Annotated in this window: 48 protein-coding genes and 1 riboswitch (2 of these 49 only partly in view); of the genes, 13 read left to right on the forward strand and 35 right to left on the reverse strand. The window is 72.9% G+C overall.

Going from position 1 to position 57,671, the window contains the following annotated elements; translation table 11 throughout:
• Positions 1 to 771 carry the 5' portion of a dihydrodipicolinate synthase family protein gene (locus QWJ13_RS04920; protein WP_316520727.1) on the reverse strand. The gene continues 117 nt to the left of window position 1, outside the view, so only the first 771 of its 888 coding nucleotides appear in the window; it begins with the start codon at positions 769 to 771; its stop codon lies beyond the left edge, outside the window.
• 106 nt (positions 772 to 877) lie between these two features.
• On the opposite strand from QWJ13_RS04920, the gene QWJ13_RS04925 reads away from it, so the two are divergent.
• On the forward strand, positions 878 to 1,765 hold the full coding sequence (locus QWJ13_RS04925; protein WP_316520728.1) for a LysR family transcriptional regulator: 888 nt from the start codon (positions 878 to 880) through the stop codon (positions 1,763 to 1,765).
• Between the two features lie 66 nt (positions 1,766 to 1,831).
• Here the strand turns inward: QWJ13_RS04925 and dnaE are convergent, their stop codons facing one another.
• Together dnaE and QWJ13_RS04935 are read right to left on the reverse strand one after the other, a co-directional pair.
• The gene (gene dnaE / locus QWJ13_RS04930) at positions 1,832 to 5,365 is read right to left on the reverse strand and encodes a DNA polymerase III subunit alpha (RefSeq protein ID WP_316520729.1); all 3,534 of its coding nucleotides are present in this window, start codon (positions 5,363 to 5,365) and stop codon (positions 1,832 to 1,834) included.
• A gap of 140 nt (positions 5,366 to 5,505) precedes the next feature.
• Positions 5,506 to 6,237, reverse strand: coding sequence for a hypothetical protein (locus tag QWJ13_RS04935; protein WP_316520730.1), 732 nt, complete (start codon positions 6,235 to 6,237; stop codon positions 5,506 to 5,508).
• Between the two features lie 175 nt (positions 6,238 to 6,412).
• On the opposite strand from QWJ13_RS04935, the gene QWJ13_RS04940 reads away from it, so the two are divergent.
• Both QWJ13_RS04940 and QWJ13_RS04945 read left to right on the forward strand, forming a co-directional pair.
• Positions 6,413 to 6,778: a hypothetical protein gene (locus QWJ13_RS04940; RefSeq protein WP_316520731.1), complete on the forward strand. Its 366-nt coding sequence runs from the start codon at positions 6,413 to 6,415 to the stop codon at positions 6,776 to 6,778.
• 249 nt (positions 6,779 to 7,027) lie between these two features.
• Positions 7,028 to 7,489 carry a hypothetical protein gene (locus tag QWJ13_RS04945; protein ID WP_316520732.1) on the forward strand — a complete coding sequence of 154 codons (462 nt, stop codon included), beginning with the start codon at positions 7,028 to 7,030 and terminating at the stop codon, positions 7,487 to 7,489.
• A 174-nt stretch (positions 7,490 to 7,663) separates the two neighbouring features.
• Here QWJ13_RS04945 and QWJ13_RS04950 read toward each other — a convergent pair whose 3' ends face one another.
• On the reverse strand, positions 7,664 to 8,524 hold the full coding sequence (locus tag QWJ13_RS04950; protein ID WP_316520733.1) for an arylamine N-acetyltransferase family protein: 861 nt from the start codon (positions 8,522 to 8,524) through the stop codon (positions 7,664 to 7,666).
• Between the two features lie 162 nt (positions 8,525 to 8,686).
• Between QWJ13_RS04950 and QWJ13_RS04955 the strand changes: the two genes are divergently transcribed.
• On the forward strand, positions 8,687 to 10,366 hold the full coding sequence (locus QWJ13_RS04955; protein WP_316520735.1) for an AMP-binding protein: 1,680 nt from the start codon (positions 8,687 to 8,689) through the stop codon (positions 10,364 to 10,366).
• Positions 10,367 to 10,423: 57 nt separating this feature from the next.
• Positions 10,424 to 11,191, forward strand: a complete 768-nt coding sequence (locus QWJ13_RS04960; RefSeq protein WP_316520737.1) for a VOC family protein — start codon at positions 10,424 to 10,426, stop codon at positions 11,189 to 11,191.
• A gap of 58 nt (positions 11,192 to 11,249) precedes the next feature.
• Here QWJ13_RS04960 and QWJ13_RS04965 read toward each other — a convergent pair whose 3' ends face one another.
• The 7 genes from QWJ13_RS04965 to QWJ13_RS04995 all read right to left on the reverse strand — a co-directional run bounded on the left by QWJ13_RS04965 (position 11,250) and on the right by QWJ13_RS04995 (position 18,284).
• Complete coding sequence (locus tag QWJ13_RS04965) at positions 11,250 to 11,828, reverse strand: dienelactone hydrolase family protein (RefSeq protein WP_316520738.1); 579 nt, start codon at positions 11,826 to 11,828, stop codon at positions 11,250 to 11,252.
• A gap of 63 nt (positions 11,829 to 11,891) precedes the next feature.
• Positions 11,892 to 12,746: an ABC transporter permease gene (locus QWJ13_RS04970; protein ID WP_316520739.1), complete on the reverse strand. Its 855-nt coding sequence runs from the start codon at positions 12,744 to 12,746 to the stop codon at positions 11,892 to 11,894.
• Positions 12,743 to 15,520, reverse strand: coding sequence for an alpha/beta fold hydrolase (locus tag QWJ13_RS04975; RefSeq protein ID WP_316520740.1), 2,778 nt, complete (start codon positions 15,518 to 15,520; stop codon positions 12,743 to 12,745). The genes QWJ13_RS04970 and QWJ13_RS04975 overlap by 4 nt, the downstream gene beginning before the upstream one ends.
• A gap of 108 nt (positions 15,521 to 15,628) precedes the next feature.
• Entirely contained in the window at positions 15,629 to 16,093 is a 465-nt protein-coding gene (locus QWJ13_RS04980) for a GNAT family N-acetyltransferase (protein ID WP_316520742.1), read from the reverse strand.
• A 1-nt stretch (position 16,094) separates the two neighbouring features.
• Complete coding sequence (locus tag QWJ13_RS04985; protein ID WP_316520743.1) at positions 16,095 to 17,033, reverse strand: RluA family pseudouridine synthase; 939 nt, start codon at positions 17,031 to 17,033, stop codon at positions 16,095 to 16,097.
• Positions 17,034 to 17,087: 54 nt separating this feature from the next.
• Entirely contained in the window at positions 17,088 to 17,786 is a 699-nt protein-coding gene (gene lspA, locus QWJ13_RS04990) for a signal peptidase II (protein WP_432277426.1), read from the reverse strand.
• A gap of 33 nt (positions 17,787 to 17,819) precedes the next feature.
• Complete coding sequence (locus tag QWJ13_RS04995; protein ID WP_316520745.1) at positions 17,820 to 18,284, reverse strand: TraR/DksA family transcriptional regulator; 465 nt, start codon at positions 18,282 to 18,284, stop codon at positions 17,820 to 17,822.
• 632 nt (positions 18,285 to 18,916) lie between these two features.
• Here QWJ13_RS04995 and ileS point away from each other — a divergent pair.
• A complete protein-coding gene (ileS, locus tag QWJ13_RS05000) occupies positions 18,917 to 22,048 on the forward strand; it encodes an isoleucine--tRNA ligase (RefSeq protein WP_316520746.1) in 3,132 nt (1,043 codons plus the stop codon).
• A 220-nt stretch (positions 22,049 to 22,268) separates the two neighbouring features.
• On the opposite strand, the gene QWJ13_RS05005 is transcribed toward ileS, so the two are convergent.
• From QWJ13_RS05005 to rsmH, 16 genes are all read right to left on the reverse strand, one after another.
• A complete protein-coding gene (locus QWJ13_RS05005; protein ID WP_316520747.1) occupies positions 22,269 to 23,663 on the reverse strand; it encodes a DivIVA domain-containing protein in 1,395 nt (464 codons plus the stop codon).
• Between the two features lie 59 nt (positions 23,664 to 23,722).
• Positions 23,723 to 24,004, reverse strand: coding sequence for a YggT family protein (locus tag QWJ13_RS05010; RefSeq protein ID WP_030060143.1), 282 nt, complete (start codon positions 24,002 to 24,004; stop codon positions 23,723 to 23,725).
• Positions 24,005 to 24,102: 98 nt separating this feature from the next.
• Positions 24,103 to 24,720 carry a cell division protein SepF gene (locus tag QWJ13_RS05015; protein WP_316520749.1) on the reverse strand — a complete coding sequence of 206 codons (618 nt, stop codon included), beginning with the start codon at positions 24,718 to 24,720 and terminating at the stop codon, positions 24,103 to 24,105.
• 224 nt (positions 24,721 to 24,944) lie between these two features.
• Positions 24,945 to 25,733, reverse strand: a complete 789-nt coding sequence (locus tag QWJ13_RS05020; RefSeq protein ID WP_316520752.1) for a YggS family pyridoxal phosphate-dependent enzyme — start codon at positions 25,731 to 25,733, stop codon at positions 24,945 to 24,947.
• Entirely contained in the window at positions 25,733 to 26,464 is a 732-nt protein-coding gene (gene pgeF, locus QWJ13_RS05025) for a peptidoglycan editing factor PgeF (protein WP_316520754.1), read from the reverse strand. Before pgeF ends, QWJ13_RS05020 begins: the two co-directional genes overlap by 1 nt.
• Entirely contained in the window at positions 26,461 to 27,693 is a 1,233-nt protein-coding gene (gene ftsZ / locus QWJ13_RS05030; protein ID WP_316520756.1) for a cell division protein FtsZ, read from the reverse strand. Before ftsZ ends, pgeF begins: the two co-directional genes overlap by 4 nt.
• Positions 27,694 to 28,056: 363 nt before the next feature.
• A complete protein-coding gene (locus QWJ13_RS05035) occupies positions 28,057 to 28,833 on the reverse strand; it encodes a cell division protein FtsQ/DivIB (RefSeq protein WP_316520757.1) in 777 nt (258 codons plus the stop codon).
• Complete coding sequence (gene murG, locus QWJ13_RS05040) at positions 28,826 to 29,932, reverse strand: undecaprenyldiphospho-muramoylpentapeptide beta-N-acetylglucosaminyltransferase (RefSeq protein ID WP_316520758.1); 1,107 nt, start codon at positions 29,930 to 29,932, stop codon at positions 28,826 to 28,828. The genes QWJ13_RS05035 and murG overlap by 8 nt, the downstream gene beginning before the upstream one ends.
• Before the next feature lie 6 nt (positions 29,933 to 29,938).
• Positions 29,939 to 31,252: a putative lipid II flippase FtsW gene (ftsW, locus tag QWJ13_RS05045; RefSeq protein WP_316520761.1), complete on the reverse strand. Its 1,314-nt coding sequence runs from the start codon at positions 31,250 to 31,252 to the stop codon at positions 29,939 to 29,941.
• Between the two features lie 106 nt (positions 31,253 to 31,358).
• A complete protein-coding gene (gene murD / locus QWJ13_RS05050) occupies positions 31,359 to 32,849 on the reverse strand; it encodes a UDP-N-acetylmuramoyl-L-alanine--D-glutamate ligase (RefSeq protein ID WP_316520762.1) in 1,491 nt (496 codons plus the stop codon).
• Complete coding sequence (gene mraY / locus QWJ13_RS05055) at positions 32,846 to 33,907, reverse strand: phospho-N-acetylmuramoyl-pentapeptide-transferase (protein WP_316520764.1); 1,062 nt, start codon at positions 33,905 to 33,907, stop codon at positions 32,846 to 32,848. The genes murD and mraY overlap by 4 nt, the downstream gene beginning before the upstream one ends.
• Positions 33,907 to 35,310 (reverse strand): UDP-N-acetylmuramoyl-tripeptide--D-alanyl-D-alanine ligase, encoded by a 1,404-nt coding sequence (locus QWJ13_RS05060; protein WP_316520766.1) that lies wholly within the window; start codon positions 35,308 to 35,310, stop codon positions 33,907 to 33,909. Before QWJ13_RS05060 ends, mraY begins: the two co-directional genes overlap by 1 nt.
• Entirely contained in the window at positions 35,307 to 36,872 is a 1,566-nt protein-coding gene (locus tag QWJ13_RS05065; protein ID WP_432277427.1) for a UDP-N-acetylmuramoyl-L-alanyl-D-glutamate--2,6-diaminopimelate ligase, read from the reverse strand. Before QWJ13_RS05065 ends, QWJ13_RS05060 begins: the two co-directional genes overlap by 4 nt.
• Positions 36,873 to 36,966: 94 nt before the next feature.
• Positions 36,967 to 39,150, reverse strand: a complete 2,184-nt coding sequence (locus tag QWJ13_RS05070; protein ID WP_316520770.1) for a peptidoglycan D,D-transpeptidase FtsI family protein — start codon at positions 39,148 to 39,150, stop codon at positions 36,967 to 36,969.
• On the reverse strand, positions 39,147 to 39,662 hold the full coding sequence (gene ftsL / locus QWJ13_RS05075; RefSeq protein WP_316520771.1) for a cell division protein FtsL: 516 nt from the start codon (positions 39,660 to 39,662) through the stop codon (positions 39,147 to 39,149). Before ftsL ends, QWJ13_RS05070 begins: the two co-directional genes overlap by 4 nt.
• 157 nt (positions 39,663 to 39,819) lie before the next feature.
• The gene (gene rsmH, locus QWJ13_RS05080; protein WP_316520772.1) at positions 39,820 to 40,794 is read right to left on the reverse strand and encodes a 16S rRNA (cytosine(1402)-N(4))-methyltransferase RsmH; all 975 of its coding nucleotides are present in this window, start codon (positions 40,792 to 40,794) and stop codon (positions 39,820 to 39,822) included.
• Between the two features lie 527 nt (positions 40,795 to 41,321).
• Between rsmH and QWJ13_RS05085 the strand changes: the two genes are divergently transcribed.
• From QWJ13_RS05085 to QWJ13_RS05100, 4 genes are all read left to right on the forward strand, one after another.
• On the forward strand, positions 41,322 to 41,864 hold the full coding sequence (locus QWJ13_RS05085; RefSeq protein ID WP_316520773.1) for a beta-class carbonic anhydrase: 543 nt from the start codon (positions 41,322 to 41,324) through the stop codon (positions 41,862 to 41,864).
• Between the two features lie 253 nt (positions 41,865 to 42,117).
• Entirely contained in the window at positions 42,118 to 43,167 is a 1,050-nt protein-coding gene (locus QWJ13_RS05090) for an AAA family ATPase (RefSeq protein ID WP_432277428.1), read from the forward strand.
• 1 nt (position 43,168) lies between these two features.
• Positions 43,169 to 44,494: a DUF58 domain-containing protein gene (locus QWJ13_RS05095; RefSeq protein WP_316520774.1), complete on the forward strand. Its 1,326-nt coding sequence runs from the start codon at positions 43,169 to 43,171 to the stop codon at positions 44,492 to 44,494.
• Positions 44,491 to 46,920, forward strand: a complete 2,430-nt coding sequence (locus tag QWJ13_RS05100; RefSeq protein WP_316520775.1) for a transglutaminase TgpA family protein — start codon at positions 44,491 to 44,493, stop codon at positions 46,918 to 46,920. The genes QWJ13_RS05095 and QWJ13_RS05100 overlap by 4 nt, the downstream gene beginning before the upstream one ends.
• Positions 46,921 to 46,985: 65 nt before the next feature.
• On the opposite strand, the gene QWJ13_RS05105 is transcribed toward QWJ13_RS05100, so the two are convergent.
• The 3 genes from QWJ13_RS05105 to QWJ13_RS05115 all read right to left on the reverse strand — a co-directional run bounded on the left by QWJ13_RS05105 (position 46,986) and on the right by QWJ13_RS05115 (position 49,168).
• Positions 46,986 to 47,375, reverse strand: coding sequence for an SCO2097 family morphological protein (locus QWJ13_RS05105; RefSeq protein ID WP_316520777.1), 390 nt, complete (start codon positions 47,373 to 47,375; stop codon positions 46,986 to 46,988).
• Positions 47,376 to 47,864: 489 nt separating this feature from the next.
• Positions 47,865 to 48,617, reverse strand: a complete 753-nt coding sequence (locus QWJ13_RS05110; RefSeq protein ID WP_316520779.1) for a methyltransferase domain-containing protein — start codon at positions 48,615 to 48,617, stop codon at positions 47,865 to 47,867.
• Positions 48,618 to 48,646: 29 nt separating this feature from the next.
• Complete coding sequence (locus QWJ13_RS05115) at positions 48,647 to 49,168, reverse strand: SAV_6107 family HEPN domain-containing protein (protein WP_316520781.1); 522 nt, start codon at positions 49,166 to 49,168, stop codon at positions 48,647 to 48,649.
• 576 nt (positions 49,169 to 49,744) lie between these two features.
• Between QWJ13_RS05115 and QWJ13_RS05120 the strand changes: the two genes are divergently transcribed.
• A complete protein-coding gene (locus QWJ13_RS05120; RefSeq protein WP_316520783.1) occupies positions 49,745 to 50,347 on the forward strand; it encodes a DUF4126 domain-containing protein in 603 nt (200 codons plus the stop codon).
• 22 nt (positions 50,348 to 50,369) lie between these two features.
• Entirely contained in the window at positions 50,370 to 51,890 is a 1,521-nt protein-coding gene (locus tag QWJ13_RS05125; protein ID WP_316520786.1) for a phytoene desaturase family protein, read from the forward strand.
• Positions 51,891 to 51,899: 9 nt separating this feature from the next.
• On the opposite strand, the gene QWJ13_RS05130 is transcribed toward QWJ13_RS05125, so the two are convergent.
• Together QWJ13_RS05130 and metF are read right to left on the reverse strand one after the other, a co-directional pair.
• Entirely contained in the window at positions 51,900 to 52,784 is an 885-nt protein-coding gene (locus tag QWJ13_RS05130; protein WP_316520788.1) for a hypothetical protein, read from the reverse strand.
• Between the two features lie 182 nt (positions 52,785 to 52,966).
• Entirely contained in the window at positions 52,967 to 53,881 is a 915-nt protein-coding gene (metF, locus tag QWJ13_RS05135; protein ID WP_316520791.1) for a methylenetetrahydrofolate reductase [NAD(P)H], read from the reverse strand.
• Between the two features lie 209 nt (positions 53,882 to 54,090).
• Between metF and QWJ13_RS05140 the strand changes: the two genes are divergently transcribed.
• Complete coding sequence (locus QWJ13_RS05140; protein ID WP_316520792.1) at positions 54,091 to 55,221, forward strand: polyprenyl synthetase family protein; 1,131 nt, start codon at positions 54,091 to 54,093, stop codon at positions 55,219 to 55,221.
• 34 nt (positions 55,222 to 55,255) lie between these two features.
• On the opposite strand, the gene thiE is transcribed toward QWJ13_RS05140, so the two are convergent.
• Genes thiE through QWJ13_RS05155 form a run of 3 tightly spaced genes read right to left on the reverse strand, consistent with a single transcriptional unit; the run spans position 55,256 to position 57,516 of the window.
• On the reverse strand, positions 55,256 to 55,903 hold the full coding sequence (gene thiE, locus QWJ13_RS05145; RefSeq protein ID WP_316520794.1) for a thiamine phosphate synthase: 648 nt from the start codon (positions 55,901 to 55,903) through the stop codon (positions 55,256 to 55,258).
• Positions 55,903 to 56,268 (reverse strand): Rv2175c family DNA-binding protein, encoded by a 366-nt coding sequence (locus QWJ13_RS05150; protein WP_316520795.1) that lies wholly within the window; start codon positions 56,266 to 56,268, stop codon positions 55,903 to 55,905. Before QWJ13_RS05150 ends, thiE begins: the two co-directional genes overlap by 1 nt.
• Positions 56,269 to 56,310: 42 nt before the next feature.
• Complete coding sequence (locus tag QWJ13_RS05155; protein ID WP_316521676.1) at positions 56,311 to 57,516, reverse strand: NAD(P)/FAD-dependent oxidoreductase; 1,206 nt, start codon at positions 57,514 to 57,516, stop codon at positions 56,311 to 56,313.
• A 134-nt stretch (positions 57,517 to 57,650) separates the two neighbouring features.
• A riboswitch (TPP riboswitch) is annotated at positions 57,651 to 57,671 on the forward strand (it continues 92 nt past the right edge of the window).

Here is a 57,671-nt window from a genome sequence, read left to right on the forward strand (position 1 = left end):
CTTGGTCACCGACGGGTTCGGCGCGGTGAAGGCGGACAGCGCCAGCCCGGTCAGCCGGTGCCCGAGCGCCCGCGCCCGCTCGACGTCCCCGGCCTGCCAGGCCTCGGCCAGCTCCACGAACCGGCCGGTCGCCAGGTGCGCCGAGGCGAGGATGCCGCCGGCCGCGCCGAGCGCCAGCATCGGCGACAGGTAGGCGTCCTCGCCGGTGAGGAAGGCGAAGTCCTCGGGGGCGTCGGCGAGCAGCTCGGCGGCCGTCTGGTCCAGCCCGCCGGTCGCGTACTTGACGCCCACCACGCCCTCGATCGCGGCGAGTTCGCGCAGCGCGGCGGTGGAGAGCTGCTGCCCGGTGCGGTACGGGATGTGGTAGACGACCAGCGGCAGCGGGCTGCTCGCGGCCAGCGCCCGGAAGTGCGCGACCGTCCCGGCCTCGCCGGCCCGGACGAAGGACGGGGCGGTGACCAGCGCCGCCGCCTGCGGCACCCGCGCGCCGAGCGCGGCCAGCGCCTCGCCGACGGCCCGGGTGTCGCCGCCGGAGGCGCCGACGAGCAGCCGGCCCCCGCGCGCGGCGCAGGCGGCCGCCGCGACGTCCACCACGGCGTCCCGCTCCTCGGCGGTCAGCGCGGCCGGCTCGCCGGTGGTGCCCAGCGCGCACAGCCCGGCCGCCCCGGCGTCCAGCACCTCGTTCGCGAGCTTCTCCAGCGCGTCCAGCGCGATGGAGCCGTCGGCGGCGAACGGGGTGATCAGGGGGACGTAGATGCCCTTGAGTTCCATGCCAACGATCCTGCGGCCGGGCGATCGCCCAGGTCCAGTTCACATGTCCGACGCTTCTCGTAAGCTGAGCCGATGCTCGGCGCCGGGGCTCGGCTAGTCTGGGCCGATGCTGGACGTCCGACGCCTGCGCCTGCTGCGCGAACTCGCCCACCTCGGCACCATCGCGGCCGTCGCCGAGGCACTCTCCTTCAGCCCCTCGGCGGTGTCCCAGCAGCTGTCCGTCCTGGAGAAGGAGGCGGGCGTCCCGCTGCTGGAGCGCACCGGGCGGCGGGTCACCCTCACTCCGGCCGGGCGCAACCTGGTCCGGCACGCCGAGGCGGTGCTCGCCCTGCTGGAGCAGGCGGGCGCCGAACTCGCCCACACCAAGCGGGGGTTGGCCGGTCCGCTGCGGATCGGCACCTACCCTTCGGCGGCCCGCGCGATCATCCCGGCGGTGCTCGCGGAGCTGGCCGGCTGGCACCCCGGGCTGGAGCCGATGGTCACCGAGGTGGACCCGGCGGCCGTCGGCGCGGCGCTGCGGGCGGGCGAGCTGGACGTGGCGCTGGTGCACGAGTACGACCTCGTCCCGACCGACCCGGAGCCGGGCCTGGCGGTGACCCGCCCGGTCTTCACCGAGCCCATGTACCTGGCCGCCCGCGCCCCCGGCACCCTCGCCGAGCAGCGCGGCACGCCGTGGATCATGGCCCCGCCCGACACCCTCTGCCGCACCATGGCCGTCCGCGCCTGCGAGGCGGCGGGCTTCGCCCCGCGGGTACGGCACCAGATCGACGACTTCACCACCGTGCTGGCCCTGGTGGGCGCCGGCCAGGGCGTCGCCCTGGTCCCCCACCTGGGCGCGGCCGCGCCACCGCCGGGCGTCGTGCTCACCCGGCTGCCGATGTACCGCCGCACCCGCGCCGCCTTCCGGGCCGGCGCCGGCTCCCACCCGGCCATCTCCGCCTTCGTCTCGGCGCTGCACACGGCGGTGCCGCCGGGCCTGGGCGGCGGCGCCTGAGACCTGCGGCGGAACGCCGAAGGCCCGGGAGCGCGCCCATGGCGCCCCGGGCCTTCGTACGCCCTGCTAGCCCGCCAGGCAGCTGGGCCCGAGCAGCTGCTTCAGGTCCCCGAAGAGCGCCGGGTCCGACTTCACCCGGTGCCGGTCCAGCCGCAGCACCGTCGTCTTGTTGCGGCTCTCCAGCCGCACCCGCACCTCGGTGGTCCCCCGGTGGCTGCCCAGCACCTCGCCGAGCCGGGCCACCAGCGGCGGGGTGACCTTCCCGCTCGGGATGTTGATGATGATCGGCGCGTCCGCGTGCGCGTTGGACAGGTCGGGGACGGAGAGCTCCATCCCCATCAGCCGCGGCACGTCCTCGCGCTTGTCCAGCTTGCCGCGCACGAACACCACCGCGTCCTCGACCAGCTGCGAGGACACCAGCTGGTAGCTGGCCGGGAAGAACATGCAGTCGATCGAGCCCGCCAGGTCCTCGACGGTCGCGATCGCCCAGGCGTTGCCCTGCTTGGTCATCTTCCGCTGGAGGCCCGAGATGATGCCGCCGATGGTGACGATCGTCCCGTCCGGCCGCTCCGCGAGGTCGGCGACCGCGCAGTCCGCCTTGTCGGCGAGCACGTGCTCGATGCCGTGCAGCGGGTGCGAGGAGACGTACAGGCCGAGCATCTCCCGCTCCTGGGTGAGCAGGAAGGACTTCTCCCACTCCTCCTCGGAGAACACCACGTCCAGCCCGAAGCTCGGTTCGTCCGCGGTGGCGTCGCCGCCGAAGAGGTCGAACTGCCCCTCGGCCTCCTTGCGCTTCACCCCGACGACGTTGTCGATCATCGGCTCGAACTGCGCGCTCAGGCCCTTGCGGGTGTGCCCGAGCGAGTCGAACGCGCCGGCCTTGATCAGCGATTCGACGGTCCGCTTGTTGCAGACCACCGACTCCACCTTGTCCAGGAAGTCCGGGAAGGACGCGAACTTCCCCTTCGCCTTCCGGGTCCGGATCATCGAATCGACCACCGGCCCACCGACGTTGCGGATGGCGGTGAGGCCGAAGCGGACCAGGGTGTCACCGTGCGGGGTGAAGTCCGAGTCCGACTCGTTGACGTCCGGCGGCAGCACCTGGATGCCCATCTTGCGGCACTCGTTGAGGTAGACCGCGGACTTGTCCTTGTCGTCCTTGACGGAGGTGAGCAGCCCGGACATGTACTCGGCCGGGTAGTTGGCCTTGAGGTAGGCCGTCCAGTACGAGACCAGTCCGTAGCCGGCGGTGTGCGCTTTGTTGAACGCGTAGCCGGAGAAGGGGACCAGGACGTCCCACACGGCCTGGATGGCCGCGTCCGAGTAGCCGCGCTCGCGGCAGCCCTTCTGGAAGGGGACGAACTCCGCCTCCAGGATCTCCTTCTTCTTCTTGCCCATGGCCCGGCGCAGCAGGTCTGCCTGGCCGAGCGAGTAGCCGGCCAGGATCTGCGCGGCCTTCTGCACCTGCTCCTGGTAGACGATCAGGCCGTACGTCGGCCGGAGCACCTCCTCCAGGGGCTTCTCCAGCTCCGGGTGGATCGGGGTGATGTCCTGCTGGCCGTTCTTGCGCAGCGCGTAGTTCGTGTGGGAGTTGACGCCCATCGGGCCCGGTCGGTACAGCGCCAGGACCGCGGAGATGTCTTCGAAGTTGTCGGGCTTCATCAGCCGCAGCAGCGAGCGCATCGGCCCGCCGTCGAGCTGGAAGACGCCCAGCGTGTCACCACGGGCGAGGAGTTCGTAGGTCGGCTTGTCGTCCAGGGGCAGATCAAGCAGGTTGATCTTGATGCCCTTGTTCTTCTCGATCGCCTTGACGGCGTCGTCCATGATCGTCAGGTTGCGCAGGCCGAGGAAGTCCATCTTGAGGAGGCCGAGGCCCTCACAAGTCGGGTAGTCGAACTGCGTGATGGTGACGCCGTCGGTGTGCCGGGTCCAGACCGGGATGTGGTCGGTCAGCGGCTCGGCGGACATGATGACGCCCGCGGCGTGGACGCCGGGCTGGCGGATCAGGCCCTCGATGCCGCGCGCGGTGTCGATGACCTTCTTGACGTCCGGGTCGGTCTCGTACAGACCGCGGATCTCGCCCGCCTCGCTGTAGCGAGGGTGGCTGCTGTCCGTGATGCCGGACAGCGGGATGCCCTTGCCCATGACGTCCGGCGGCATCGCCTTGGTGATCCGGTCACCCATCGCGTACGGGTAGCCGAGGACTCGCGAGGAGTCCTTGATGGCGGCCTTCGCCTTGATGGTGCCGTACGTGACGATCATGGCGACCTTGTCGGAGCCCCACTTCTCCGTCACGTAGCGGATCACGTCACCGCGCCGACGCTCGTCGAAGTCGATGTCGACATCGGGCATCGAGATGCGCTCGGGGTTGAGGAAGCGCTCGAAGATCAGGCCGTGCGGAATGGGGTCGAGGTCCGTGATGCCCATCGCGTACGCGACCAGCGAACCGGCCGCCGAACCACGGCCGGGGCCCACCGCGATGCCCTGGCTCTTCGCCCACATGATGAAGTCGGCGACCACGAGGAAGTACGCCGGGAACCCCATCTGGATGATGGTGTCCATCTCGTACTCGGCGAGCTTCTTGTGCTCCTCGTCGTACCCGCCCGGGAAGCGCCAGTCCATGCCCTCCCAGACCTTGGACTTGAAGAAGTCCGCCTCGGACTCGAAGCCCTCCGGGATGGGGAAGCGGGGCATCAGGTTCTTGAACTTGAACATGCCCTCGGTGTCGACCCGGGAGGCGACGAGGAGCTGGCTGTTGCGGCAGCCCTCCTGCCAGGCGTCCGAGGAGTCCAGGGCGTACATCTCGGCGGCGGACTTGATGTAGTAGCCGGTGCCGTCGAAGCGGAAGCGGTCCGGGTCCGAGAGGTTCTTGCCGGTCTGGACGCAGAGCAGCAGGTCGTGCGCGCCGGCGTCGGCCTCGGTGGTGTAGTGCGAGTCGTTGGTGACGACCGGGGGGATGCCCAGCTTCTTGCTGATCTCCAGCAGCCCGTCGCGGACCCGCTTCTCGATGTCGAGACCGTGGTCCATCAGCTCCAGGAAGTAGTTCTCCTTGCCGAAGATGTCCTGGTAGTCGGCGGCGGACTTCAGCGCCTCGTCGAACTGGCCGAGGCGCAGGCGGGTCTGCACCTCGCCGGAGGGGCAGCCGGTGGTGGCCATCAGGCCGCCGGACAGCTCGGAGATCAGCTCCTTGTCCATCCGGGGCCACTTCACCAGCCAGCCCTCGGCGTAGGAGCGCGAGGTCAGCTTGAAGAGGTTGTGCAGGCCCTCCTTGTTGCGGGCCCAGATGGTCTTGTGGGTGTACGCACCGGACGCGGAGACGTCGTCCCGCTTCTGGTGCGGCTGGCCCCACAGGATGCGCTTGGTGTTCGAGCGGGACTCCGGGGCGACGTACGCCTCGATGCCGATGACCGGGGTGATGCCCGCGGCGGTGGCCTGCTTGTGGAACTCGGCGGCGCCGTACATGTTGCCGTGGTCGGTCATGGCAACGTGGGTCTGGCCGAGCCGCTCGACCTCCTTGAACATCTGCTTCAGCCGGGCGGCACCGTCCAGCATCGAGTACTCGGTGTGGACGTGCAGATGCGCGAACGGCTGGTCGCTCAAGGCGGGGCCTCCGGAGGCTCTGGTGCTGGTCTGGTGGGCCGGCGAACGTGCATCCGTGCAGGTCACAGGGGATGCCCTGGAAATGGATGTGGCCCGGAGCACCTCTCGGGGTCCGGACCATCACTCACACGCTCACCCGTCTACTCTAGCCCCCTTCGAACGGGTTCCTTCGCGGCGGCCGGCGGTGCCCAGGCCAGTGCGGCGAGTCGCGTCGCGGCGGCCTCGCGGACGTCCGGCTCCTCGATCGGATCGTCCCGGAGGTAGCCGAGGCGGTCCCGTACGCCGGGGCGGTCGGGGGCGTGCTCGACGGCGAGCAGGCGGGCCCGTGGTTCGCAGTCCCAGAGCGACTCGACGTACACCTCGGGCAGGCCGGGGGCGCCCATCGCCGCCAGGGCCTCCAGGTAGGCGGGGCGCTCGTACGAGTGCGGGGTGGCGAGCCAGAACCGGCGCAGCAAGGAGACGGCGGGGGCGGCGCCGGCGGCCTCGGCGGCCTCGGGGCCGAAGCGGGCGAGGGCGCGGGCCAGGGCGGCGGGGCCGCGCCAGGTCTGGGTCACCCAGTGCTCTTCGAGTGCGGCGATCAGGGTCGGCATGTCCTGCCCGGGGGTCGGCTCGGGCGTCGCCGGTTCGACCTCCCGGGCCCGCATCTCGCCCACGGGGACGGCGAACGGGAGACCCAGGTCTCGGATCAAGCGGGCGAGGTAGACGTGCCGGGAGTCGAGTCGCCGGTCCCAGCGCCAGTCCCAGCGGATGCAGCCGTGGACCAGATCGGCGACGGAGGAAGGATCCTCGGCGGCGATCAGCGCGCCTTGACCTCGGCCGCGCTGAAGCAGGCCGGGGAGGGTGGTCGTCGGCGCGTAGCGGTCGGAGTGCATGGGGTCCATCGTGCCGGAATCCCCGGCGCGCCCGGAAAGTCGGCCCGCCCGACTCCCTGTGCCGCCCCGCCCCTCGTGGAACTTGAGTCTCCTCACTGAGGCCCTCTTGTCTCCGACTGGCCCCGGTGGCACCGTATGCCGGGCCCAGAATCCACCAACTCCCTTGGAGACACAGATGATTGGCAAACGCACCATTGCCCGCCTCGGCGCCGTCACCGCCATCGCCACGGTCGGCCTGGGCCTCGGCGCGGGGATGGCTTCGGCCACGACCTCCTACTACGCCAACGTCCCGGGCTGCGCCGGACGCATGGACGTCAACCGCATCAACGGGCACGACTACGTGCAGGGCTTCATCACCTCCACCACGGGCGACCCCTGTTACATCACCCTCCACCAGTCGAACGGCCACTCCTCCGACGCGAGCTCCTTCACCCGCGGCGTGGAGAACGTGACCGCCCAGCTCCAGGACTCCGGAATCACCTCGTACGTCGTCGTGTGCAACGGCGCCACCGGCCGGTGCAACACCAGCACCTCGTACTGACGAGTCGCGGCCCGCACCCCACGGTGCGGGCCGCCACCACAACCCCATCCCGTACGCGGGAAGTCGACCCATCCGACTTCCCGCGCATTCCCGTCCCACCGTCACCGGCCAACGGCATGACGGGCCCGTGACGAAAGCGCCGACGGACCGCCTCGCCCGGGTGTCGGCGGCCCTGGCACCGTAAATCCGCCTGCGGACGTACGGAGCCATCCGGCATGATGGCAACCATGACCACCTGCCGAAAGGCCGATGCCGCGTAAGCGCCCCGGCGCAGTGCGCGCCGAACACCCGACTCCACGCGTCTGGGGGCCGACCCCGCCCGCCCGCATCCACGGGCTCTCCGCCCGGGCCGCCCTGGCCGTGCTCCGTACCGAACGCCTGAACCCCGGCTACCTCATCCACCCGGGCGACACCGACCGGGCCCTCCGGCGCTACCGCGAGTTCCTCCACCCGCCGGGCCGCCGCCCGTTGTACCCGCAGGAGGCCGAATGCTCCTGCTCGGGCTGCTCCTTCGACGATGTCCGGCACGCGCGCGACGTGCTGGAGGAGATCCTGCCCATCCTGCCGCCCCGGGCCCGCGCCGAACTCGTCCGGGTGCTACGCCCGTTGGACGCGGCCCTCCTGCGCCGCACCCTGCCGGACCCGTTCACGCACCGGCGCAGCTGGCGTACGGAGTTCTGGTGGTACCGCCGCCTGGCCCGCCGGTGGTAGGCCGACTCAGGCCGTCGGATGATCTTGAGGTACTCCCCGGCATGCCTCCCTCCGCTGCCGCCACGGGAACTGCCGCGCCACCACGGCGCGTTGGGGCTGTCATGTAGTCCTGCCGGTAGCCCGCCGATGGGCCCGCACGAAAAGTCGGCCCAGCCGACTTCCTGCGCACTTCGCCTACCCCCGCCCCTCCCCGTAGCGCTCGACGAGCGCGGCACTGTCCTCGGCGTCCAGCTCCACCCCGAACTCCTCCCGCAGCAACCCGGGCAGCTCCCCCGCCGACACCGGACGCCGCTCCTCCGTACCGTCCGGCAGCAGCCGCACGAGTTCCCTGTCGCGCAGCACGAGCCGCTGGTCGGCCGCCGGCTTCCCCACCAGCAGCCGGTCGTGGAACGGCGAGCGGGGGTGGGTGGCCGTGAAGTGGCTGGTCACGGTGAAGTCGACCGGGAAGCGCGGATCCGTCCCGATCGCGTAGAGGTCGAACCAGCCGTCGCGCTTGCGCAGCCGCAGCACCAGCGGCCCGGCCGTGCCCGGGGTCGGGCCCGCCTCCCGGAGCAGCCCGTACGTCCAACCGGACTGCCGGACGATCTCGCCGTCGAGCAGCCGCAGCGGCTCCAGGAGGCCCTCCGCCCCGAAGCCGACGTCGGTGAACCACTCCTCGCCCCCGAGTTCCACCCGCAGCGAGTAGTGGGTCGCCGGACGGATCCGCTCCTCACCCAGGCGGACGCGGGACGCCGTCGCGGTGAAGGTGAAGCCGATCGCCTCAAGGGCTGCGGCGTAGAGCAGGGTCTGCTCGCAGCAGGTGCCCCCGCGCCGCCCCTTGACCATCTTCGCCTGCACGGACTCCAGGTCGAGCCGGACGGTCCGCCCCAGGACGACCTCCAGGTCCTCGAAGGCGAACGCGGCGATGTGGGCGGCGTGCAGCGCGCGCAGCACGGTGAGCGTCGGCTCGCGCTCCCCCTGGTACCCGATCCGGGCCAGATAGGAGTCGAGGTCCAACCGGTCCGCGCCCCACACCGGGCTGATCGGCCTGTCCATGCGCTCCTCCTCGAACGAACCGCACCACCCCGGCGGTTGCCCAGGACCCCCACCTTCGACACCGCCCCCTCGCTCACCCCATCCCTCGCGGGGGCGCGGCCCGCCCAACCGTGCCAGAGTGCTGGCATGGCCCGGCGAGCCCCACCCGAGGGAGCGGATCCCATGCCGGAACTGTTCGACGCCCTGCGTCCCCTGCCCGCCACCGCCGCCCGCTACCGCGAGCAGGGCTGGTGGCGCGACGAGACCTTCCTGGACGATCTGCGCGACGCCGCCGAGCGGCTGCCCGACCGGCCCATGATGATCAACCACCGGGCGGTCGGGGACCGGACGACCACCCTCACCTTCGCCGACCTCGCCGCCCGGGTGGAGCGGTTCGCCGCCGCCCTGTACGAGCTGGGCGTCCGGCCCGGCGAGATGGTGGCCTTCCAGCTGCCCGACTGGTGGGAGACGGCCGCGCTCGCCCTCGCCTGCTGGCGGGTCGGCGCCGTGATCATGCCGGTCTCCCTGCGCTTCGGCCGCCGTGAGGTGGGCCGGATGCTGGCCTCGACCGGCGCCGTCCTGCTGGTCACGACGGACCGCGCCGCCGACCCGGAGCACGACGCAGCCCTCGCCCGGCTCACCGACGACCTGCCGGCCCTGCGCCACCACGCGGCCATCGGCGACCCCGTCTTCGACCGCGCCGCCACCCGGTCCGTGCCACCGGACATCGCCCTCGGCCCCGACGAGGCCGCCACCGTGCTGTTCACCTCCGGCACCACGGGCAGCGCCACCGCCGTCGTGCACAGCCTGAACACCCTGTACGCCGCGGTCCGCCGCCCGCTGCCGGTCGTGTCCCCGCCGTACGACCGGCCCTTCCCGGTGCTCACCCCGCTCAGCCACAGCGTCGGCCTGCGCAACGGCATCCTGCGCCCGCTCGTCCACCGCACCAGTGCCCTGTACTGCGACGAGTGGGACGCCGGTCGCTGGCTCGACCTGATCAGCGCCCACCGCACCGGCGCCCTGTTCGCCCCGCCCGCCATGCTGGAGTCCCTCGCCGCCGAGCAGCGCCGCCGCCCCCGGGACCTGCCCGTCTGGGAGGCGGTGGCCGTGATGGCCGCGAGCCCCTCACCCGAACTGGTCGACCTGCTGTGCCGCACCCTGAGCGGGCACGTCGTCAACTCGCTGGGTTCCACGGAAGCCGCCGGGATCACCGCCACCGGCCCCGCCGACCCACCCGAACGGGCCACCCGCAGCATCGGCCGCCCGATGCCCGGGGTCGAACTGCGGACGGCGCCCACCGCCGAACCGGACCAGCCCTCCCCGCTCGACGTCCGCGGCCCGTCCACCTGTCTGGGCACCTTCGACCGCGACACCGGCCGCCTCCGCTGGCGCGCCGCCGACACCGACGGCTGGTACGCCACCGGCGACCTGGTGCGCCCGGACGGCGAAGGGGGCTTGGCCTACGCGGGCCGGGCCTCCGACCGGATCTCCGGCACCACCCAGCTGATGATCCCCGTCCTGGACGTGGAGGCGGAGTTGCGCGCGCACCCGGCGATCGCCGACGTCGCCCTGGTCGGCTATCCCGCCGAGAACGGCGACCTGCCCTGCGCCGTCATCGTCCCCGGACCCGGCCGCACCGCCCCTGACCTGGCCGAACTGCACACCTGGCTGGACGAACGCGGCATGACCGACTGGTACTGGCCCACCCGCGTCGAGACCGTGCCGCGCTTGCCCCGCAACGAGCTCGGCAAGGTCCGCAAGAACGCCCTCCGGGCCTGGCTCACCGGCTCCCGGCCGCTGCCCGCCACCGACGACGACCCGACCGCGCCCACCGACCGTGGTGGCGTGTCGAGTGGCGGATGACACCGAGCGGGGAAATCGTGACCACCAGATGCCCGAATCCCACCGGAAAGAGATGAAATGCCCGAGGTCACCTCCCCGTACGCGACCGGCACCCCGTGCTGGGTCGGCCTGATGGCCAAGAACCACCTGGCCGCACTGGACTTCTACCGCGACCTGCTGGGCTGGCAGGGCGAACCCGGACCGGACGAGTTCGGCGGGTACGCCGTCTGCGAGCTCAACGGCAAGGCCGTGGCCGGCATCGGCCCGACCATGGATCCCCAGGCACCGACCGTCTGGACCAGCTACCTGGCCACCACCGACGCCCAGGCCACCCAGGACGCGATCGTCGCCGCCGGCGGCACCCTGATCGCGCCGGTCATGGACGTCGGCAACCTCGGCCGGATGCTGATCGCCGCCGACCCCCAGGGCGCGGTGTTCGGCGTCTGGCAGCCCGTCGACTTCTCCGGCGCCCAGGTCGTCAACGAGCCCGGCGCGCTGACCTGGAACGAGCTGCACACCAGCGACATCCCGGCCGCCACCGGCTTCTACGGCGAGGCGTTCGGCATCGAGTTCTCGGCGATGGAGGGCGCGGACGCCTACTGGGAGCTGAAGGTCGGCGGCCGCCCGGTCGGTGGCGCCACCCTGCTCGCCAACGACCCGCCCGGCACCCCGGCGCACTGGCTGACGTACTTCTCGGTGGACGACGTCGACTCCACCACGGACGCCCTGGTCAAGGCCGGCGGCAATGTCTTCGTCCCGCCCTTCGACATGGTCGCCGGCCGGATGACGGTGGTCGCCGACCCCCAGGGCGGCATCTTCGCCATGATCAAGCCCCAGCCGATGTGACACGCGCCCCTGCGCGGGAAGTCGGCCCGTCCGACTTCCCGCGCAGCCTCCGGGAACGTCAGTCGTCCAGCTCCGCGAGGAAGTCCAGCGAAGCCGCCCAGGCCCGCTCGGCCGCCTCCTCGTCGTAGTCCGGCAGCTCCGGGTCGGTGAACAGGTGACCGGCGCCCCGGTAGCGGTGCACCTCCACCTCCGCCCCGGCCCGCCGCATCCGCAGGTACCAGGCGTTCAGCCAGTCCTCCGGCTCGAACGGGTCCGGCTCCGCGATGTGCAGCTGTACGGGGATCTCGGTGGCCGCGTCCTCCCGCAGGTCCGAGGTGCCGTGCAGGAGCAGCAGCCCGCGCGCCTTCTCGTCGGCCAGCGCCAGGTTCTGCGCCACCGCGCCGCCGAGCGAGAAACCGGCGTACACCAGCCCGCCCTCGGACACCGGCGCGGCCGCCGTCACCGCGCGCCGCAGCAGCTCGTCCCGGCCGCCGAGCTCCTCCTGGAACTCCTGCGCCTCCTCGACGGAGTCGAAGGTCCGCCCGTCGAACAGGTCCGGCGTGTGCACGGTGTGCCCGGCGGCGCGCAGCCGGTCGGCGGCGGCGTGCACGGCGGGCCGCAGCCCGTAGGCGGAGTGGAAGAGGACGATCTGGGCCACGGTTCGGGTCCTTCTCAGGCGATGTCGGCTACCCACCCATGATCCCGCATCCCCGACCGGGCCCTACGACACCACGTCCTTGCGCGCGAAGCCCCGGAACGCCAGCGCCAGCAGCACCACCGCGTACGAGAGCGACAGCGAGACGCCCTGCACCATGCCGCCCCACTCCAGCTGCGGCTGGAGGGCGTCCGCCCACGAGTACTGCCAGTGCGCGGGCAGCCACTCCCGCAGGTCGCCCAGCGCGGTGACGGCGTCCAGCACCCCGGTGATGATCGAGGCGAACACCGCGCCGCCCACCGCGCCCAGCGGTGCGTCCGTCGCCGTGGAGAGCCAGAACGCCAGAGCGGCGATCACGATCTCGCTGAGGAACACGAAGGCCACCGCGATGGCGATCCGGGGCAGCGCCTCCGCCGCCGGCAGGCCGGCCCCGGCGGGCAGCTTGAGGTCCCCCCAGCCGTACGCGGCGGTGCCGACGACCAGTCCGATGGCGGGCAGCATCACCACGGCCACCGCCGAGAACGCCAGCCCGACGGCGAACTTGCGGGCCAGCAGCCGGGCCCGGGGCACCGGCGCGGCCAGCAGGTAGCGCAGCGAGGACCAGCTGGCCTCGGAGGCGACGGTGTCCCCGCAGAACAGCGCGACCGGGATGACCAGCATGAATCCGGTGCCGACGAACAGCATGGTGACCGCGAAGTTGGCCCCCGAGGCGGTGGCCAGCTCGATGAAGGTGGTCCGGTTCGGCCGGCCCGGGGTGCCGCCGATCTGGAACGCGGCCAGGATGACGAACGGCATGGCGGCCAGCACCAGACCGATCAACAGTGTGCGGCGCCGGCGCAGTTGGCGCATCGCCTCCACCCGCAGCGGCAGCGTCCGGCTTGCCCGGTACCCCTCCGCGTGGTCCGTCGAAACAGCGCTCACGCTCCACCTCCGATCAACGACAGGAACGCGTCCTCCAGCCGCCGCTGCGGTCCGGCGCTCTCCACCGGCACCTCCAGCCGCACCAGCTCGACCAGCAGCTCGCCGGCCGTCATCCCGTCCAGGCGCACCAGCAGTCCGCCTTCGACGGCCTCGGCCGAGGCGACCCCGGCCAGCGCGGTCACCTTCTCGACCGCCGGCGCCGGGTCGTACGGGCCGGCGATGCCGATCATCAGCAGCTCGCCCGCGCCCACGATGTCCCCGACCGGGCCGGCCGTGACCAGCCGCCCGCGGTCCATCACCACCAGGTCCGTACAGCTCTGCTCGACCTCGGACAGCAGGTGGCTGGAGACGATCACGGTCCGCCCGCCGGCCGCGTACCGGATCATCACCTCACGCATCTCCCGGATCTGCGGCGGGTCCAGCCCGTTGGTCGGCTCGTCGAGGATCAGCAGGTCCGGCATCCCGAGCATCGCCTGCGCGATCGCCAGCCGCTGCCGCATGCCCTGCGAGTACGTCCGCACCGCGCGGTCCAGCGCCTCGCCGAGCCCGGCGATGGCCAGCGCCTCGTCGAAGCGCGCGTCGGCCTCCGGGCGGCCCGTCGCCTGCCAGTACAGCCGCAGGTTGGCCCGCCCGGTGAGGTGCGGCAGGAAGCCCGCGCCCTCCACGAACGCCCCGACCCGGGACAGCACCGGCGCGCCGGGCCGCACCAGATGCCCGAAGATCCGGATCTCCCCGGCGTCCGGGCGGATCAGGCCCATCAGCATCCGCAGCGTGGTGGTCTTGCCCGCGCCGTTCGGCCCGAGCAGTCCGAGCACCTGCCCCCGCTCCACCCGGAAGCCCAACTCCCGTACGGCGTAACGGTCCTGGGAGCCCTTGTAGCGCTTGCTCAGGCCGCTGATCAGCAGCGGCACATCAGCCAGCTCCGGCTCGAACGCGGGCCCGGCGGCCGCCCGGCGGCGGCGCAGCCGGGGCACCAGCAGCAGGGCGGCGGCCACCGCCACGGCGACCAGCGGCAGCACCCAGGTCCGCGAGGGCAGCGGCGCCGCCTCGGTGACCAGCTGCTCGACGGTCGGCACGGTGAGCGCCCCGGCCGGCGCGACCCGGTAGGTGGCCGGCTCGACCGGCGAGGCGTACGCCAGGTCGGTGCCGGCCAGCACCAGCCGCATCCGGTGCCCGGCCGGGAAGGTGTGGTCCACGGCGGGCAGCGCGACGGTGACGGTCTGCCCGGCGTCGGCACCGGTGACCCGCAGCGGGGCCACCAGCTGCTGGGGCAGCACCGCCTTGCCGTCCGGCCCGACGTCGTACAGCTTGGCGAACAGCACCGCGTCCGGCCGGTCGGCCTGGACCCGCACCGGGACGGTCGGCTGCCCGGTCAGGTGCAGCGGCGAGTCCAGCGGCGCCGAGTCGAAGGCGGCGTGCTGCCCGGGGAAGTCCAGCGACAGCCCGGCGCCCAGCGAGGCCGCCTGGCTGAGCGCGCCGATGCCCGGCAGCGTCGAGATCCCGGGCGGCGCGCCACCGGGCGGGTTGGCGATCGTCTTCTCGCCGCCCGCCAGCTCGACGGTCCGCGTGCCCGTCCCGCCCAGCCCGGGATACCGGTCGGCGGTGGCGCCGCGCAGCACGGCCTGGAAGCCGGTCGAGTCCACCCCGCCGGTGCGGGTGACCCGGAACGCGGGCCCGGTGCTGTTCCGCTCGCCCTTGAGGTGGTGATCGAACCAGGCCGTGACCCGGTCGTCCACCCGCGCGCTGGTGTCCGTCCCGCCGTCGTGCCCGCCCGCGAACCAGTCCACCGCGACCGGCGCGCCGTTGGCGGCCACCGCCTGGGCGATCCTGTCCCCCTGGTCCAGCGGGAACAGCGAGTCCTGCTGCCCCTGCACCACCAGCGTGGGCGCCTTGAGCTTCGCCGCCACCGAGGACGGGCTGGAGCGGTCCAGCAGCGCGACGGCCTCCGGGTCGGCGTGCCCGGCGGTGGCGACCCGGTCGTACATCTGACAGAGCGACTCCAGGAACCGCCCGCAGCCGACCGGCCCGTCCGCCTCCGGCTTGGTGGCGCCGCTCTCCCGTGGTGCCTCGCCCGAGGGGCCGAGGTCGCCGGCCGAGCCGGTGGTGAAGAAGATCCCGGCCCACAGCTTCTTGAACACGCCGTCGGCCGCGCCCGAGCCCTGCACGCCCTGCGGGAACAGCGCGTCGGCCAGGTTCCACCAGGTGATCTGGGTGGCCACCGCGTCGATCCGGGGGTCGTACGCGGAGGCGAGCAGCGAGACCGCCCCGCCGTACGAGGCGCCGGTGATGCCGACCTTCGGGTCGCCGGGCGCGTCCAGCTGCACCTCGGGGCGCTGGGCCAGCCAGTCCACCAGGTGCTTGACGTCCTCGACCTCGCGGTCCGGCGCGTTCAGCCCGATCTTGCCGCCCGAGTGCCCGAAGCCGCGCGCCGACCAGGTCAGCACCGCGTACCCCTGCCGGGCCAGCTGCTCGGCCCGGGTGCGCTCGCCCTCCTTGGAGCCGCCGAAGCCGTGCGCCAGCAGCACCGCCGGGCGCGGTCCGCCGCCGGGGGTGGTGAAGAACGAGGTGTCCAGCTGGACCTGCCGGTCGCTGCCGGGCGTCTCCGGCGTGCTGAGGAATCGGTCCTCCTGGTGGACCTTCTGCTCGCTGCCGGACGCCACCGTCGCGGTACCCGCGGCGGCCACCGCCACCAGGGCCACCGCCCCCGCCAGCACCCTGTGTCTGACCGTCGTGCCACGGGCGCGCCAGCGACGCCATGCCCCACCGAACTCCATGGGCGCTGATCGTATCCGCCGTCCGAGTAGGCGTCCGATAAAGCCACCCGGAAGCACAAGGCCCCCGCGCCCCGAAAGGGGCGCGGGGGCCTTGTGCGGGACGACCCGCTACAACACCCGCGTCATCGTCCGATGCGGTATCCCCGCGTCGTCGTACACCGGTCCCTCGGCCACGTACCCGAGCCGCTCGTAGAACCCGAGCGCCTGCACCTGGGCGTGCAGTTCGACCTCCACGCCCCCGCGCTCGACCGCCAGGGCCTCGATCGCCCGGACGAGTTCCACGCCGAGCCCCGTGCCCCGGGCCGCCGCGACGACCGCGAGCCGCCCGAGCAGCACCCGCCCCTCGATCCCGCCGGTCAGCTCCCGTGCCTGCGACCCGAAGATCAGCCGCCCGGTCCCCAGCCCGACCCCGTCGGCCCCGACGGCCAGCAGGTGCGCCGAGGTCGCGTCGTACTCGTCGTACTCCAGCTCCTCCGGCACGTTCTGCTCGACGACGAACACCTCGTGCCGGACGGCCCGTGCCAGCTCCAGGTCCGCCTCACTGGCGATGACCCGGATCGTGGCGGCCGACACCTCAGCTCTCCGCGGCGATGATGTCCAGCGCCTTCTTCAGGTCCGCCGGATACTCGCTGGAGAACTCGACCCACTGTCCGTCCGCCGGGTGCTCGAAGCCGAGCGACACCGCGTGCAGCCACTGCCGGGTCAGCCCCAGCCGCTTGGCCAGCGTCGGGTCGGCGCCGTACGTGAGGTCGCCGACGCAGGGGTGGCGCAGCGCGGACATGTGGACGCGGATCTGGTGGGTGCGCCCGGTCTCCAGCTTGATCGCCATCAGCGACGCGGCCCGGTACGCCTCGATCAGGTCGTAGTGGGTGACGGACGGCTTGCCGTCCCGGGTGACGGCCCACTTCCAGTCCGAGCTGGGGTGCCGCCCGATCGGCGCGTCCACCGTCCCGCTCAGCGGGTCCGGGTGGCCCTGCACCAGCGTGTGGTAGCGCTTCTCGGTGATCCGGTCGTGGAACTGCCGCTTGAGGTCGGTGTACGCGCGCTCGGACTTGGCGACCACCATCAGCCCCGAGGTGCCGACATCCAGCCGGTGCACGATGCCCTGGCGCTCGGCGGCGCCCGAGGTGGAGATCCGGTACCCGGCCGCGGCCAGTCCGCCGATCACGGTGGGGCCGGTCCAACCCGGGCTGGGGTGCGCGGCGACGCCGATCGGCTTGTCGACCAGCACGATGTCCTCGTCCTCGTGGACGATCCGCATGCCCTCGACCGGCTCGGCGACGATCCGCACCGGGGCGGCGGGGGCCGGGATCTCGACCTCCAGCCAGGAACCGGCGGTCACCCGGTCCGACTTGCCGGCCACGGCGCCGTCGAGCGTCACCTTGCCGTCGGCGGCCAGCTCGGCGGCCTTGGTCCGGGAGAAGCCGAACATCCGGGCCAGGGCGGCGTCGAGGCGCTCGCCCTCCAGGCCGTCGGGAACGGGGAGGTTGCGGATCTGCGCTGCGGTACTCACCCGTACGAGTATGCCGGAAACGCGGCCCTCCCCCGCCGCCCAGGGCCCGGGGGCCTACTTCTCGGGCTGCTGGTGGACGGTCCCGTCCGGGTTGCTGCCCCGGAAGGAGAGCAGGACCACCAGGATCCCGCCGCAGACGATCGCCGAGTCCGCGAGGTTGAAGACGGCGAAGTGCTGGACGGAGATGAAGTCCACCACGTGCCCGCGGAAGACGCCCGGCGAGCGGAACAGCCGGTCGGTGAGGTTGCCGAGCGCCCCGCCGAGCAGCAGCCCGAGCGCGATCGCCCAGGGCAGGCTGTACAGCCGGCGGGCGATCCGCCAGATCACCACGATGACGGCCGAGGCGATCATCGTGAAGACGACGGTCAGGGCCTGCCCCATTCCGAAGGCCGCGCCCGAGTTGCGGATCACCTGGAGGGTGACCACGTCCCCGATCACCTTGATCGCCGCGTGGTTCTCCAGCCGGGCGACCACCAGCAGCTTGCTGGCGAGGTCGATCAGGAAGGCGAGCACCGCGATGACCAGCAGTACGCCGACCCGGCGCGGTCCCTTGCGCTCCTCGGCCGCCGCGCCGTTCACGGCCGTCGCCCCGGCCGGCGCGGCTGTCTCGACCGACTCGGCCGGCTCGGTCACGGGCACCTCCACGGCATCGGCGGGGGACGGGACGGCGTTGTCCCGGGTCTGGGGGGAACCTTGCGTACTGATGATCCGCTCCGCTGCCGACGCGACGTTACGGGGTCGAGCGTACGGCAAGCCCGACCCCCCACGTCGCTCCGGTCACCCGGTTCAGCGGCGCTCCTGCTTGGCCTTGCACTGCACGCAGAGCGTCGCCCTCGGGAAGGCCTGCATCCGGGCCTTGCCGATGGCCTGTCCGCAGGACTCGCAGGTGCCGAAACCGACGCCTTCCAGCCGCTCCAGCGCGCGTTCGGTCTGGGCCAGGCTGTCCCGCGCGTTGTTGGCCAGCGCCAGCTCGCTCTCCCGCGAGATGTTCTTCGTGCCGGCGTCCACCTGGTCGTCGCCGGCTCCGTCGTTGGAGTCCCGCATCAGGCCGGAGATGGCGGCCTCGGCCGCGTCGATCTCGTTGCGGAGCCGCTCCAGTTCGCCGATCAGCTCGTCGTGCAGCTCGTGGACCTCCTCGGCGGTCCACGCCTCCTCGCCAGGCCGGACCGGCAGCGTGGCCGGGTCCACGGACTCGGCGCCGCGCGGTGCGGTGACGGTGTCGATGCTGGTCTTCGGTGCGGTAGTGGTCACGGTCCCCTCCCCTGGATCGACCGCCACGGCCTTGCGTGCCCGCTTGGTGGCGGTGCGCGCGCCGGTTGCCTGCTCAGCCATGGCTTTCGACCCCATCTACGAACGAATCGAGCCGCCGGTTCCCGGCGGCCTCCAGTGCCGGAACGATAATCCCGATCAAAACCGGTCACAACATGACATACCGACGCCCCAATACGTTCCCACCCAGGCAGCCGCCCCAACCGTCACGCCCCATGTGCTCAGGGATTTGTGCCCAGATCGCCCCCTCCTAACCACCGCCCGAACCGCCCTGAACCAGCCCGTCCGAGTCCACGTGGCCAAATCGATTTGCGGAGGTCGATACACTGGGCCTGCAAGGCGCAGATGGGACGAGTACCGACGTACGCAGCCACCAGCGACCCGGGGACGGTGTGAGCCCGGGGGTGTGCACGACGGGAAGATCACCCCGGAGCCGCCGGAAGAACGGCCACCGCATCCCGAGTGCGGCGGCCCACTAGACCCGGCAGCAAGCCCAAACAAGAGGGCCGCGAACGCAGCACCGCGGCCAAGGAGGGTGGTACCGCGGGGCGGCCAGGCCGTCTCGTCCCTCCGGAGGATCCAGTCCCAGCATCCGCCGGAGGTAGACGCCCGCGATGAGCAGCTCCTACAACCCCGTTCCCGCGCAGGTGGATCTGCCTGCCCTGGAGCACCAGATCCTGTCCTTCTGGCAGGACAACAAGATCTTCCAGCGCAGCCTGGAGCAGTCCGAGGGCCGCCCCGAGTGGGTCTTCTACGAGGGCCCGCCCACCGCCAACGGCATGCCCGGCGCCCACCACATCGAGGCCCGCGTCTTCAAGGACGTCTTCCCGCGCTTCCGGACCATGAAGGGCTACCACGTCGCCCGCAAGGCCGGCTGGGACTGCCACGGCCTGCCGGTCGAGCTCGCCGTCGAGAAGGAGCTCGGCTTCTCCGGCAAGCAGGACATCGAGGCGTACGGCATCGCCGAGTTCAACGCCAAGTGCCGCGAGTCGGTGACCCGCCACACCGACGCCTTCACCGAGCTCACCACCCGGATGGGCTACTGGGTCGACCTGGACGAGGCCTACCGGACGATGGACCCGTCCTACGTCCAGTCCGTCTGGTGGTCGCTCCAGCAGATCTTCGACAAGGGCCTGCTGGTCCAGGACCACCGGGTCGCCCCCTGGTGCCCGCGCTGCGGCACCGGCCTGTCGGACCACGAGCTGGCCCAGGGCTACGAGACCGTGGTCGACCCCTCGGTCTTCGTCCGCTTCCCGCTGACCAGCGGCCCGCTGGCCGGCCAGGCCGCCCTGCTGGTCTGGACCACCACCCCGTGGACCCTGGTCTCCAACACCGCCGCCGCCGTCCACCCGGAGGTCACCTACGTGGTGGCCACCGACGGCAACGAGAAGCTCGTCGTCGCCGAGCCGCTGGTCGCCAAGGCGCTCGGCGAGGGCTGGGAGACCACCGGCGAGTCCTTCACCGGCGCCGAGATGGAGCGCTGGGCGTACCGCCGCCCCTTCGACCTGGTCGAGATCGAGAACGCCCACTACGTCCTCAACGCCGACTACGTCACCACCGAGGACGGCACCGGCATCGTCCACCAGTCCCCCGCCTTCGGCGCGGACGACCTCGCGACCTGCCGCAAGTACGGCCTGCCGGTGGTCAACCCGGTGCTCGGCGACGGCACCTTCGCCCCCGAGGTCCCGCTGGTCGGCGGCCAGTTCTTCAAGAAGGCCGACGAGGCCCTGGTCGCGGACCTCAAGGAGCGCGGCCTGCTCTTCCGTCACCTGCCGTACGAGCACAGCTACCCGCACTGCTGGCGCTGCCACACCGCGCTGCTCTACTACGCGCAGCCGTCCTGGTACATCCGGACCACCGCCGTCAAGGACGCGATGATCCGTGAGAACGAGGCCACCAACTGGTTCCCGGAGACGGTCAAGCACGGCCGCTTCGGCGACTGGCTGAACAACAACATCGACTGGGCGCTCAGCCGCAACCGCTACTGGGGCACCCCGCTGCCGATCTGGCGCTGCGAGGAGGGCCACCTCACCTGCGTCGGCTCGCTGGCCGAGCTGTCCGAGCTCACCGGCACCGACCAGAGCGGCCTCGACCCGCACCGCCCGTACATCGACGCGGTGACCTTCGCCTGCCGCGACTGCGGCGGCACCGCCACCCGCGTGCCCGAGGTCATCGACGCCTGGTACGACTCGGGCTCGATGCCCTTCGCCCAGTACGGCTACCCGTACCAGAACAAGGAGCTGTTCGAGAAGCGCTACCCGGCGCAGTTCATCTCCGAGGCGATCGACCAGACCCGCGGCTGGTTCTACACGCTGATGGCGGTCGGCACCCTGGTGTTCGACAAGAGCAGCTACGAGAACGTCGTCTGCCTGGGCCACATCCTGGCCGAGGACGGCCGCAAGATGTCCAAGCACCTGGGCAACATCCTCCAGCCGATCCCGCTGATGGACCAGCACGGCGCCGACGCCGTCCGCTGGTTCATGGCGGCCGGCGGCTCGCCCTGGTCGGCCCGCCGGGTCGGCCACGGCACCATCCAGGAGGTGGTCCGCAAGACCCTCCTCACCTACTGGAACACCGTCGCCTTCCAGGCCCTGTACGCCCGCACCGCCGGCTGGGCCCCCTCGGCGAACGACCCGGCCCCGGCCGACCGCCCGCAGCTGGACCGCTGGGTGCTCTCCGAGCTGAACACCCTGGTCCGCGAGGTCGACACGGCCTTCGAGGCGTACGACACCCAGCGCGCCGGCAAGCTGCTGTCCGGCTTCGTCGACGACCTGTCCAACTGGTACGTCCGCCGCGGCCGCCGCCGCTTCTGGCAGGGCGACGCCGCCGCGCTCGCCACCCTGCACGAGGCGCTGGAGACGGTCACCCGGCTGATGGCCCCGCTCACCCCGTTCATCACCGAGCGGGTCTGGCAGGACCTGGTCGTCCCGGTCGCCCCGGACGCCCCGGCCTCGGTGCACCTGGCCACCTGGCCGGAGGCCGACGAGTCGCTGATCGACACCGAGCTCTCCCGGCACATGGCGCTGGTCCGCCGCCTGGTCGAGCTGGGTCGCGCGACCCGCGCCGAGTCCGGCGTGAAGACCCGTCAGCCGCTGTCCCGCGCGCTGGTCGCGGCCCAGGGCTGGGAGGAGCTGCCCGCCGACCTGCGCGCGCAGATCGCCGAGGAGCTCAACGTCTCCACCCTGGAGTCGCTCGCGGAGGTCGGGGGCTCGCTGGTCGACACCAGCGCCAAGGCCAACTTCCGCGCGCTGGGCAAGCGTTTCGGCAAGGGCGTGCAGGACGTCGCCAAGGCGGTCGCCGCCACCGACGCCGCCCGCCTGGCCGCCGAACTGCGGGCCGGCGGCGAGACCTCGGTCGAGCTGAACGGCGAGACGATCACCCTCTCTCCGGACGAGGTGATCATCACCGAGACCCCGCGCGAGGGCTGGGCCGTCGCCAACGAGTCCGGCGCCACCGTCGCCCTCGACCTGGCCATCACTCCGGAGCTCAAGCGCCTCGGCATCGCCCGCGACGCCATCCGCCAGATCCAGGAGGCCCGGAAGAACTCCGGCCTGGACGTCGCCGACCGCATCGTCCTGCGCTGGCGCGCCACCTCGGAGGAGACCGCCGAGGCCGTCGCCGAGCACGGCCCCCTGGTCGCCGAGGAGGTCCTCGCGACCGACTTCGCCGCCGGCGCGGCCGACTGGGAGTCCGAGACCTTCGCCGACGAATCCCTCGGCCTCGCCTTCCAGCTCCGCAAGGCCTGACCGCCCCCCGACAGAACCGCCGGCCCCTCCGCGAGGAGGGGCCGGCGGTTCTGTCGCACCCTCAGCACGCCCCCCGACTCCTGACAACGCCAAGAGGGCGCCCCCTCCCGCACCTTCGCGCCCTCCGCCGATCCGGCACTACCCCCGAACACGAAAAGAGCGCCCCCTCCCCGACCCGGAAGTCAGAGAGGGGACGCCCTCGAAAGGCCCTGCTACAACCTCAGTTGTCGCCGTCCTCGTCGATCAGGAAGCCCCGCATCGGCGCCGGAGCCTGCTGCATCGGCTGCGGCGGCTGCGGACGGACGGCCGCCATCGGCTGGGTCATCCCGGCCGGCTGCATCTGCGGCGCACCGCTGTTGCCACCGTTGGACTGCCCGCCGAAGCTCGGCGCCGAGGAGCTGCCACCGAAGGAGCTGTTCCCACCGAAGGACGGCGAGTTGCCCCCGAACGACGGCTGGCTGCCACCGAAGCCCGACCCGCCACTGCTCATCGCACTGGCACCGGCCGGAGCCATCGACGAGGCCGCCGGCGGCAGCGACGCGGTGGCGGGGATCCGCGGCGGAGCGAGCGAGTCGTCGGCCTGCGACTCCAGCTGACGCAGCTGGGTCTCCAGGTACGACTTCAGTCGCGTGCGGTACTCACGCTCGAACGCCCGCAGGTCCTCGACCTTGCGCTCCAGCGTGGCCCGGGCGGACTCCAGCGAGCCCATCGCGACGCGGTGCTTCTCCTGCGCGTCCCGCTCCAGCGCGTCGGCCTTCGCACGGGCGTCGCGCTCCAGGCCCTCGGCCCGGCTGCGCGCCTCGCCGACGATCTTGTTGGCCTCGGAACGGGCCTCGGAGATCGCCTGGTCGGCGGTCTGCTGAGCGAGCGCCAGCACTCGGGCGGCACTGTCGCCACCGGGGGCCTGCTGCTGCATCGGGGCGCCCATCGGGCCGCCCATCTGCTGCGGGCCACCCATGGGGCCACCCATGGGCTGCATCTGCTGCTGGCCCATGCCCTGGCCCATCGGGTTGCCCATCTGCTGCGGGCCACCGGGACCGCCCATGGGCTGGAGCATCTGACCGCCCATCGGCTGGACCAGCTGCTGCTGGCCACCCATGGTCTGGTTCATCTGCTGCTGCGGACCACCGGCAGCCGGGAGCTGCGGCGGGCCGCCGGCGGGCAGGCCGAGGGGCTGATTGCCCATCTGCTGCTGGGGGCCGGGGCCCATCTGCTGCTGCGGACCGCCCGGACCCATCTGCTGCGGACCGTTACCGGGGCCCAGCTGCTGCGGGCCACCGGGGCCGAGCTGCTGCGGGCCGGGGCCCATCTGCTGCGGGCCGCCCGGACCCTGCTGTCCGGGGACCGGCGGTCCGGATATGGCGGCGGGCACCGGGGCGCCACCCTGGCGGGGGGCGTCCTGCTGCGGTTCCTTGCGCAGGTTCGCCTGGTTCTGCGCGGCGGCACGAGTCGCGGCGGCCAGCTTGGCACGCAGGTCCTCGTTCTCCCGGAGGAGGCGGGTCAGCTCCGCCTCGACCTCGTCGAGGAAGGCATCGACCTCGTCCTCGTCATAGCCTTCACGCAGGCGGACGGTCGTGAACTGCTTGTTCCGAACGTCCTCGGGGGTCAATGGCATCTCTTCACCTCAACGTGATCGTCGGCACACCGGCATCCTGTCGCATCGCTCACCTACGACTAGGGGTGCACAAGCGAGATCAGGACATACACAATGATCATCAGTACGAAGAAGGACAGGTCGAGCGCCACGCCCCCGAAACGCAACGGCGGAATCAGCCGCCGAAGAAGCTTGAGCGGCGGATCCGTGACAGTGTACGTGGCCTCCAGGACCAGGACCATGGCCTTGCCCGGCCGCCACGAACGCGCGAACTGGAAGACCCAGTCCATGACCAAACGCACGAGCAGGAACACCAGGAAGACGGTCAGGGCGTAGTAGAGCACCGCCCACACGATGTCCATCGCGTATCCCTCTCCCCGGTCCCGATCCCTCGGGCCTGCCGCTCGTCACCTGTCGCCAACCACTGTTGATCAGATCCACACGTAAAGTCGTGGCCGGGTCAGCTCTGGTTGAAGAACCCACCCTCGGCGATCCGAGCCTTGTCCTCCGCCGTGACATCGACGTTAGCAGGCGACAGCAGGAACACCTTCTGCGTCACGCGCTCGATACTGCCGTGCAGACCGAAGACGAGTCCAGCGGCGAAGTCTACGAGGCGCTTCGCGTCGGTGTCGTCCATCTCGGTCAGATTCATGATCACGGGGGTACCGCCGCGGAACTGTTCCCCGATGGTACGGGCCTCGTTGTAGGTCCGAGGGTGCAGTGTGGTGATGCGGTAGGGCTCTCGTTCGTTCACGACCTTGGGCATGATCACCGGTGCGCTCTTCTCCAGGTTGTGGCGGCGTTCGGGTGTGATGGACGACACGGGGGCCATCCTCGGAGTCTCCTGGCGGATCGGCACCGCCGCGGGCACCGGCTGCGGGGTGATCGAGGAGACCGGCGCGGGCGTGGCGGCCGCCGGGGCCGGAGCCGGCCGGGGGATGTCCTCGGTCCGCTGGCCCGTCCGGATCGGTTCGGGGTCCGCGTCGTAGTCGTCGTCGGGGTCGTACCCCTGGCCGTCGTACGTCTCGTCCTCCACGAGGCCGAGGTAGACCGCCATCTTGCGCATTGCGCCGGCCATGCTCCTGTCTCCTCCGCTAGTGGTGGACCGGCTGCTCCGGCCCGGGCCGTACGACCCCGCCTGCGGATTCCGCGGTCCCTCCACGACGGCGCATCAGGCCGACGGCCGGTCAGAACTCGTGGAGTGGGGGCCGCGGAGCTGCGATCCACGGTTCGCTAGCGCTCCGAAGAGCTGCTAGATTCTGTCCTATTTTGTCCTGCTGTCTGATCTACTACCCGGTGACGTTACCTGAGGGGTGACCTCACTCCGAGTACCGCCGTTCCGACGCGTACATGTGTCGCACCGGCGGCAATCGCCTGCTCAAGGTCGCCGCTCATCCCTGCGGAGACCATGGTGGCAGTCGGATGGGCCGCCCGTACGGCGGTTGCGATTTCCGTCAGCCGATCGAAGGCACGCGCCGGATCCCCTGCCAGCGGGCCGTTCAGCGGAGCGACGGTCATCACACCGTCCAGGCGAAGCCCGGGCGTGTCGGCGATCGCGTCGGCCAGTTGCGCGACGTCCTCGGGCGCGACCCCCGCGCGGTGCGCGCCCTCCCCGTGCTCCTTGTCCAGCGCCACCTGCACCAGGCAACCCAGCTCCGGGCGCTCCGACTTGAGCACCGCCGCGGAGAGCGACTCGACCAGCCGCAGCCGGTCCACCGAGTGCACGTGGTTCGCGTACCGGACGACCGAGCGGACCTTGTTCGTCTGCAGCTGTCCGACGAAGTGCCAGTCAAGAGGAAGGTTTCTGCACTGCTCTGCTTTGGGCGCGGCGTCCTGGTCCCGGTTCTCCGCGACATCCGTCACACCCAGGCCGGCCAGCAGCGCGGTGTCCTCGGCGGGGTAGGTCTTGGTGACGACGATCAGGGTGACCTCGTCCCGGGCGCGCCCGGCGGCCGCGCACGCGTCCGCGATCCGGCGCTCGACCACGTCGAGGTTGGTCCCGAGTTCCTCGTACCGGGCCCGCTGGCCCTCCGTCAGCGCCGCCGTGAACTCGGCGCTCCCCGGGAACGGTCCGTAGATGTCATTCGTCATCAGAGATCAGAGCCCAACCAGACGTAGCTCGCGAGCCGACCGGTGCGCTGCTCGCGACGATAGGAGAAGTGATCGGCGGATTCGAGGGTGCAGACCGGTGATCGCACCACCTCGTTGACCCCCGCCGCGGCCAGCTGGGCCACGACTCCCTCCGCCACGTCCAGGGCCGGAGTCCCCCAGGACGTCTCGGCGAAGGCCTCCGGCACCACCTCGGCGACCTCGGCGCGCAGTTCGGCCGGCACCTCGTAGCAGCGCCCGCAGACCGCGGGACCGGTGGCGGCGGCGATCCGCGCGGGTTCCGCCCCCAGCTCGACCATCGCCCGGACGACCGCGGGGACCACCCCGGCCGCCAGCCCGGGTCGGCCGGCGTGGGCCGCGCCCACCACGCCCGCCACCGGATCCGCCAGCAGCACCGGGGTGCAGTCGGCGGTCAGCACCGCCAGCGCGAGGGGCCGGTCGGTGACCACCGCGTCCACCGTCGGGGCCTGCCCGAGCGGCTGGCGCTCCGTCACCACCGCGACCTCGGCACCGTGCACCTGGTTCATCCACACCACGTCGGCCGGGTCGAGCCCCAGCCCCCGGGCCGCGCGCGCCCGGTTCTCCCGCACGGCCTGCGGGTCGTCCCCCACCGCGCCGCCGAGGTTCAACTCCCCGTACGGCGAAGTGCTCACCCCGCCCCACCGTGAGGTGAAGGCGAAGTGAGCACCGGCGCGGATCGCGTGATCGATCACTTAAGGAAATCCGGGACGTCGAGCTCCTCGGCCGGACTCTCCACATACGGCTGACGGGCCGGCTGCACCTGCGGCGGCACCGCGGCGGCGGTCGTGGTGGCCGGGGCCTCGGCGGTCCTGGTCGGCGCGGCGGCCGGGGTCTCGCTCTCCGAACGGGACGTCACCGAGCCGATGCCGCCGTACGACGGGCGACTGGCCGGGCGCTCCGGGGCGGCCGGCGGCGTGGCCGGGCGCTCCGGGGTGGTGGACTTGACCACCGGGTCGCGGACGATCGCCGGCGGCTGCCCGCCGTCGAAGCCGGCCGCGATGACGGTGACCCGGACCTCGTCGCCGAGCGCGTCGTCGATGACCGCACCGAAGATGATGTTCGCCTCGGGGTGGGCCGCCTCGCTGACCAGCTGGGCCGACTCGTTGATCTCGAACAGGCCGAGGTCGGAGCCGCCCGAGATGGACAGCAGCACGCCGCGGGCGCCGTCGATCGAGGCCTCCAGCAGCGGCGAGGAGATCGCCATCACGGCGGCGGCCTTGGCGCGGTCCTCACCGCGGGCCGAGCCGATGCCCATGAGGGCCGAACCGGCCTCCGACATGACGGACTTGACGTCGGCGAAGTCCAGGTTGATCAGACCCGGGGTGGTGATCAGGTCGGTGATGCCCTGGACACCGGAGAGCAGGACCTGGTCGGCCGAGCGGAACGCGTCGAGGACGCTGACCTGGCGGTCCGAGATGGACAGCAGCCGGTCGTTGGGGATCACGATGAGGGTGTCGACCTCTTCGCGCAGGGAGGCGATGCCGTCCTCGGCCTGGTTGGCCCGGCGCCGACCCTCGAAGGTGAACGGACGGGTGACCACGCCGATGGTCAGCGCGCCCAGCGAGCGCGCGATGTTGGCGACGACGGGCGCGCCACCGGTGCCCGTGCCACCGCCCTCACCGGCGGTCACGAAGACCATGTCGGCCCCCTTGAGGACCTCCTCGATCTCCTCGCGGTGGTCCTCGGCGGCCTTGCGGCCGACCTCGGGGTTGGCGCCGGCGCCGAGGCCCCGGGTGAGTTCACGGCCCACATCGAGCTTGACGTCGGCGTCGCTCATCAGGAGGGCCTGCGCATCGGTGTTGATCGCGATGAACTCGACGCCCTTGAGACCGACCTCGATCATCCGGTTGATGGCGTTGACACCACCGCCGCCGATTCCGACGACCTTGATGACTGCGAGGTAGTTCTGCGGTGCTGCCACGTCGAAGGCCTCTCGCCTCGAATTTCCGGGTCGGCCCGACCCGAAGCGGGGCCGTACCGACGGATGTCGATGGGTAGGGAGCCTGGTTTCTGACTGAATGTCCGAAATGCCGACCGCCGACCCCAACCCTAAACTTGACCTTTAGGGTTAGTGCTGTGCCTCCGTCACGTCACCAGGAAACACAGGCTGGTGACACAGGACACTAGGTGGCTCCGGGCACGCGTTTCAACGAACACGCCGAGCTTCCCTTTTTCTTTTGAGCCTATGTGATCATCGGCCGGCTTAGGAAACCGGGGGTGACCACCAAGAGTCGGGCCGACACTGCGAGGCGTCAACCCTCCCTCAGGCGTAGAACCTACCGGATCATCCCGACACCGCCGGCGCCTCAGGCGCCGTCACGTCGAAGTTCGTACCCTTCAGGTTCATCAGCGGGACCAGCACCCGGGCCTTGCGATCGATCTGCTCCGGGCTCCCCCAGCGCACCGTCACACCCCCGCTGAGCTGCAACTCGATGTCGTCGTACGAGTGCACCAGCACCGAGCCGGCCCGCTTGGCGACCTCCGGCGGCAGGCCCGCGGCCACCGCGACCGCGCCCTGCACCAGCTGCGAACGGTCGATCACCCCGTCGACGTCGCTCGCCTGCTGACTGAGCCGCAGTTCCACCACCGGCACGCCCTCCGGCGGCGCCGACTCGGTGGCGAAGCTCACGCCGTCGGCATCGACCTGGGTGAACTGGCCGTCATCCCCCTTGACGGCGGCCACCGCCTTGCGCTGCACCACCTTCACCCGAAGGGTGTGCGGCCAGCCGCGCCACACCTCCGCCTTGGCCACCCGGGGGATGGCCTCCACCCGGTGCCGGACGACGTCCAGGTCCACGCGCGCCAGCGGGCCGTCACCCAGCCCGCCGACCGCCTCGCGGACCTGGTCCGTCGTCAGTCTCTCGTCGGTCGTCCCCTGGACGGCGACGGTGCGCACGTCCAGCACCGAGGAGAGGAAAACCAGCCAGGCCAGCACGCCGAGCACCGCGGCGCCGAGCGCGCCCAGCACCACGATGCCCCGCCGGGAGAGCCGGAGGCGGGGAGCGGACTCCTCCACCTCCAGCTCCCGCTCCAGCGGGTCGGCGAGCCGGCCGTCAGCCACGGCGGCGGCCGCCGCGGTGGGCCTGGATCGCCTCGTAGACCATGCCGACCAGCAGGTCGTCGGCGTCCCGGCGGCCGAACTCGGCGGCCGCCCGGCTCATGTCCCACAGCCGCTGCGGGTCGGTGAGCACCGGCAGGACGTTCTGGAGCACCCAGTCCGCGGTCAGCTCGGCGTCGTCCACCAGCAGACCGCCCCCGGCCTTGACCATCGGCTGGGCGTTCAGCCGCTGCTCGCCGTTGCCGATCGGCAGCGGGACGAAGGCGGCGGGCAGGCCGACGGCCGCCAGCTCGGCCACCGTCATGGCGCCGGCCCGGCAGAGCATCATGTCGGCGGCCGCGTACGCGAGGTCCATCCGGTCCAGGTACGGAACCGGGCGGTACGGCGGCATCCCGGGGACGTCCGCGACCTGCGGCAGCTCGTTCTTCGGGCCGACCGCGTGCAGGATCTGCACGCCGTACTGCTGGAGCCGCGGGGCGATCGCGGTGACCGTCTCGTTGAGTCGGCGCGCGCCCTGGGAGCCGCCGGAGACGAGCAGGGTGGGCAGCCGCTGGTCGAGGCCGAAGTACTGGCGGGCCTCCGGACGGGCGGCGCCGCGGTCCAGGGTGGCGATGGTCCGGCGCAGCGGGATGCCGATGTACCGGGAGTCGCGCAGCTTGCTGTCCGGCGTGGAGACCGCCACGAAGTCGCTGTAGCGGGCGCCGATCTTGTTGGCCAGGCCCGGACGGGCGTTCGCCTCGTGCACCACGATCGGCACGCCGGCCCGCTTGGCCGCCAGGTAGGCGGGCATCGCGACGTAGCCGCCGAAGCCGACCACGGCGTCCGCGTTGACCCGCTCGATGATCTCCTGGGCGGCCCGGACGGTCCCGCGCAGCCGGCCGGGGACGGTGATCAGCTCCGGGGTGGGCTTGCGGGGCAGCGGGACGGCCGGGATCAGCTCCAGCTGGTAGCCGCGCTCGGGCACCAGTCGGGTCTCCAGTCCGCGCTCGGTGCCCAGGGCGGTGATCCCGATGGACGGGTCGTGCCTGCGGAGGGCATCCGCGAGGGCCATGGCCGGCTCGATGTGACCGGCGGTCCCCCCGCCGGCGAGTACGACATGCACCGAAATTCACCGCTCCCTGCGTGCCGGCCCCGGGGCCGGGCGCGCTGTGGTTCGTCGTCGTGGCAGCACCCGGGCCAGTTGTCTCCTGATCCGGGAGTTCTTGCTCCGGGCGGCCAGGGCCGCCTTCGCGCCCGAGGTGCTGCGCGCCAGGCACAGCAGCACACCGATCGCGGACATGGCCGACAGCATGGCGGAACCGCCGTAGGAGAACAGCGGGAGCGGGACGCCCGCGATGGGCAGCAGTCCCAGCGCCGACCCCAGGTTGATCACGGCCTGCGCCATGATCCAGGTGGTGGCGGCTCCCGCGGCGTACCTGACGAAGGGGTCCTTCGTACCGATGGCCACACGGATACCCGCGTAGCCTAGTGCCGCGAAGAGACCGAGCACCGACAGCGTCCCCACCAGACCGAGTTCCTCGCCGGTCGCGGCGAAGATGAAGTCGGTGTGCGCCTCGGGCAGTTGGCCCCATTTCTCCACGCCGGCACCGAGGCCGGTTCCGAAGCCTCCGCCGTTGGCGAACGCGAAGACCCCGTGCAGGGCCTGGAAGCAGAGGCCGTCGGCGTCGATCTTGGTGACGCCTATGCAGCTCAGCCGCTCGGCCCGGTGCGGGACGGTGACCACCAGGGCGGTGCAGACCACCACCGCCACCCCGAGGGTCGCCACGAACAGCCGCAGCGGGGCGCCGACCATCCAGAGCAGCGCGAACACCATGGCCACCAGGATCATCGAGGTGCCCATGTCGCCGCCGAACATGATCAGCGCGAGCAGCAGCAGGGCGCCCGGCACCAGCGGCACCAGCAGGTGCTTCCACGAACCGAGGGTGCCGGCCTTCTGCTTGCGGGCGAGCAGGTCGGCGCCCCAGAGCACCAGCGCGAGCTTGGCGAACTCCGAGGGCTGGAACTGGAAGAAGCCGAAATCCAGCCAGTTCTGGTTGCCGTTGATCCGCACCCCGATGCCGGGGATGGCGACCAGCGTGAGCAGGCCGATCACCACGATCATCACGGGGTAGACGACCACCCGCAGCACCGCCAGCGGCACGGAGGCGAAGCCGATCAGCAGGACCAGTCCGAGGATGGCCGCGATCAGCTGCTTGAGGAAGTAGTACTGCGCCGTGTGGTGCTGGTTCAGGGCGAGGATCTGCGAGGCCGAGAAGACCATCATCAGGCCGAGCACGACCAGCAGCAGGGTGCTGCCGATGATCAGCAGGTACGGCGTGAGCGGCCGGTCCAGCCAGTACCGGACCCGGGCCCGGAGAGCCTGGATCCGGCCCAGTGGACCGGCCGACTTGTACTTGGTCGTGGTGGCGGAGATCACTCTCATCGGCTCGGCGGCGTCCCGCTTCACAACGCCGGAATCCGCCCTGCCCTGCCCCGCCACCGCTCCCCGCTCTCCCTTGTCCACGGCTCGTTCGCCCAAGCCCTCCGACTCACTCGCCGGGGCCCGCCAGCTCCCGGACGGACGCCGCGAAGAGGTCGCCGCGCTCGCCGTAGTTGGTGAACATGTCCATCGAGGCGCAGGCCGGTGCCAGCAGCACCGTGTCACCCGACCGGGCGAGCGATGCGGCCGTTCGAACGATCTCCGCCATCGCCACCGCGCCAGTCTGGCCCTCGGCCGCCTCGATCACCGGCACATCCGGAGCGTGTCGCTCCAGCGCCTCCCGGATCAGCGCCCGGTCCTGGCCGATCAGCACCACCGCGCGCAGCCGCTCGGCCGCGCCCTGGACCAGGTCGTCGAAGGTCGCGCCCTTGGCCAGGCCCCCGGCGATCCAGACGATCGGCCGGTAGGCGGCCAGCGAGGCGGCCGCCGCGTGGGTGTTGGTGGCCTTGGAGTCGTCGATGTACGTGACCTCGCGGACCGTACCGACCTCGGCGATCCGGTGGGCGTCCGGGCGGAAGGCCCGCAGGCCCTCCCGGACGGCCTTCGGCTCGACGCCGTACGCCCGGGCCAGCGCCGCCGCGGCGAGCGCGTTGGCGATGTTGTGCGGGGCAGCAGGGCGGCGGCGCGGAGCGCCTTCGTCAGAAGGGTGGTGGTGGGCGACGGGTGGGCTGACGTCCTCGACGGCGCCCAGCTCGGCCGCGTTCTTGGCCCGGTCCTCGACGAAGGCGCGGTCCACCAGCAGCCCGTCCACCACGCCGAAGTTCGACGGGCTCGGCGCGCCGAGGCCGAACCCGATCGCCCGGCAGCCCTCCTCGACGTCGGCCTCCATGACCAGCGCCTCGGTGGCCGGGTCGGCCAGGTTGTACACGCAGGCGACCTTGTTGCCCTCGTAGATCCGGCCCTTGTCGGCGGCGTACGCCTCCATCGAGCCGTGCCAGTCGAGGTGGTCGGGCGCCAGGTTGAGGACCGCCGCCGAGTGGGGGCGCAGCGAGGGCGCCCAGTGCAGCTGGTAGCTGGAGAGCTCGACCGCGAGCACGTCGTACGGCTCCTCGGCGAGCACCGCGTCCAGCACCGAGACCCCGACGTTGCCGACGGCGGCGGTGCGCTTGCCGGCGGCGGTGAGGATCGAGGCGAGCATCTGGACGGTGGTGGTCTTGCCGTTGGTGCCGGTGACGGCCAGCCAGGGGGCGGGCTCGCCGGTGCCGGGCAGCGGCTTGCGCAGCCGCCAGGCCAGCTCGACGTCGCCCCAGACCGGCACCCCGGCCGCCTCGGCGGCGGCGAACAGCGGGCTGTCCGGCGCCCAGCCGGGCGAGGTGACGATCAGCTCGGTGCCCTCGGGCAGGCTCGCGCCGTCGCCGAGCCGCACGGTGACGCCCTGCGCCTCCAGCTCGGCGGCCCGGGCGGCCAGGCCCGGCCCGCTGCCGCCGTCCACGACGGTGACGGCGGCGCCGAGGCCGTGCAGGACGCGCGCGGCGCTGATGCCCGAGACGCCGAGCCCGGCGACCACGACGGGCAGGTTGGCGAAGTCGGGGTTGGTCATCCGGTCACCCATCCCGCGTAGAACAGGCCGAGGCCGACGGCGACGCACAGGCCCTGGATGATCCAGAAGCGGACCACGATCAGGACCTCGGTCCAGCCCTTGAGTTCGAAGTGGTGCTGTAGTGGCGCCATCTTGAAGACGCGCTTGCCGGTCATCCGGAAGGAGCCGACCTGGATGATCACCGAGAGGGTGATGATCACGTAGAGGCCGCCCAGCAGGGCGAGCAGCAGCTCGGTGCGGGAGCAGATCGCCAGACCGGCCAGGGCGCCGCCGAGGGCGAGCGAGCCGGTGTCACCCATGAAGATCTTGGCGGGCGAGGTGTTCCACCACAGGAAGCCGAAGCAGGAGCCCATCAGGGCGGAGGCCACGACGGCGAGGTCCAGTGGATCGCGGATGTCGTAGCAGTTGGCGGTCGCGGTGATGGCGTAGGCGCAGCTCTGGGTGTGCTCCCAGATGCCGATGAAGGTGTAGGCGCCGAAGACCATCACCGAGGCGCCGGTGGCGAGGCCGTCCAGACCGTCGGTCAGGTTCACGCCGTTCGACATCGCGGCGATCATGAAGTACGCGAAGATGACGAACAGGACGGGGCCGATCGCCCACTTGAAGTCCCGGACGAAGGACAGGCTCTGGGACGCCGGGTTGAGCCCGCGGTCGTCCGGGAACTGCATCGCCAGGACGGCGAACCCGAGGCCGACGATCGACTGGCCGGCCAGCTTCGCCTTGGCCCGCAGGCCCAGCGAGCGGCGCTTGACCACCTTGATGTAGTCGTCCAGGAAGCCGACCAGGCCGAGGCCCGTGGTCAGGAAGAGCACCAACAGCCCGGAGACGGTCGGGCTCTCGCCCGTTATCGCCTTCGTCGCGAAGTACGCGATCAGGGTCGCCAGGATGAAGGCGATGCCGCCCATGGTGGGCGTGCCCTTCTTGCTGTGGTGCGCCTTGGGGCCGTCGTCACGGATGTACTGGCCGTAGCCGTGCTTCGCGAGCAGCTTGATCAGGGCCGGGGTGCCGAGCAGCGACAGGATGAGACCGATCATCCCGGAGAAGAGGATCTGCTTCATTATTCGGCCACACCGTCCGCCAGGAGGGCCTCGGCCACCTTTTCCAGCCCCACCGAACGGGATGCCTTCACCAGGACCACATCCCCTGGCCGCAGCTGACTGCGCAGCAGCTCGACCGCCGCGTCCGCGTCGGACACCAGCACCGACTCCTCACCCCACGAACCTTCGTTCCTCGCGCCGAGTTCCATGCAGGCCGCCTCGCGTCCGCCGACCGCCACCAGCTTGGTGACGTCCAGCCGGACGGCGAGCCGCCCGATGGCGTCGTGCTCGGCCAGGCTCTCCTCGCCGAGCTCCCGCATCTCGCCGAGCACCGCCCAGGTGCGGCGGCGCTCCGGGCCGCGGCCCCCCATCGAGACCAGCGCCCGCAGCGCGGCCCGCATCGAGTCGGGGTTCGCGTTGTAGGCGTCGTTGACGACGGTGACACCATCCGCCCGGTCGACGACCTCCATGCGCCAGCGGGACAGCGCACCCGCCTCGCCCAGGGCGGCGGCGGTGTCGTCGACGGACATCCCGAGCTCCACCGCCACCGCGGCGGCGGCGAGGGCGTTCGAGACGTGGTGCTCACCGTACAGGCGCAGCTGCACGGGCGCGGAACCGGCCGGGGTGGTGAGCGTGAACGATGGCCGCCCGGTGGCGTCCAGGCGAACGTTCACCGCCCGTACGTGGGCGTCCGGTGATTCACCGAACAGGACGACCTTGGCCTTGGTCCGGGAGGCCATCGCGCGCACCAGCCGGTCGTCCGCGTTGAGGATCGCGGCGCCCTCGGCGGGCAGCGCCTCGACCAGTTCGCCCTTGGCCTCGGCGATCGCCTCCTGGGAGCCGAACTCGCCGACGTGGGCGGTGCCGACGTTGAGGACGACGCCGATCCGGGGCGGGGTGATCGAGGTGAGGTACTCGATGTCGCCCTTGTGCCGGGCGCCCATCTCCATCACCAGGTGCCGGGTGCCGGCCTCGACCCGCAGCGCGGTCATCGGGTGGCCGATCTCGTTGTTGAGCGAGCCGGGCGGGTAGACGGTGTCGCCGCGGCGCTGGAGCAGCTGGGCGATCAGGTCCTTGGTGCTGGTCTTGCCGGCCGAGCCGGTCAGCGCGACCACGGCGGTGCCCTCGGCGCGGGCGACCACGGCGCGGGCCAGCTTGCCGAGCGCCTCCACCACACTGTCGACCAGGACGGCGGGCACGCCGACCCGGCGGGAGGCCAGCACCGCGACGGCGCCGTCCTCGATCGCCTTGGCCGCGTAGTCGTGGCCGTCCACGTGCTCGCCGACGAAGGCCGCGAACAGGCCGCCGGGGCTCACCTTGCGCGAGTCGACCTCTACCGGTCCGGTGACCAGGGCGTCCGGGTCGGCGCCGTCCAGCGTGCCTCCGACGGCGGCGGCCACCTCGGCGAGGGTCAGTGCGATCACTGCTGCTCTACTCCTCGGTCGCCCCGTGCGGCCGGGGTCCGCGCGATGGATTCGCGCAGCACCTCCCGGTCGTCGAAGGGGCGGATCTCGTCTCGTACGTACTGCCCGAGCTCATGGCCCTTGCCGGCCACCAGCACGGTGTCCCCCGCCTTCGCGCGGGCGACGGCCAGCTCGATCGCCTCGGCCCGGTCGGGAACGACCAGGACGTCGCCGCGCTCGGCCTCGGGCACCGCGGCGGCGCCGGTCAGCATGCTGGCGAGGATCGCCAGCGGGTCCTCGCTGCGCGGGTTGTCGCTGGTCAGCAGGGCGGTGTCGGCGAGGCGGGCGGCGATGGCGCCCATCGGGCCGCGCTTGTGCGGGTCGCGGTCGCCGCCGCAGCCGACGACGACGTGCAGCCGGCCCTCGGTGACCTCGCGCAGCGACGCGAGGACGGCCTTGAGGGCGTCCGGCTTGTGCGCGTAGTCGACGACGGCGACGAACGGCTGTCCGGCGTCCACCCGCTCCAGCCGGCCGGGCACCCCGGGGACGGCGGCGACGCCGGCCACCGCCTGATCCAGCGGCAGGCCGGCGGTGACCAGCGCGGTGATCGCGGCGAGCGCGTTGGCGACGTTGAACGGGCCGGGCAGCGGGACGGAGGCCTCGGCCTGGGCGCCGTCCGGGCCGAGCACCGTGAAGGCGGAGCCGACCGGGCCGAGCCGGACGTCCACGGCCCGCCAGTCGGCGTCGGCGGCGCCGGTGGCGGAGAAGGTCGTCACCGGGATCTTGGCCTCGGCGGCGAGCCGGCGGCCGTACTCGTCGTCCAGGTTGACCACGCCGAGGCGGGACTTGCCGGGCTGGAAGAGCCGGGCCTTCGCCTGGAAGTAGTCCTCCATGTCCGGGTGGAAGTCGAGGTGCTCGGGGGTCAGGTTGTTGAACAGCGCGACGTCGTACGCGACCCCGTCGGTGCGGCCGAAGACCAGGGCGTGGCTGGAGACCTCCATGGTCACCGCGTCGGCGCCGCGCTCGGCCATCACGCCGAGGATCGCGTGCAGGTCGGTGGCCTCGGGGGTGGTGCGCTCGCTCTTGATCCGCTCCTCGCCGACCCGCATCTCGACGGTGCCGATCACGCCGGGGCTGCGCCCGGCGCCGCGCAGGCCGCCCTCGACCAGGTACGAGGTGGTGGTCTTGCCGTTGGTGCCGGTCAGCCCGATCATCAGCAGCCGCTGGGAGGGGCGGCCGTAGACGATCGCGGCGAGCTCGCCCATGACGGCCCGCGGCCGGTCCACGACCAGCAGCGGCAGGCCGGTGGGGGCCGCGATCTCGGCGCCGGCCGGGTCGGTGAGCACCGCCACCGCGCCGGCCTCGGCGGCCTTGGCGGCGAACGCCGCGCCGTGGTGGTTGGCGCCCGGAAAGGCCACGTACACGTCGCCCGGGCGGACGGCGCGGGAGTCGTGGGTGACGCCGCTGACGGCGCCGCCCTCGACGGGCGGCAGGCCCAGTTCGGCGGCCAGCTTCGCGAGCGGCAGGGCGGTCGTCCCGGTCGGGCGGGGCGGACTCACGGTGGTTTGATCGGGTTTCGGCACGGCGGGAAGGCTATCCGCCGAAGGGTGTCCAGGGCCAAACCGGCCCTCCGCCGCGCCGTGCTCCAGCCCGGCCCGTTCGTTGCTCATCACTCGCTCACGGCTTCCAGTCGACGGCCAGGTTGGGCGCCGGGCTGTTGCTCGGCGGCACCTGCATGGTCTTCAGGGTGAACCCCATCACCTGCTTGAACACCGGGCCGCACAGCTGGCCGCCGAAGTGGCCGTTGACCGGGCCCTGGAGGGTGCAGGAGACGGTGTACCGGGGGGCGTCGGCGGGGGCGAACCCGATGAAGGACGCGGTGTAGCCGTCGTAGCCCTTGCCGTCGGCGGCGCCCCGGTTGGCGGTGCCGGTCTTGCCGGCGACCCGGTAGCCGGGGATGGCCGCCTTGCCGCCGGTGCCCTGCTCGTCGTCGACGACGGACTCCAGCATCGAGGTGAGGGTCTTGGCCGTCTCCGGGCTGACCACCTGGGTCTGCGCCCCCGGCGCGTTCGGCGTGTACTTGCCGCTCGGATCGGTGACGCCCTGGACGATGCTGGGCGCGACCCGCACCCCGCCGTTGGCGATGGTGGAGTAGACCGAGGTGGCCTGGAGCGCGTTCATCTGCATCGGGCCCTGCCCGAAGGGGATGTTGTACTTCTCCGAGGCGACCAGGTCCTCCGGCTTCTTGAGCATCCCGGCGGTCTCCCCGGGGAAGCCCAGGCCGGTCGGCTCGGCCACGCCGAACTTGCGCAGGTAGCCGTCCAGCACCTGGTTGGCCTTCAGCTGGTCGCCGCCGCCGAGGGTCTCGACGGCCTCGATGGTGCCGATGTTGGAGGACTTGGCGAGCACCCCGGCCAGGGTCAGGTACCAGGTGTCGTGGTCGACGTCGTCCTTGAACTGCTGCCCGGCCCGGACCAGCCGGTTGGGCACGGTGACCTTGGTGTCCCAGGTGGCCTTGCCGGAGTCCAGCACGGCGGCCATGCTCATCAGCTTGGCGGTGCTGCCCGGCTCGTACGCGTCGGCCAGGGCGGCGTTGCCCAGGTTGGCCTGCTTGGACAGGCTCAGGTCGTTGGGGTTGAAGCCGGGCGCGGTGGCCATCGCGAGGACCTGACCGGTCTTCACGTCCTGGACGACGACGTAGCCCTTCTCCGCGCCGGAGTTGGCCACCTGGTCGCTGATCGCCCGCTGGGCGGCCCACTGGACGTCCCGGTTGATCGTCAGCTTGACGTCGCTGCCCGGCACGGCCGGATCCATCGAGCCGCCGGCGGTGGGCACCAGCCGCCCGCCCGACTGGGCGTAGCTGCTGTGGCCGTCCTTGCCGGCCAGCAGCTTCTGGTACTGGAGCTCCAGGCCGCCCGCGCCCTCGCCCTCGGCGTTGACGAAGCCGACCAGGTTGGCCGCCAGGCCGTCCGCCGGGTAGATCCGCTTCTGGGTCTCCCGGTTGAACACCCCGGCCAGCGGGTTGGCGCACTCGTTGTCCACCCGGGTGCGGCCGCCCTCCTCGGCGGGCTTGCCGAGCTGCTTCTTCTGGGCCTGGCAGGCCCGGGTGCCGGCCTGCTTCTCCAGGCTCGACTTGAGGTCACTGATCTGCTTCTTGGCGGCCGGGGTCTGCTGGGCCGCGAGCCGCTTGTAGCGGCTCTTGGGGGTGTGCAGGTCGGCGGCGATCTTCTCCTTGGGCACGCCGAGGATCGGCGCCAGCAGCGCGGCCGCCTGCTCCGGCGCGTCCGGGATGCCGGTCGCCTGCGGGGTGAACATCGCCGGGTCGGCGGTGATGTCGTACGCGTCCACGGTGGCCGCCAGCGCGACCCCGTCGGCGGACGTTATCGAGCCGCGTTCGGCGGTGATCGGGATGTTCAGGTAGCGGTTGGTGTTGGCGTCGGCGGCCAGCGCGTCGGCGTCCACCAGCTGGAGCTGCACCAGGCGGCCCGCGAAGACGGAGAACACCAGCGACAGCACCACGGTGATCACCCGCAGCCGGCGCTTGGGCTCGGCCAGCTTGAGCGCCTTGGAGCGCTGCGACGGGCGGCTCTTCGGGCGCACCGCCGCCTGGCTGCGGGCCGGCGGGCGGCCCTCGGGGCGGCGCTGCTGCGGCGCCCGCGGGGTACGGCCGGCCGAGGCCGACTTGGCGGGCTGGGGCTTGGCCGGCTGGGCCTTGGCGGACTGGCCGCGGCCGGAAGCGGGCTGGCTGCGGCCCGAGGAGGACTGCGCGCGCGGCGCCGCGCCCTTGGGTGCCGGACGCTGGCCATTGCCGCTCCCGGACTTGCCGCTGCCGGAGCCGCCCGGCTGACGTGTCGTACTCACCGGCCGGCACCCCCGCTCGGCTTCGCGGCCGCGGTGGGCGAGACCGGGTTGAGCTGGATCACCGCGTCACCGGCGGACGCCGCCGGGGTCGGGGTCGACGGCGGCGGTGCGGCCGGCGACGGGGCACCGGACGGCGGCGGCGCGGCCGGTGACGGCCCGGCACCGGGCTGGGCCGCGCCCGGCTGGGCCTTCGTCGGCCACGGCTCGGCCGTCGAGCGCTTCACCGGCGGGCTGTCCTGGGCCGGGCCCGGGGTGCCGAGCACCTTGCCTCCGTTCTGGACGTCCAGGAAGGCCATCCCCCCGGCCGGGACCATGCCCAGCTCGGCGGCGCGCCTGGCCAGCGCGTCCGGGGCCGAGTTCTGGTCGATCTGGTGCTGGAGGCTCTGCTGCTCGTCGGTCGCCACGGTGGTCTGCTTCTGTAGCCGGGAGAGCTCGAAGGAGCCCTCGTTGAGCGCGGTGTTCAGCGCCAGCAGGCCGAGCAGCCCGCCCGCCAGCAGCACCACGATGAGCACCGCGAACGGTGTGCGCCGCCGTACCGGGCGCTTCCCCGGCCGGACCGTGATCCGCGCCCTGCCCTGCCCGGGGAGTCCTCCCCGCCCCGCCCGGACCTCACCGGCCACCGGCCCCACCGCTTTCCTCCGCCCTTCGGACCCCGCCGGGGCCGGTTCGTCAGCCCCGCTTGCTTCGGTCCCTGATCCTCTCCGCCACCCGCAGCCGTACGGGCGCGGCGCGCCGGTTCTCCTCGATCTCCTCCTCGGTGGCCAGCTCGGCACCGCGAGTGATCAGTTTGAGCCAGGGCTGGTGCTCCTCCGGGATGAACGGCAGCCCCGGCGGGGCGGTGTTGGTCGCCCCGGCGGCGAGGTACTGCTTGACCAGGCGGTCCTCCAGCGACTGGTAGGACATCACCACGATCCGGCCGCCCACCGCGAGGGCCTCCAGCGCCCCGGGGATCGCCCGGTCCAGGACCTCCAGCTCGCCGTTGACCTCGATCCGCAGCGCCTGGAACGTCCGCTTGGCGGGGTTCCCGCCGGTGCGGCGGGTGGCCGCCGGGATGGCGTTGCGCACCAACTCGACCAGACGCGCGCTGTTGGTGAACGGTTCCTTCTCCCGCTCCCGCAGGATCACCGAGGCGATCTTCCCGGCGAACCGCTCCTCGCCGTACACCTTGAGGATCCGGGCCAGGGCACCGTGGCTGTAGGTGTTCAGCACCTCCGCCGCGCTGATCCCCCGGGTCTGGTCCATCCGCATGTCCAGCGGCGCGTCCTGGGCGTACGCGAAGCCGCGCTCCGCCTCGTCCAGCTGCATCGAGGAGACGCCGAGGTCGAACAGGACGCCGTCCACCCGGTCGATGCCCAGGCGCTCCAGCACCTCGGGGATCTCGTCGTAGACGGCGTGCACCAGGGTGGCCCGGTCGCCGAACTTCGCCAGCCGCTCACCGGAGAGCTTCAGTGCCTGCGGATCGCGGTCCACCGCGACCAGCCGCACCTCAGGGAACTGGGTCAGCAGCGCCTCGCTGTGCCCGCCGAGGCCGAGGGTGGCGTCCACCACCACGGCGCCCGGGCGCGAGATCGCCGGGGCCAGCGCGTCCATGCACCGCTGGAGCATCACCGGAACATGCTTGGGGCCCGGTTCGTTGGTGGTCATGCGCGGTGGCGCCCTTCCTCGGTGCGGAGCAGCCCGACGTCCGGGAGCTGCGACCATTCTCGCCCACCGCGCCCCGGCACGGCGAAGCGGCCCGTGGTCCCCGCCCGCTCAAGGGGAAGGTCGTGACCGCCCGGCGCCGGGGAAGGTGCGCCAGGTGGGCACGGAGCGGGTGGAGGCCACGGGCCGCGTCGACCGGGCCGCACCGGCCGGGAAGGCCCCGTTGACGGGCCCCGACGGGTGTGCTCCACTGCGCCGCAAACTCTATCGCGCGGCCCCCGCCAGTCAATGGCCCGCTCCGGCGCACCACCCGGGCGGCGGTACGGATCACCGCAGGTCGCAGCCCCCTGACCGACTGGATGACGGGATGGATCGGGGGCCTTCGGCGGCGGGCGCGCGCCCCCTGCCCACCCCCGCGTGCGGCCCACCGCGGGCCGGGCGCCCGTTGTGGCCATTCACTCGATCACGGCGCCCCGTTCTGTAGCTCTCCGCTCCACCGCGGGAGCCCGATCCGCACTAACGTCGCCCCCATGACAGTGACTCCAGACCGGCCCTCGCCGACCACCGCCGCCGAGCCTTCCAGACCCACCGTCATCGACCGCTTCGTCACCGCCAACCGCACCTACGCGGTGACCTTCCAGGACGGCGGCATGGACGCCCGCCCGGTGCAGAAGATCGCCGTGGTGGCCTGCATGGACGCCCGTCTGGACCTGTTCGCGGCGCTCGGCCTCGAACTCGGCGACGCCCACGTCATCCGCAACGCCGGAGGCGTCGTCACCGACGACACCATCCGCTCCCTGACCATCAGCCAGCGCGCCCTGGGCACCCGCTCGATCGCGCTGATCCACCACACCGGCTGCGGCCTGCTCGGGCTCACCGAGGACTTCCGCCGCGAGCTGGAACTGGAGGTCGGCCAGCGCCCGCAGTGGGCGGTGGAGGCCTTCGTCGACCTGGACGGCGACGTCCGCCAGTCCATGCAGCGCGTACGCACCTCCCCTTTCCTGCTGCACACCGACGACGTGCGCGGCTTCGTCTTCGACGTCCACACCGGCCTGCTCCGCGAGATCGACTGACCCCCGCGCCCCACCCCGCCCGGCCGATGGCGTCCGGGCATTCGAGCTCGACCGAATGGTGACTTCTGGTCACCCCGCGGGGGAGAATGCGCCTGCCGGTCGGACCCCGAACCACCTGGGGCGGCCAGGCCGCAGGCCGCCCTCCCGGCCGCCGGATCCTCGTCGGAACCGTCCCCGGGACGGCCGCGTCAAGCATGGGGTGGGGTCCGGCCTCGGGACGGGGCGGGCACAGGGTGCCAGGGAGCGTAAACGGGTGACGAGCTACAACGACCAGGCCGAAATCGGCAGTCCTGCGGGGGGCGAGAAGCAGCCGCCGCACCGGTTCCAGCCGGTCGAGCTCACCGAGCTCGCCGCGGTCGTCGACCGGGTGCGCGCCAACGTGGAGAGCGTGATCGAGGGCAAGCCGGAGGCCGTCCGGATCGCCCTGACCGTCCTGCTCGCCGAGGGCCACCTGCTGCTGGAGGACGTGCCCGGCGTCGGCAAGACCATGCTGGCCAAGGCGCTCGCCCGCTCGCTCGACTGCACGGTGCGCCGCATCCAGTTCACGCCCGACCTGCTGCCCTCGGACGTCACCGGCACCAACATCTACGACCAGCAGCGGCACGACTTCGAGTTCCGCCCCGGCGCGATCTTCGCCCAGGTCGTGGTCGGCGACGAGATCAACCGCGCCTCGCCCAAGACCCAGTCGGCGCTGCTGGAGTCCATGGAGGAGCGCCAGGTCACCATCGACGGCACCAGCTACGAGCTGCCCTCGCCGTTCATGGTCGTGGCCACCCAGAACCCGGTCGAGATGGAGGGGACATACCCCCTGCCGGAGGCCCAGCGCGACCGCTTCATGGCCCGGATCTCGATCGGCTACCCCAGCCCCGAGGCCGAGCTCGCGATGCTGGACGTGCACGGCGGCGCCAGCCCGCTGGAGGACCTCCAGCCGGTCGCCCACGCCGCCGACATCCTCAAGCTGATCGACCTGGTCCGCGCCGTGCACATCGCCGACCCGGTCCGCCGCTACGCCGTCGACCTGGTCGGCGCCACCCGCACCAGCCCCGAGCTGCGCCTGGGTGCCTCGCCGCGCGCCACCCTGCACCTGGTCCGGGCCGCCCGCGCCGCCGCCGCGCTGGACGGGCGCGACTACGTCACCCCGGACGACATCCAGCGCCTCGCCGTCCCCGTGCTGGCGCACCGTCTGATGCCGACCGCCGAGACCCAGCTCAGCCGCCGGACCTCCGAGCAGATCGTGACCGAGCTGGTCGCCCGGCTGCCGCTGCCGCGCCCGCAGGGCGGCCCGGCCGTCCGGAGGGGCTGAGGTGGCCCAGTCCGACTCGGCTTCGGGGCTGCGGGCGGGGTTCCGCGGCCTCACCACCCGGGGGCGGTCCTTCCTCGCCGCCGGGGTCACCGCGGTGATCTGCTCCTACCTGCTCGACCAGGACGCCCTGCTGCGCGTGGGCGTCCTGCTGGCCGCGCTGCCGCTGGCCGCCGTCGCGGTGGTCGCCAACACCCGCTACCGGGTGGCCAGCGGACGCCGGCTCAGCCCGCGCCGGGCGATCGCCGGCCAGGAGGCGAGGGTCCACCTGCGGGTCGACAACGTCTCCCGGGTGCCCACCGGGGTGCTGCTGCTGGAGGACAAGGTCCCGTACGTACTCGGGCCGCGCCCGCGCTTCGTGCTGGACCGGGTCGAGCCGCGCGGCCACCGCGAGGTCTCCTACCGGGTGCGCTCCGACCTGCGCGGCTGCTACCCGCTCGGGCCGCTCCAGCTGCGGCTGTCCGACCCGTTCGGGATGTGCGAGGTGACCCGCGCCTTCACCGCCTCCGACGTCCTCACCGTCGTCCCCCTGGTCCAGGCGCTGCCGGCGGTACGGCTCAGCGGCGAGTGGATCGGCCAGGGCGAGAGCCACAGCCGCACCCTGGCGCTGGCCGGCGACGACGACGTGATCCTGCGCGAGTACCGGCCCGGCGACGACCTGCGCCGGGTGCACTGGCGCTCCACCGCCCGGTACGGCGAGCTGATGGTGCGCCGCGAGGAGCAGCCCCAGCAGGCCCGGGCCACCGTCCTGCTGGACACCCGGGAGATCGCCCACCGGGGCAGCGGCCCCGCCTCCTCCTTCGAGTGGGCGGTCAGCTGCGCCGCCTCCGTCACCGTGCACCTGCTGGAGCGCGGCTACCAGACCCGGCTGCTCACCGACGCCGGCCAGACCGTGCCCGCCCCGGGCGCGGGCGGCAGCCACGGCACCGCCGCCGACTCCTCCGGGCTGATCCTGGACGCCCTCGCGGTCGCCGACCTGTCCGACGGCGGCACCCTCTCGCGCGCCGAGGACCCGCTGCGCTCCGGCGGCGAGGGCCTGCTGGTCGCCGTCCTCGGCGAGCTGGACGACACCCAGGCCGCCCGGCTGGGCCGGCTGCGCAGCCGTACCGGCGGGGCGGTCGCCTTCCTGCTGGACACCGGCACCTGGGCGGGCCTGCGGATGCTCGCCCCGAACACCGGCGGCGACGCGTTCCGCGCCCGGGTGCGGCAGCTGCGCGAGTCCGGCTGGACGGTGATCCCGGTGCGCGCCGGGGACTCCCTCCCGGACCTGTGGCGGGCCGCCGAGGGCAGCAAGACGTCCGCCCCCTATCGAGAAGAGGCCGGCGCGTGACCACCCGGGCCAAACTGACCGCGTACTCGGCGCTGGCCACCGCGCTCGCCTCGCTGTGCATGATGCCGCTGCTCACCACCCGCAGCTGGCTCACCCACGCCCTGCTGGTGATCGCCGTGCTCGCGGCGGTCGGCGCGGGCCTGCGCCGCGCCCCGCTGCACCGCTCGATGGTGCCGGTCGGGCAGCTGCTGGCGCTGCTCCTGCTGATGCTGCTCGGCTTCGCCGGCGCCGGCGGGGTGCTGCCCGGTCCGTCCACCATGCGGGTGCTGAGCGAGGTCTTCACCGCCGGACTGGACGACATACAGCAGTACGCCATCCCGGCTCCGCCCACCGCCGGCCTGCGGCTGATCCTGGTCTCCGCGGTCGGCCTGGTCGCCATCGCGGTGGACACCGTCGCGGTGACCTACCGGCGCTCGGCGCTGGCCGGGCTGCCGCTGCTGGCCCTGTACTCGGTCGGCAACGGCCTGGCCGGGGACCACGGCAGCTGGGTCTGGTTCGCCGTCGCCGCGGCCGGCTACCTGCTGCTGCTGTTCGCCGAGGGCCAGGACCGGGTCTCCCGCTGGGGCCGGGTCTTCTACGGCGGCGCGCGCGGCTCGGTGGAGTCCGGCCGGGTCAGCCCGGGCGGCCGCCAGGTCGGCGTGCTGGCCCTGGCGGTGGCGCTGCTGCTGCCCGTGGTCCTGCCGCACTGGGACGGCGGGCTGCTGCGGTCCGCCTCCGGCGGATCGAGCGGCAAGGGCTCCGGCGCGGGCCTGACGACCAGCCTCGACCCGCTGGTCAGCCTGGAGGCCGCGATCACCAAGCCCACCGACGCGGAGCTGCTCACGTACAGCCTGGACAGCTCGCTGGCCGACCAGACCTACCTGCGGACCGGCTCGCTCGACCAGTTCGACGGCACCAACTGGAAGCTCGGCAGCACCGCGGTCACCGACCTGGCGGCGACGCTGCCCTCCCCCGAGGGCCTGAGCAGGTCCGACCAGCCCCGGATCGAGGGCGACTTCCAGGCCAGCGACCGGCTCCAGGGCAGCTGGCTGCCGATGCCCTACCCGGCCGTCTCCGTCCAGGTCCCCAACCGCGGCGACTGGAAGGTCGACCCGCTGACCCGCACCGTCCTGCCGACCAACGACAAGGCGATCCGCGGCCTGCGCTACCACGTCAGCGCCCTGGACCTGCGGCCCACCGCCGACGAGCTGCGCGTGGCCGGCAGCGCTCCGCTGGACATCCGGGAGCACTACACCGCCCTCCCGATCGATCTGCCGGCGGAGGTCGCCACCCAGGCCAAGGCCCTCACCGCCGGCGCGCGGAACGACTACGACCGGGCGACGGCGCTGGTCAACTGGTTCACCGGGCCCGACTTCAGGTACGACACCTCCGTCGACGGCGGCACCGGCAGCAACGCGATCTCCGTCTTCCTGCGCGACCGCCGGGGCTTCTGCGTGCACTTCGCCTCCACCATGGCGGCGATGGCCCGGACGCTGAAGATCCCGGCCCGGGTGGCCGTCGGCTTCACCCCCGGCGACAGCAAGGGCGGCAACGTCTACTCGGTGACCGGCCGGATGTACCACGCCTGGCCCGAGCTGTACTTCGCGGGCTACGGCTGGCTGCGCTTCGAGCCGACCCCGAGCCGCGGCGTCCCGACCCGCTACACCGAGACGTCCACCACCCCGACCACCGCGCCCACCCTGCGGGCGACCGCCGCCCCGCAGAGCGCGTCGGCCGCCCCGGCGCCGACCACCAGCAGCGACTGCACCCCCAAGCAGCGCCAGCTGGGCGAGTGCGGCCCCCAGGGCAAGGCCGCCGGCAAGACCGCCGAGAAGTCCTGGCTGCTCTCCGGCCAGGTGCTCGGCGCCCTCGCCGCGGTGCTCGCGCTGATCGCCCTGCTGCTCTCCCCGATGCTCTGGCGCACCGCGGTACGCCGTCGCCGACTGGGCGCCGGCGGACGGCGCGGGCCCGGCGGCGGCGGACCGGCGGAGCTGACCGACGAGCAGGTGCTGGCCGCCTGGGACGAGTTGATCGACTCCGCCTGGGACCTCGGAATTCCCCCGGACGAGTCACGCACCCCGCGCTCGACGGCCCGCCGGATCACCGAGAAGGCGAAGCTGGACGAGGACTCGGCGGCGGCCACCGGCCGGCTGGCCCTGGCCACCGAGCGGGTGCTCTACGCCCCGCCCGGGCAGCACACCACGGAGCCGCTGGCCGCCGATGTCCGCACCGTGCGGCGCGGACTGTGGGCGAACGCCAACCGGGCCGGGCGGACCAGGGCGCTGCTGCTGCCGCCGTCCTCGGCGCAGCTGTGGTGGCGGATCTCCGACGCGGTCCGGGCGGCTCGCACGGCCGTCTCGGTCCGGATCGGCCGGGCGGCCGAGGCACTGCGGGCGCCGGGGCGCCGGGTCCTCAGCCGGCGCAAGCGCTCCACGCCGGAGTCCTGACGTGAGAAAGCCGGGGCGGGCAGTCGATCGACCGCCCGCCCCGGCTTTCTCATGTCCACAAGGGCTCAGAACCCGCCGGTCTGCTCGTCCCGGCGACGCTGCCAGCGCTGCTCCACCCGGTCCATCATCCCGGCCTTGCGGCGCGGGGCGGCGGCCGGACGGGCTCCGGCGCCCTGGCCCGCGGGCCCGCGGCGCCACCCGGTCACGGCGAACACCGCGCACCCGAGCATCACCAGGAAGCCGACGACGCTGACCCAGATCTGGTCCGGCACGACCATGCCGCCCATCAGCAGGCCGATCCCGACCACGAAGCCGGCGACGGCCAGATACACCCGCCGACGGGTGTAGGTGCGCATACCGGATCCCTCAAGCGCCGACGCGAATTTGGGATCTTCGGCATACAGCGCTCGCTCCATCTGGTCGAGCAGTCGCTGCTCGTGCTCCGAGAGCGGCACGGAGTCCTCCTACTCGTCGGTCGCGGATGCGACCGGTCCGCCCACCCCGGTCGGGGAGGCAAGTCCAATCAGCCGTGGGGCACACGGTCGGACGCCCGTGCGGGGGACCCGGCCCGTGTCGTCCATATGCCCCACGCGTCCGGCTGTCATGCTTTCCGGCTTTACCCAGATCATACGGTCCGTGGACCCGTTCCGGGGTGGTCGGCGCCGCGTGGGACGGGCCACTTCGGGTGGGGACGGCCGCACCGGTGTCAACGCGCCACGCCCCGGACAAGTGCCCGATCGGATGGAATCGTCCCGGACCTGGGAAGGTGTGCCGCCGGACGGCGCAACGCGGCCCGGAAACGCCCGGGGAACGACGGGGGAAACGGCCGGGGAAGCGGCGGGCCCGCGGCGCGCGAACCACCGCCGTACGGCGTGCGAACCGGTACGGCGGCGGCCTGGTGCGTGCCGGGGCGCGCGGGTCGGCCGGGGCGCCCGAGGACGCCCTTACGCCAGGGTGGCCAGCAGGTGCAGCTGGGTCGCCACGACGTGGAAGGCGGGCTGCGCGGCGGCGGCCTCCTCCAGCTTCAGCAGCGACTCCAGCGCGCCCGGCTCGGTGTCCACCAGGACGCCGGGGACGAGGTCGGCGAAGATCCGTACGCCGTGCACCGACTCCACCCGCAGGCCCGCGGCCTCGGCCAGCCGGCCCAGCTCCTCGCCGGTGAAGCGGCGCGGCATCGGGTCCTGCTCGCCCCAGCGGCCGTCGGCGGCGGAGAGCACGGTGCGGGCCTCGGTGAAGTGGCCGGCCAGCGCGCGGGCCAGCACGGCGCCGTTGCGGTTGGCCGCCAGCAGGCTGACCAGGCCGCCCTCGCGCAGGGTGCCGGCCAGGTTGCCGAGCGCCTCCGCCGGGTCGTCCACGACCTCCAGCACGCCGTGGCAGAGCACCGCGTCCGTGCTGCCGGCGGCGACCAGCTCGGGCAGGGTCTGGGTGTCGCCCTGGACGGCCCGCACCAGCTCCGTCACACCGGCCTCGGCGGCCCGGCGCTCCAGGGCGAACAGCGCGTCCGGGCTCGGGTCGACGACGGTGACGCGGTGGCCGAGCTTGGCCACCGGCACCGCGAAGTTCCCGGTGCCGCCGCCGGTGTCGACCACGTCGAGCACCGGCTGGTCCAGCTCGGCCGCCCGCTTCTCCAGGGCCGCCCGGACCACCTCCCACACCACGGCGGTACGCAGGGCACTGCGGGGACGCGTCGGGTACAAGGTGGGGCTCCTTGGCACGTGCAGTTCGATCAGGATGCCTCCACCTTAGACCGGCCCGGCGAGGACTCCGCGTGCAGGCCGAGCAGCCGCTCGACCAGGCGAAGGAACAGGTCGGAGTTGCGGATCAGGTCGTCGGCGTCGCGGGCCGAGGCGGCGCCTCTGATCCCGGCCTCGGCGGCGGCCCGGCGGCGGGCCCCGGCGCCGTAGTAGAGCGCCCACTCGGCGAGCTCCGGGGCCACCTCGGGCAGCACCTCCCAGGCGCTGCGGATCGCCTTGCGGCGGCGCGGGTTCTTCTCCGGGCGGCCGCGCACCGCCAGGACGGCCGCCACCGTGCGCAGCGCCGCCAGGTGGGCGGTGGCGTAGCGCTCCAGCGGGTCCTCCAGGGCGCGGGCCCGGGCGAGGGTGCGGTGGGCGTCGGCGAGCAGGTCGAGGGCGGCCGGCGGCGCGGCGACCCGGCGCGGCACGGGATGGACGTCCGCGCCGCCGGGGCGGGCGCCGGACGGGCCGGGGAGGAGACGGGCGGTGACGGGCTCAGGACGGCTGACGGTCATGGTCTCCCCCGTTCCGAGGCAGCGCGCGGACCGGGTGGTCCGTGCGCCTCCATCGTGAACGCCGCCACTGACAATCACCGCGCCGGCCGCACGGCGCCCGCACGGCAAAGCGGCGGCGAGCGCGGTTCCACCCCCGGTTCCGCGCCGCCGCCGTACCCGTCGCTCCGCTGACCCCCACACGGTCGGCGGTGGCGAACTGCCCCCGTGGCCGGTCTCCCCCCGGCCCGCTCCGCCGCCCCGTGTCGGCGGTGCGAGGACCGTGACCAGCCCCGTGGCGGTCCGTCCACCTCCTCCCCCGGCGTTCGCGGCCGGGGGCGGACGGGATCCGCCACCCGGGTGGCGGGCGCCGAGGCGCCGTCGTCCTCCCGGGTGCCACCACTCTCCCGTCTCCGCAGGTCGGGGGCCATCCGCTGAGGTACTCAACCGTGGATCTGAGTATCCGTACTCAGTCCGCCGCCCGCCGGAACCGGGAGGCGGGCCGGGGCGTCCCGGCTGCCGGGTACGGTTTCGTCCGGCGGTGCCGGGCTGAGCCGGCCCGCCGGACGAGGGGGACGCGATGACGAGGAGGGGGACGCGATGACGGTCCTGCCGCTGATCTTCACCAGCGGACTGGCCAGTGGCATCAACGCCTACGCGGTGGTGCTGCTGCTCGGCCTGCTGGGCAGGTTCGCCGACGCGGACTCGGTGCCGCAGGCACTGGAGCGCACAGACGTGCTGATCGCGGCCGCCGTGCTGTTCACGCTGGAGGCGGTGGCCGACAAGATCCCGTACGTGGACAGCGTCTGGGACGTCGCGCACACCGTGATCCGGCCGATCGCCGGTGCCACCGTCGGCGTGCTGATCGCGAGCAACGACCCCGGCTCGCTCAACGAGGTCGTGGCCGGCGCGATGGGCGGCACCTCGGCGCTGGTCAGCCATCTGGTGAAGTCCTCGCTGCGGATGGCCGTCAACACCTCGCCCGAGCCGTTCAGCAACATCGTGGTCAGCATGACCGAGGACCTCTCGGTGGCCGGTCTGGTCACGCTGGCGATCTTCCACCCCTGGTTCGCCGCCACGGTCGCCGCCGTGGTCCTGGTCGCCGGCCTGCTGCTGGTCTGGCTGGCCGTCAGCAGGATCCGCGCCTTCCGGGCCCGCCGCCGTGAGCGCAAGGCCGCCCGGGCGGCGGCGGGGAGCGTGTAAGGCTCGCCCTAAGATCGGGGCCATGGCAAAGATCGTCGTCATCGGCGCAGGAATGAGCGGGCTCGCGGCGGCCTCCCGGTTGGCGACCCTCGGCCACCGGGTGACGGTCTGCGAGGCGAGCGGCACGTACGGGGGCATGGTCGGGCGGTACGAGCGCGACGGCTTCGCCTTCGACACCGGGCCCGGCCTGCTCACCCTCCCGGCCGTCTACCGCGACCTCGCGCTGAAGACCGGCAAGGAGCCGCTGGAGCAGCTGGTCGAGCTGGCCCCGGTCGACCCGGAGAGCCGGCACCTGTTCCCCGACGGCACCGCCGTCACCCTGCCCAACGCCTCGCGCGGCGGCGTCAGCCAGGCCCTGGACGCCGCCTTCGGCGCCGGAGCCGGCGCCCGCTGGAGCGAGGTGATGAACCACGGCCGGACGGTCTGGGAGGCCACCCGCCGCCCGCTGCTGGAGGAGCCGCGCCCGGTCGACTTCACCGCCCTCTCCCCCGCGGAGCGGGAGGCCCTGACGGCCGATCCGTACCCCGTGCCGCCGCGCACCGGACTGGCCCGGCTGCGCCGCCCCCGCCCGTGGAGCCTGGGCGACGTGGCCCGGTCGCAGCTCGGCGGCCACCCCGGCCTGACCGCCCTGCTGGGCGAGCCCGCGCTGCGGCACGGCATCTCGCCGAGCCTGGCGCCCGCCGGGGCCACCGTGCTGCCGTACATGGAGCAGTCCTTCGGCGTCTGGTACGTCCGGGGCGGCATGCGCGCCCTCGCCGACGCGGTGTACCGGCGCTGCGAGCTGCGCAAGGTCGAGTTCCGCTTCGAGACGCCCGTCACCCGGGTGGTCGTGGCGAACGGCCGGGCGGCCGGGGTCGAGACGGCGGACGGCCGGATCGACGCGGACCTGGTGGTCTCCGCGATCGACACCGACGTGCTGTTCGGCCGTGGCATCGCCGAGTGGCCGGGGCTGCCGGCCGACCAGTGGGAGCCGTTCGAGGTGCCCGGCCGGTTCAGCGTGCTGCTCGCGCTGCGCGGGCCCCGGCCCGAGGGCACGGTGCACCGGACGGTGGTGCACGCGGCCGACCCGGCCGCCGAGGCGAACGCCCTCACCCTCTCCGAACCGCCCTGCGAGCGCCCCACCGTGCAGGTGCTGCGCCCGGACGACCCGACGCTGCGCCCCGACGACGCGCACGAGAGCGTGGTGCTGACGGCGACCGTCCCGGCCCAGGAGGAGGACGTCGACTGGACCGCCCCCGGGTTCGCCGACCGCTACGCCGACCAGTTGCTCGCCCACGTCGACGCGGCTGGTCTGGGCCTGCGCGACCGGGTGCTCTGGCGGGTCGTGCGCACCCCGGAGGACACCCGCCGGGAGACCGGCGCGGTGTTCGGATCCGTCCCCCGCCCGGCCCTGGCCGGCTCCTCGGGCCAGTGGCTGCACGCGGCCAACGAGTCCGCCGTCCCCGGCCTCTACCTGGTCGGTGGCAACGCCCACCCCGGCGGCGGCCTCGCCCGCGTCGGCATGTCGGCCTGCATCACCGCCGGGCTGATCGGCCCGGCCTAGGATCCGTCGTCAGCCCTGGTGCCAGGTGTTCTGCTGCTGGTAGCCGTAGTTCTGGTCGTACATCGGCTGCTGCGGGATGCCCTGGACCTGGGGGTCCGGCTGGTCGGGCTGCGGCTGCCAGTGCTGCTGCTGTTGGGCGTTCGGGTCCCAGGGCTGCTGGGGCTGCTGGTGCTGGGGCTGCTGGTAGCCCGCGTACGGGTCCTGGGGCTGCTGCTGGTAGCCGCCGTACGGGTCCTGCTGCTGGTGCTGGGGGTAGCCGTCGTAGGGCTGCTGGTCGTAGGAGAAGGCGGGCTGCTGCTCGGTCTGCCACTGCTGCTGGTCGTAGCCGGCCTGGTAGGCGGCGGCGTACGGGTCCTGGGGCTGCTGCTGCGGCTGCTGCTCGTAGTACCCGGGGGCGTAGACGCCGTCCTGGGCGAGCTCGTGCATCTCGAAGGCGGCGGTCTGCTCGACCTCCGGCACCGCGTCGGGCATCGGCACCGGCACCGCGGCGGGGGCCGGGGCCGGGGTCTCCTCGACGGCGCTGACCTCGCCGACCCGCTCCTCGGCGGCGGCGACGGCCGCGACCGCGGCGGCGCCGCCGGTGAGGGCGCCGAGCAGCGGCACCTTGGCGAGCGGGCCGGGCAGGCTGCCGTCGGGCTTGCGCAGGGACCAGCCGGCCTGGTAGCCGCGCTTGACCGAGAGGGTGACGAAGGTCTGGCCGACCGCGAACAGCGCGGCGCCGGCCCCGATCACCACGACCGATCCGATGCTCATCCCGGCGGCCACCCCGAGGAAGCCCGCCAGGGCCAGGATCCGCCAGTGCAACGGCGCCCGGTTCTGGAACAGCACCTCCGCGAGCAGCCAGAGCGCCACCACCGCCAACGCGGCGCACAGCAGCAGGTATCCGATGCCCATCCGCCCGCTACCTCCAGTCGCGTGCCCGCGCGTGTCCACCGCGCGTGTGCGGCGACTGTACCGGTTCAACGGCCGGGGTACCGCATCGCGTTCCCGCCACCCCGAACGCGGCCCCGACCGCCGGCCGCACACGACCGAGCCCGCCACCGTCGCCACGGTGACGGGCTCGTGAACGGCCGGCGTCAGCGCCGGTGCAGCCCCAGGTTCTGGTAGATCTCCAGCGTCGCCGTCGAGTGGTTCAGCGTGATGAAGTGCAGACCGGGCGCGCCCTCGGCGAGCAGCCGTTCGGCCATCGCCGTGGCGTGCTCCATGCCGATGGCCCGCAGCGCCGCCGGGTCGTCGATGGCCGCCCGCAGCCGGGCCTCCAGGTCGACGGGGAAGGCCGATCCGCTGAGCTGCGGGAAGCGCTCCAGCTGCTTGGCGTTGGTGACCGGCATGATCTCCGGGATGATCGGCGTCTCGCAGCCGGCGGCCGTCACCCGGTCGCGCAGCCGCAGGTAGTCGTCCACCTCGAAGAACATCTGGGTGATCGCGTAGTCGGCCCCGGAGCGGATCTTCGCCACGAAGTGCCGGATGTCCTCGTCCCAGTCGGTCGAGCGCGGGTGCATGTTCGGCGAGGCCGCGACGCCGACGCAGAAGTCGCCGATGCCCTTGATCAGCTCCACCAGCTCGTACGCGTAGGTGACGCCGTCCGGGTGCTTGACCCATTCACCCATCGGGTCGCCGGGCGGGTCGCCGCGGACCGCGAGGACGTTGCGCACGCCCTGGTCGGCGTACTGGCCGATGATGTTGCGCAGCTCCGCGACCGAGTGGTCCACCGCGGTGAGGTGGGCGACCGGGGTCAGCGTGGTCTCGGTGGCGATCCGGCCGACCATGTTGACGGTGCGCTCGCGAGAGGAGCCCCCCGCGCCGTACGTCATGCAGACGAAGTTGGGGTCGAGCGGTTCGAGCCGGCGGATGGCGTCCCAGAGCTTCTGCTCGCCGACCTCGGTGCGCGGCGGCATGAACTCGAAGGAGAAGGAGCGCTTGCCGGCAGCCAGGAGTTCGCGCACCGTCAGTGCGCGATCCGTTCTCGTCGAAGCGATTCCGAGTGCCATGATGGAAGGCTATCGGGGGTTCGGAGGGGTCGGAGAGTCGATTCCAATTATTGAGACAACGGGTGGACGGCGTTCCGGTTCGCCCTGAATGACTCCAGGATGCCCCCCGGAGGTCTCCCCCGCCGCCACTCCGGCAGGGCCGCTCGCACATCCGTTCCCGGCCGCCCCGCTAGGCTTGCCGCACCCCAGAGAACCCGCGGAGCCCCATCGTGACCTCGCCCAGCACCCGGCCGGCCGACCCCAGCGCGACCAACCCCATGGACGCGGAGGACGTCCGCACCCGCGTCAACGCCGCGCTCGCCTCGTTCATGGACGAGCAGTCCGTGCTGCTCGGCAAGATCTCGCCCCAGCTGGTCCCCGCCGCCGACGCGCTGCGCGACTTCCTGCTGGACGGCGGCAAGCGGCTGCGCCCGGCCTTCTGCTACTGGGGCTGGCGCGGCGCCGGCGGCCCGGCCGGCGGCGCCACCGGCGAGGCGATCGCCAACGCGGCCGCCGCCCTGGAGCTGCTCCAGGCGAGCGCCCTGGTGCACGACGACCTGATGGACCGCAGCGACACCCGCCGCGGCCTGCCCTCCGTCCACCGCCGCTTCGAGGCGCTGCACCGCGACAGCGGCTGGCGCGGCGACCGCGAGCAGTACGGCACCTCGGCCGCGGTGCTGCTCGGCGACCTGCTGCTGATCTGGTGCGACGAGCTGTTCCTGCGCTCCGGTCTGGAGCCGGCCGCCGTGCTGGCCGCCAAGCCGGTGTTCGACCTGATGCGCACCGAGGTCATGGTCGGCCAGTACCTGGACGTGCTGGAGCCGGTGGCCGGCGACTCGACCGACGAGGGCGCGCTGGACCGCGCGCAGACCGTGCTGCACTACAAGTCGGCCAAGTACACCATCGAGCGGCCGCTCCAGGTCGGGGCGCTGCTGGCCGGCGCCGGGCCGGAGCTGGTCGAGGCGTACGGGGCGTTCGGGCTGCCGCTGGGCGAGGCCTTCCAGCTGCGCGACGACCTGCTCGGCGTCTTCGGGGACCCCGCCGTCACCGGCAAGCCGGCCGGGGACGACCTGCGCGAGGGCAAGCGCACCCTGCTGATCGCCCACGCGATGCGGGGCCTGTCGGCCGCCGACGCCCGACACCTGGACGAGCGGCTCGGCGCGCCGGACCTGGCCGGCCCGGAGGTCGCCGGGCTGCGCGAGCTGGTCGCCCGCAGCGGGGCTCCCGAGCTGGTGGAACGCCGGATCGACGAGCTGATGCGCCAGTCGCTGGCCGCGCTGGAGGCGGCGCCGCTGGCCGACGAGCAGGCCCGGACGGTGCTGCTGGCGCTGGCCGAGGCCGCCACCGTCCGCAAGTACTGACGGACGGCGACGGCCTGCGGTCCGGGGCAGCCGGTCAGGCCGCCGCGCGCACCCGGCGGGCGAGCTCGGCGGCGGCCGCCCGCGGGTCCTCCGCGGCGGTGATGGCCCGCACCACGACGATCCGGCGGGCACCGGCGGCCAGCACCTCGTCCAGGTTGCCGAGGTCGATCCCGCCGATCGCGAACCACGGCCGGTCGGTGGTCTGCTTCGCCGCGTACGAGACCAGGCCGAGGCCCGGCGCCGGGCGGCCCGGCTTGGTCGGGGTCGGCCAGACCGGGCCGGTGCAGAAGTAGTCCACGCCGGGCTCGGCGATCGCCGCGTCCACCTCGGACTCGGCGTGGCAGGACCGGCCGATCAGCACGTCCTCGCCGAGGATCGCCCGGGCGGCCGGCACCGGCAGGTCGTCCTGGCCCAGGTGCAGCACGTCCGGCCGGGCCGCGTGGGCGACGTCGGCGCGGTCGTTGACGGCCAGCAGCTTGCCGTGCCGGCGGCAGGCGTCGGCGAAGACCTCCAGGGCCGCCAGCTCCTGCTTGGCCTCCAGGCCCTTGTCGCGCAGCTGGACGATGTCCACCCCGCCCGCCAGCGCCGCGTCCAGGAACTCGGCGAGGTCGCCCTGCTCACGACGGGCGTCGGTGCACAGGTAGAGCCGGGCGTCGGCAAGCCCGGCGCGGGGGCCGGTCATCACAGCGCCATGGCCTGGGCGCGGCGCTTGACCTCGGTGGCCCGGTTCTCCCACAGCGCCTGGATCGGGCTGCCCGGCAGCGACTCGTCCTCGGTGAACATCCACTCGATGATCTCGTTGTCGGAGAAGCCGCTGTCCCGCAGCACGGTCAGCAGGCCGATCAGGTGCTTGACCGGGCCGTCGTCGTCGATGAACGCCGCCGGGACCTGAAGGGACTTGTTGGGACCGCGACGAACCGCGATCAGGTCACCCTTCTTGACCATGTTGCGGACCTCGGTGACCAGCACGCCCCACCGTTCGGAGATGTCGGGCAGGTACAGCCACTCGGGGACCAGGGCTTCAGTCTTGGCATTGATCTCACTCACGGCACCAGACTGCCACCTCGACGGCCCCCCGCGCACACGGCCCTACGCCGCGGCCGCCTTCAGGGGCACCGAAGGGTCGGCCGCGCGGGCCGGGTCCAGCACGGTGCCGGCCTCGATCAGCTTCCGTCCCTGGGCCAGGTCGCGCGGGCGGTCCACGGTCAGCAGCGCGCTCGGCACCCCGTCGCGCAGCCAGAGCACCGACCAGGCGGCGTCCTTCGGGCCGCCGCGCCAGAGCAGCTCGTCGCCCTCGGCGTGCCGGCCGGCGTACTGGACCATCCGCCCGAACTGCTCGGACCAGAAGTACGGCACCGGGTCGTACGCCGGGGCGTCCGCGCCCAGCAGGGTGGCGGCCGCGGCCTCGCCGGACTTCAGGGCGTGGTCCCAGTGCTGGACGGCCAGCCGGGCGCCGGCCCGGGCCGAGGGGTAGCTGACGCAGTCGCCGACCGCGAGGACGCCGGGCACGGAGGTGCGCAGCCGCCCGTCCACGACGACCGCGCCGGTCGCGTCCAGCTCGACACCGGTGCCGGCCAGCCAGCCGGTCGCGGGGCGGGCTCCGATGCCCACCACCACCTCGTCGGCGGGCAGGTGCGAGCCGTCCGCCAGCAGCACCGCGCCGGGCTCGACGGCGGCCACGCCGACGCCGCAGCGCAGGTCGACCCCGGCCTCGGCGTACCAGGCGGCCATCGCCGAACCGAGCTCCGTCGGCAGCGCGCCGGGCAGCGGCGCCGGGCCGGCCTCGACCACCGTCACCTCGCAGCCGGCCTCGCGGGCCGCGGTGGACACCTCGGCGCCGATCCAGCCCGCGCCGACCAGCACCAGCCGCAGCCCGGGGCGCAGCAGGGCGCGCAGCGCCAGGGCGTCGTCCACGGTGTGCAGCAGGTGCGCCCGCTCGGCGCCGGGCAGGGCGCGCGGGACGGCGCCGGTGGCGATCACCAGCGAGCCGTAGGGGAGGTCACCGGCGTCGGTGTGCAGCACGCCGGGGGTGAGGCCGGTGGCGCGGCGGCCGGTGAGCAGCTCGATGTCGAGCTGCTGGTAGTCGATGCCCAGGGTGGTGGAGTCGGCCTTGCCGAGCAGCACGTCCTTGGAGAGCGGCGGGCGGTCGTACGGCGCGTGCGGCTCCTCGCCGACCAGTGCGATCCGCCCCTCCCAGCCGCCCTGCCGCAGCTTGAGGGCGCACTGCGCCCCGGCCAGCCCGGCTCCGACAACGACCACCTGATCCGTCACGCTCAGCTCTGCCACGCCCGTCACTGTACTCAGCGGCACACGGGCGGTCGCTCCCCAGTCCACCCCTACGCCGGCGGCCTCCGGCCGGGAGCGCCGGACGAGGACGGGTCCGGGGCCTGGACGGGCCTTCGGGTGGGGCGGGGCCCGGCGTTAAGGTGGGAGCACCACACGGGAGCCCG

The organism is Kitasatospora brasiliensis (assembly GCF_032654805.1).
In the GTDB taxonomy this organism is placed as follows: Bacteria; Actinomycetota; Actinomycetes; order Streptomycetales; family Streptomycetaceae; genus Kitasatospora; species Kitasatospora brasiliensis.

Bases quoted from the DNA above. Each gene is read 5' to 3' on its own strand.
- QWJ13_RS05010 (WP_030060143.1), bottom strand. From the start codon at position 24,004: ATGGACATCGTGTGGGCGGTGCTCTACTACGCCCTGACCGTCTTCCTG.
- metF (WP_316520791.1), bottom strand. From the start codon at position 53,881: ATGGCACTCGGAATCGCTTCGACGAGAACGGATCGCGCACTGACGGTG.
- QWJ13_RS04940 (WP_316520731.1), top strand. From the start codon at position 6,413: ATGATTGGCAAACGCACCATTGCCCGCCTCGGCGCCGTCACCGCCATC.
- QWJ13_RS04945 (WP_316520732.1), top strand. From the start codon at position 7,028: ATGCCGCGTAAGCGCCCCGGCGCAGTGCGCGCCGAACACCCGACTCCA.
- QWJ13_RS04925 (WP_316520728.1), top strand. From the start codon at position 878: ATGCTGGACGTCCGACGCCTGCGCCTGCTGCGCGAACTCGCCCACCTC.
- QWJ13_RS05120 (WP_316520783.1), top strand. From the start codon at position 49,745: ATGACGGTCCTGCCGCTGATCTTCACCAGCGGACTGGCCAGTGGCATC.
- QWJ13_RS05020 (WP_316520752.1), bottom strand. From the start codon at position 25,733: ATGACGAATGACATCTACGGACCGTTCCCGGGGAGCGCCGAGTTCACG.
- QWJ13_RS04960 (WP_316520737.1), top strand. From the start codon at position 10,424: ATGCCCGAGGTCACCTCCCCGTACGCGACCGGCACCCCGTGCTGGGTC.
- ftsW (WP_316520761.1), bottom strand. From the start codon at position 31,252: ATGAGAGTGATCTCCGCCACCACGACCAAGTACAAGTCGGCCGGTCCA.
- QWJ13_RS04955 (WP_316520735.1), top strand. From the start codon at position 8,687: ATGCCGGAACTGTTCGACGCCCTGCGTCCCCTGCCCGCCACCGCCGCC.
- QWJ13_RS05115 (WP_316520781.1), bottom strand. From the start codon at position 49,168: ATGACCGTCAGCCGTCCTGAGCCCGTCACCGCCCGTCTCCTCCCCGGC.
- ileS (WP_316520746.1), top strand. From the start codon at position 18,917: ATGAGCAGCTCCTACAACCCCGTTCCCGCGCAGGTGGATCTGCCTGCC.
- QWJ13_RS04935 (WP_316520730.1), bottom strand. From the start codon at position 6,237: ATGCACTCCGACCGCTACGCGCCGACGACCACCCTCCCCGGCCTGCTT.
- QWJ13_RS05125 (WP_316520786.1), top strand. From the start codon at position 50,370: ATGGCAAAGATCGTCGTCATCGGCGCAGGAATGAGCGGGCTCGCGGCG.
- QWJ13_RS04975 (WP_316520740.1), bottom strand. From the start codon at position 15,520: ATGGAGTTCGGTGGGGCATGGCGTCGCTGGCGCGCCCGTGGCACGACG.
- QWJ13_RS05130 (WP_316520788.1), bottom strand. From the start codon at position 52,784: ATGGGCATCGGATACCTGCTGCTGTGCGCCGCGTTGGCGGTGGTGGCG.
- rsmH (WP_316520772.1), bottom strand. From the start codon at position 40,794: ATGACCACCAACGAACCGGGCCCCAAGCATGTTCCGGTGATGCTCCAG.
- QWJ13_RS05015 (WP_316520749.1), bottom strand. From the start codon at position 24,720: ATGGCCGGCGCAATGCGCAAGATGGCGGTCTACCTCGGCCTCGTGGAG.
- thiE (WP_316520794.1), bottom strand. From the start codon at position 55,903: ATGACCGGCCCCCGCGCCGGGCTTGCCGACGCCCGGCTCTACCTGTGC.
- mraY (WP_316520764.1), bottom strand. From the start codon at position 33,907: ATGAAGCAGATCCTCTTCTCCGGGATGATCGGTCTCATCCTGTCGCTG.
- murD (WP_316520762.1), bottom strand. From the start codon at position 32,849: ATGACCAACCCCGACTTCGCCAACCTGCCCGTCGTGGTCGCCGGGCTC.
- QWJ13_RS05005 (WP_316520747.1), bottom strand. From the start codon at position 23,663: ATGCCATTGACCCCCGAGGACGTTCGGAACAAGCAGTTCACGACCGTC.
- QWJ13_RS04950 (WP_316520733.1), bottom strand. From the start codon at position 8,524: ATGGACAGGCCGATCAGCCCGGTGTGGGGCGCGGACCGGTTGGACCTC.
- QWJ13_RS05085 (WP_316520773.1), top strand. From the start codon at position 41,322: ATGACAGTGACTCCAGACCGGCCCTCGCCGACCACCGCCGCCGAGCCT.